Raw genomic sequence first — 55,427 nt, forward strand, 5'->3', positions numbered from 1 at the left:
GCCGCCCGCCGCCCGCGCCTCGCCGCCCGCCACGGGCCTCGCGCCGCCCACCACCCGCGACTCGCCGCCACGCTCCCCGCGCCCCTTTCGCGGCGCCAGCGCGGCCGCCGCGGCGACGATCGCCGCGACCAGGACGGGCGTACCCGCCGGGACAAGCGGGACCGCGACCAGCGCGGTCACCGCCGCCAGCGCGGCGATCGCCTGCGGTTCGCGGGTCTTCAGGCGGGGCGCCAGCAGGGCGAGGAACGCCGCCGGCGCCGCCGCGTCGAGCCCGAACGCGTTGGGGTCGGAGATCGCGTTGCCCGCGAGGGCGCCGATCAGGGTCGTGAGGTTCCAGAATGCGAACACGGCGACGCCCGCCGACCAGAAGCCGAGGCGGATGTCGTCGGGGGTGTCGCGGACCGCCATTGCCGCGCTCTCGTCGATGACCAGGTGCGCCGCCAGCGGGCGCGGGCGCAGGTACGGCGCGAGCCGCAACCCGTAGAGCGCGTTGCGGGCGCCGAGGAGCAGAGCGGTCGCGACCGCCGCGGCCGCTCCCCCGCCGATCAGCCCCACGAACGCGAACTGCGACGCGCCCGTGAACATCAGCAGCGACATCGCGCACGCCTGCGGCACCGACAGGCCCGAGGCCGTCGCCAGCGCGCCGAACGACAGGCCCAGCGCGCCCACCGCGACGCCGATTCCAAGTGCATCACGGATGATCGGTCGCATCGGAACGGCAGACTAGAGCGATCTGCGAGGCATTTCCCACCGAATCACGGCGTCGATTCCGACTCATGTAGCATTTCGTGCCGTGGATTCCGTCGATCACGCAATCTTGTCCCAACTCCAGGATGACGGCCGCCTCTCGAACGTCGAATTGGCCGAGCGGGTGCGCCTCAGCCCGTCGGCGACGTTGCGGCGGGTCCGGGCCCTCGAGACCTCGGGCGCGATCGCCGGCTACCACGCGGTGATCGATCCGAAGGCGGTCGGCCGCGGCTACGAGGTGACCGTCCACGCGACGCTGATGTTGCGCAACCGCGAGACGATCGAGGCGTTCGAAGCGGCGCTCGTCCCGCTCACGGAGGTCGTCGAGGCGCAGCGGATGTTCGGCGACCCGGACTACCTGATCCGCGTCGCGGTCGCCGACGCGGACGCCTACGAGCACTTCCTGATCAACACGTTCGCCGACCTTCCCGGCCTCGCCCGCATGACGTCGCAGTTCGCGATGAAGACGCTCAAGGCCGGCGGGAGACTCCCGCTGTGACGATCCGCCACGTGCTCGCGCATGAGGGCGACCGGCTGCGAGCGATCCGGCTGCACGCGCTGCAGGTCGACCCGGCCGGGTTCAGCAGCACGTATGAGCGCGAGGCGGCGCTGCCGGAGGAGTGGTGGACGTCGCGAGCGGCGCTCTCGGAGGCGGGTGAGGAGCAGCGCATGTTCGTCGTCGTCGACGATGCAGACCGCTGGCTCGGCACCGCGCTGGCGCGCCGCGACGATCGTGGCGAAGCCGTCCTGAACGCGATGTGGGTCGCGCCCGAGGCCCGCGGACAGGGCGCGGCGCGAGCGCTCTGCGACGCCTGCGCGACCTGGGCGGCCGAGCGCGGGTTCGCCACCCTCGAGGTCGAGGTGTTCGAGGACAACGCCGCGGGGCGCCGCGTCTACGAGTCCGCGGGCTTCCTCGCCCACGGCGCGAACGGACGCCTCCTGATCCTGCGCCGCCCGCTCTAAGCCTGGATCCACCGATTCTCGCGGCGCCTCGCGGCCGTGGACGGCGCTCCTCGCCGATCAGCGGTGCCCACGACCACGAGTCATCCACGATCGATCGGTGGTCCAGGCTAAGCCGTCGCGGCGGAGAGCGGTGCGACGAGCTGCGCGACGATCGCCTGGACGCGGCCGTTGAGCGCGGCGACGTTCATCCCCACGACGCTCGCGATCTCCCGGGGCGACGTGCCGGCCAGCCGCATGGCGAAGATCGGGCGGTCGCGCGGCTCCAGCCGCGCCGCGGCCCGTGCGCGGGCGCGCAGCGACACCGCCGGGAGCACCCGCTCGCCGCGCATCGCGCGCAGCAGCTCGACCGTGTCGGCCGCCTTGTCGATCACTCCGTCGGCGCCCGCGATCTCCGCCGCCAACAGGAACTCCGGCGACGGCTCGGCGACGTAGAGCAGCACCCGCGTGCGCGGCGCCTCGCGCCGCACGAGGCGGACCACCTCGAGCTGGTCGACGATCAGCACATCCGGGTCCGTGCGGTAGAGCAGCGGGACCACCTCGCGCACGGTGGCGACGCCGCCGGCGCAAGCGATCCCCGGCTCGGCGTCGAAGAGGGCACGCAGGCCTGCGCGGACGGCGGCGTGGCGGTCGAGAACGGCTACTCGGGTCATGTCGAAGTCCAGTGTCACTCGGGCGAGCGCAAACGGTGCTCGTGGCTCCTGGCGAACGACCCTCGGGTCTTCCCCACCCCCCGGAGGTGGAAGCGACACCACAAGACACGTGCAACCGCGATGTATCAAACGACCCTTGGTGCCGATCATGTTGGTTATCCGCCGATCACGCTCACAACTCCCTCCGCTGATCGGCGTCGTCACGCACGAGCTCCGAGCCGAGCCCACGCCCTCGTGGGCGCCCGCCGCAGGCCGCTCCGAGCGTGACATGAACCCGCCTCGCCTGTCGTTGCGGCTGAGCTACACGCAGGCCGTACAGGAGGCGGGCGCGATCGCGGTCGTCCTCCCCGCCCACGGCTTCATCGACGACATCGCGCCGCTGCTGGACCGCATGGACGGCCTGCTCTTCAGCGGCGGCCCCGACCTCGATCCCGCCACCTACGGCCAGGAGCGCCACGCCGCGCTCGGTCCCGACACCGACCGCGTGTCCGACGAGTACGAGCTCGAGCTGCTGCGGCAGGCCACCGCCCGCGACCTCCCGGTCCTCGGCATCTGCCGCGGGATGCAGGCGCTCAACGTCGTGCGCGGGGGGACGCTGCACCAGCACCTTCCGGACCACACGCAGCTGGTCCACCGTCAGGCGCAGGACCCGCACGTGACGACCCACTCCGTCAGCGTCAGCCCCGGCTCGCCGCTGCACCGCCTCACCCGCCGCCGCGGCCTCGAGGTCAACAGCTTCCACCACCAGGGGATCGATCAGCTCGGCGAGCGGCTGGTCCCCTGCGCCCACGCGCCGGACGGGATGATCGAGGCGGTCTACGACCCCGCGCTGCGCTTCTGCCTCGCCGTCCAGTGGCACGCCGAGCTCCTCACCCACCGCGCCGAGCACGCACCCGTGCTGCGCGAGCTGGTCGCCGCGGCGGTGCACCCGGCGGCGACGCCGCTGCGCGCCGTCGGCTGAGCGGACGGAATGCGAACGCCCACCGCGGCGTCTGTTCTAAGCATGTCCTCCGAAATCAATCGCCTGATCGCTGAAGGCGTCATCAAGCTCGCTCCCCTCCGCGCCCGCAGCCACGCCGACACCGCGCGTGTCCGCGCGGCGCTCGCTAACCGCTGAGGTCCGCCATGCGGCGCGGCACGACCCGGTCGTGCCGCGCCAGCACCCCCAGCAGCTCACTCGCGCGGGTCATGTCCTCCGCCTCCATCACGCCGTGGTGGAACATCACGCCGACCGGGCCACCGGCCCGAACGTGAGCGGCGAACCGCAGGTCCAGCTCGTCCGGCATGAGCCGCGCGACGTCGAGATGCACCGATAGCTCGGGTAGGAGTCCGAGCGGCTCGGCGCGGTGCTCGCGCGAGAGCAGCGTGAAGCCCAGCTCGACCAACGCCTCGCCCGTGTCGCGGGTGCAGCGGTTCCAAGGCGGCGTGAAGAAGGGGTCGACGCGCTCCCCCAGCAGTGCGCGCAGCCGCTCCTGCCCCGCGGCGATGTCGGCGCGCTGCGCAGCGAACCCACGCGCGTCGCCGAACTCGCACCTGCGCCCCTCGACCTGGTGGTTGGTGTGCGCGTAGCCGTGCTGATGCAGACCGGCGTGGCGGTCGAGCAGCAGCGCGGCAAGCCGATCATCCAGCGCGGCCGGGATGACCGCGAGGTCGAGCGGAAGGCCGTGCTCGGCGAAGCGGGCGATCAGCTCGAGGAGGCGCTCGTCCTCCCAGCCGGCGTCGTCGTCGCGGAAGAAGACCTCGACCGGCTGAGCGGTTTCGTCGAGCGAAAGTAAAAGATTCCTCAAGAGCGTGACGTTGGGCGGCGTGGACTTGTCACCCGATTGTGAACGGGTCCGTCGCCTACATCCTGATGGGGTTCCCGCGGGTCTCCGAGACGTTCATCGCGTCGGAGATCCTGCGCGTCGAGCGGGCAGGCGTGCCGCTGCGGCTGTATGTCATCAAACCGGTCGAGGAACGTGAGCAGGGCCACGACCACCCGGTCCTCGACGCAATCGCGGCAGCGCCGGAGTACCTACCGGATCCGAAGGGGCTGACGAAGCCGCTGCACCTCTGGCGCTACGCGGACGTGCGCGAGTTCCTGCCCGCGCTGGGCCGGTGCATCCGCAGGCGCCCGCACGGGGTCGCACGCGCAGCGAGGACCGCGGTCGCGCAGGCCTTCCGCGATCGAAGGACACCGACGAGCGGCCCGCGCAAGATCTACATCAAGGAGCTCGTCCAGGCGATCACGCTCGCCGACCGCCTGCATCCCGACGTGCGCCACCTGCACGCGCACTTCGCCCACGGGACCACGACGATCACCTGGCTCGCGGCGTGCATCACCGGGCTGCCGTTCAGCTTCACCGGCCACGCGCGCGACATCTACGCGCCCGAGCTGAACCCGAAGGGCTGGCTGCGGCGCAAGCTCAACGCCGCCCGGTTCGTCGTGACGTGCACCGAGGCCAACGTCCGCCACCTCCGCGCCATCGCCCCCAAGGCGCGCGTGCACCTCGTCTATCACGGCCTCTCGGCCGACTTCACGAACCTGCTGCGGGAGACCAACGGCCACGGCGTCCACTCCAACGGCCGGCTGCGCATCCTCGGCGTCGGCCGGCTCGTCGCCAAGAAGGGCTTCGACGTGCTGGTCGACGCCTGCGCGGTGCTCGAGCAGCGTGGCATCGCGTTCGACGCGCTGATCGTGGGCCAGGACGACAAGGACGGCGACGCGCTGCGAGCGAAGATCGCCCAGCTCGGCTCGCCCGTCCGGCTCCCCGGTCCGCTCGGCCCCGCGGACCTGTTGACCGAGTACCGCCGCGCCGGCGCGCTGTGCATGCCGTGCCGCCTGCTGCCCTCCGACCGCGACGGCATCCCCAACGTCCTCGTCGAGGCGATGGCCGCGGGCGCGCCCGTCGTCGCGACCAACGTCTCCGGCATCCCCGAGCTCGTCGAGCACGAGGTCAACGGGCTGCTGGTCGAGCCCGACGATCCGCACGCGCTCGCCGACGCGCTCGTCCGCCTGCACGACGACGCGGAGCTCACCCGCCGGATCACGGCGAACGGCCGCGAAACCGTCAAAGCGCGCTTCGACGGCGACCGCCTCGCCCAAGAGCTCGCCGACCTGTTCCGGGAGGTGCTGTGACCCTCTGCGCCGTCACCCGCCCGCGCCCCGTGCTCTGCCTCATCGAGCACGAGCACCGCGACCGCGCCCTGGCCGACGCGATCACCCGCGGCCGCTTCAGCTTCGCGGGCGAGTCGCGTGACCTGGGCCTCGAGCCCGACTGGCTGCACTCGGCGCTCCCCGCTGACGAGGAGTGGCGGATCGACTGGGTCAAGTTCTATTACGGGCTCGACCTCGCCGACGCTTTCCGGGCCACCGGCGACCGCCGCTACCTCGACGCGTGGGAGCGGCTCGTGGCGAGCTTCATCGTCCAGGTCCCGCCGGACCACGACCCGAGCGACGTCACCGCCCGCCGCATCCTCAACTGGCTCTACGCCTGGCAGCGGCTGCCGGAGTGCGGCGAGACCGTCGCCCAGGCACTGGTCGAGAGCCTCCGCGAGCAGGCGCTGCACGTCCGCGAGACGCTGACGCCGGAGCGCAACCACCGCACGCTCGAGCTCTACGCGCTGCTGCTCACTTCACTGGCGCTGCCGGGCCTGGTGCCCGGCCTGCGGGAGCTCGCCACGCACGAGCTGCACGCCAACCTGCTCGCCGACTTCGGCCCTGACGGCGTGCATCGCGAGCGCAGCACGCATTACCACATGATCGCCCTGCGCTCGTTCGTCGGCGCGCGCGAGAACTGCCGCCGCTTCGGCGTGGCGCTGCCCGCGACGTTCGACGAGCGGCTGAGCCGCGCCTGCGACTTCGCCCTGCACATGCGGCGCCCGGACGGCACGATCCCGGCGCTGTCCGACAGTGACACGGGTGACTACGGCGAGCTGCTCGACCTCGCGGCGCGGCTGCTGGAGCGGCCGGAACTCGCACAGCCGCCGTCCGGCCACGCGAGCTTCATCGACGGCGGCTACTTCGTCCAGCGCGCGGGCTCGCTGTACCTGATCCTCGACTGCGGCCCGCTGGGGGATGGCGGCCACGGCCACTACGACGCGCTGAGCATCGAGGCGTGGGCGGGAGACACACCGCTCGTGCTGGACCCGGGCCGCTTCACGTACGCCGAAGGCGAGCCGAACCTGCGCCACTGGTTCCGCGGCACCGCCGCCCACAACACCGTGACCGTCGACGGCCGCGACCAGACGCCCTACGCCCGCTCGCGTTCCTCGCTGCCGAGCGCCCGCGCGCAGTTCCTCGGCCGCGACACCCGCGACGGCCTCGACGTCCTCTACGGCGAGGTCCGCTCCCCGGTCTACGAGGCGGTCCACCGGCGGCGGGTGATCCTCGTCGACGGCGCCTACTGGCTGATCGAGGACGTGCTGCGCGGTGAGCGCCGCCACCGCTACGACCTGCGCTTCCACCTCGCGCCGCGCCACGTGAGCTGCACGCTGCACGTCAAGGGCGCGCGCGGGCTGGCGCTCGAGGACGGCTGGATCTCGTCCCGCTACGGCGAGCGCCGGCGCGCGCCGGTGGTGAGCGCGGTCACGGTCGGCGAGCACGCCCGGTTCGTCACGTTGCTCGCCCCCGACACGCGGGTGCTCGAGCTCGAGGGCGATGTCGCCCGCGTCGGCAAGGACACGATCGTGCTGGGCGAGCGGGTGACGCGGCGATGATCCCCGATCCCGCCGTCCCGCGCCGCGACGCCCTCCTGCGCCCCGAGACGATGGCCGGCGTCATCTCCCAGCGCCTGCTCGGCGGCGTGCCGGTCGAGCGCTGCGAGCGCGTCTACGTGAAGTACCGCGTGGGCGAGAGCCTCCGCGCGGTCTACCGCTACGACGGCGCCCACGTCGCCGCCCGCACCGGCAAGCGCGACGGCATCGCCGCGCCCGAGGTCGGCGCCGCGCTCTACCCCTTCCCGCACGACCGCAAGCTGGACCTCGCCGCGGTCGAGCGCGTGCTCGACGAGGGTCTTTCCCCCCACCTCGTCGCCTGGGCCGCCGAGCAGTCGGCGACCTTCGAGTGCCGCGACCCGTCGGGACGCGTGGTCGCGTACGCCAAGGTGCAGCGCGACGCTGCACCTTGGCCCGCACTCGACGCCGTCCGCGTGCCGCGGGTGCTCGCCACCGCCGACGGCCTCCTCCTGCTGGAAGCGCTGGAAGGCGAGCGGCTCGACCGCGGGGGCCAAAGAGGCCTCGCCGCGCTCGGCGCGACGCTGGCCGCCCTCCACGCCACGAACATAAAGGGGGTCAGACCCCGTTTAGGTTTGATGTTTTCGCGGCTCGACCCCACGCGGCTCTTCACGGCCGCTGAGGTGATCGGGCGGGTGCGGCCCGACGCGGCGCCCTCGGCTGAGCGGCTCCTCACCCGCCTGCTCGAGCGCAGCGAGGACGCGCACGCCGAGCCCGTGCTGATCCACGGCGACGCGAACCTTCGCAACGCGCTGTTGCAGCGCGACGGGACCGTCGCGCTGCTCGACCTCGAGGACCTGAGCGCCGGGCCCGCCGCGGCGGACCTCGGGCAGGTGCTGGCGGCGCTGCTCGTCAATCGCACGCCCCACGCGGCCCGCGCGCTGCTCGAAGGCTACGGCGACCCGCCCGACGAGGCCGCGCTGCGCTGGTACACGGCCGCGTCGATCCTCGCCCGCCAAGCGCTGCCCGCCGTCAGTCGCCACCGCCCCGACCTGCTCGCGCGGCTCACGCAGCTGCTCGACGCCGGCAACGCCCTGCTCACCCCCAACCAGGTGCCCGCATGAAGCCCGCGCTGCTCTTCTACTGCCAGCACAGCGTCGGCCTCGGGCACCTGATGCGCAGCTACGCGCTGACGGAAGCGCTGGCCGAGCGCTTCCGGGTCGTGCTGCTCGCGGGTGGGGAGCTCCCCACCGGCATCGAGCCGCCAAACGGCGTCGAGATCGTCGCCCTGCCGCCGCTCGGCGTGAGAAACGGCGCGTTCGGCAGCGGCGACCCGCGCTACACGACCGAGGCCGCGTGGGAGGTCCGCGCACGCCGCATCCAAGACGCCCTCGAGGCCACGCGACCCAGCGTCGTCCTCGTCGAGCTGTTCCCGTTCGGGCGCGCGAAGTTCGCCCGCGAGCTCGTCCCGCTCCTCACGCGAGCACGCGAACTCGGCGCCACGACCGCCTGCAGCCTCAGAGACATCCTCGTCAGCACCCGCGAGAACCAGAAGGAGCACGACGACCGCGCCGCGCGCCTCGCCAACGCGCACCTCGACCTGATCCTCGTGCACTGCGACCCGCGGTTCGCCCGCCTCGAGGAGACCTTCAAGCCGCGGATCCCGCTCAGCGTGCCGGTCCACTACACGGGCTTCGTCGCCCGCAACGGGCACGCACCAGGCGATCGCCAAGAGCACATCGTCGTCTCCGCCGGCGGCGGGCGGGTCGGGCGGCCGCTGCTCGAAGAGGCGATCAAGGCGTCCGACGGCCGCCCGATGCGCGCCATCGCCGGCCCGCTGATGCCGATCAGCGACTACGAGGCGCTCGAAGCGATCGCCCCGCCCAACGTCGAACTCGTCCGATCCGTCCCCGACCTCGCCCACGAGCTGAGCCGCGCCCGCGCCAGCATCAGCCAGTGCGGCTACAACACCGCGCTCGACGTCCTCAGGACGCGGGTCCCCGCGCTGGTCGTCCCCTACGCGACGCCTGAGGAGGACGAGCAGACCCGCCGCGCCAGGCGGCTGCAGAGCCTCGGGGTGGTCCAGGTCGCGACGCACATCAACGGCGACATCCCCGCGCTGCTGCGCTTCACCCCGAGCGCCACGACCCTCGACCTCGACGGCGCGGCGAAGACCGCCGAACTGCTGTGAACGTCCTGCGCCCGTACATCGTCAAGCAATGGCGCGCGCTGCTGGGCGCGTCGATCGGCACCGTGGTCATCGCACTCGCCGAGCTCGCCAAGCCCTGGCCGATCGCGCTGATCGTCGACCACGTAATCGGCGACCGCCACGCCCCGTTCGACGTCGACACCGGCTTCCTGCTGGCGATCGGCGCGCTGATCCTCGCGATCGCGGTCGCCGAGTCCGCCGCCACCTACTTCTCCAACCTCTGGCTGCAGAGCGCCGGCGAGCGCATCACCCACGAGCTGCGGGTCGCGATCTACGACCACCTCCAGCGCCTCAGCCTCGCCTTCCACCAGCGCACCCACAAGGGCGATCTCCTCACCCGCGTGACCGAGGACGTCAACGACATGGGCGAGCTGTTCTCAGACACCCTCGGCGAGATGCTGCAGTCCGCCCTGCTCGCCGCGGGCATGACGGTCGTGCTGCTCTACATCGACCCGGTGCTCGCGCTCGCGAGCCTGCTGACCGCGCCGCTGCTCGTCGCCGTGAGCTTCGTCTTCCGCCGCAGGGTCCGCGAGCGCGCCCGCAAGCAGCGGCGCCAGGAGGGCGATCTGGCGAGCGTGGCCAACGAGGCGCTGTCGGCGATGCAGGTCGTCAAAGCGTTCGGCGGGGAAGCGCACGAGTCCGAGCGCATCCGCGACAAGAGCGAGCAGCGCATGGGCGTCGGCGTCGAGGTCGCCCGCCTCCAGGCCCGCTTCGACGGCACCATCGGCGTCCTCCGAGCCTTCGCCACCGCCGTCGTGACCGTGTTCGGCGTCATCCGCGTGAGCAAGGGCGAGCTGAGCACGGGGGACCTGATCATCTTCGTCAGCTACACCCGCAAGGCCTCGAGCCCGATGCGCTCCTTCGCCCGCGAGGCGGCCAAGCTCACCGCCGCGCTCGCCCGCGCCGACCGCATCGCCGAGATCCTCGCCACCGACGAGGTGATCGTGGATAAGCCAGGCGGGTATTCCGGCCCGAGGGCCGCGGGCGAGATCGAGCTCGAGCACGTGACGTTCGCCTACGCCGGCGAGCGCCCCGCCCTCCAGGACGTCAGCCTCACCATCCCGAAGGGCTCGCGCCTCGCATTGACCGGCGAGTCCGGCGCCGGCAAGTCCACCCTCTCCGCCCTCGTCGCCCGCTTCTACGACCCGACGCAAGGCACAGTGCGAATCGACGGCCGCGACGCCCGCGACTGCTCCCTGCACTGGCTGCGCGACCAGATCGCCGTCGTCCTCCAGGACACCGTGCTGTTCTCGGGCACGGTCCGCGACAACATCGCCTACGGCACCGACGCCACCGACCACGACATCGTCGACGCCGCCAGGGCCGCCGCCGCCCACGCGTTCATCCAGCAGCTCCCGGACGGCTACGACACCGAGCTGGGCCCGCAGGGCACCGGCCTCTCCGGCGGGCAGCGCCAGCGGATCGGGATCGCCCGTACGCTGCTGCGCAATCCGCCCGTGATCATCCTCGACGAGCCCACCACATCGCTCGACCAGGCCAGCGAGGACCAGGTCCTCGAGGGCCTCGACCGTCTGATGCGCGGCCGTACGTGCCTGCTGATCACCCACTCACCGCGGCTCGCCCGCACCGCAGACCAGATCATCGAACTCGATCACGGACGGATCGTCCAGACGGAGGCCCCCGTTGCCTAGTGCTCTCGTCACCGGTTGCGCCGGCTTCATCGGAAGCCACCTCACCGAGTCACTGCTCGCAGACGGGTTCGACGTCCTCGGCGTGGACTGCTTCAACGACAACTACCCGCGCGCCGACAAGCTCGCCAACCTCGCCCACGCGAGCGAGCACGACCGCTTCCGCCTGATCGCCGCCGACCTCGCCGCGCTCGACGCGGAGCACCTGCTCGACGGCATCGACGTCGTCTTCCACCTCGCCGGCGAGCCCGGGGTGCGCGCCAGCTGGGGCCCGCGCTTCGACCGCTACACCCACCACAACGTCCAGGCCACGCAGCACCTGCTCGAGGCGGCGCGCACACACGCCCCGAAGTTCGTCTACGCGTCCTCGAGCTCGATCTACGGCGACGCGCTGAAGCTCCCCACGCACGAGGACGAGACCCCGCGCCCGCTCTCGCCCTACGGCGTCACCAAGCTCGCCGCCGAGCACCTGTGTGTGCTCTACGGCGAGGAGCACGGCGTCGACACCGCCGCCCTGCGGTACTTCAGCGTCTACGGCCCGCGCCAGCGCCCGGACATGGCCTTCCGTCGCTTCTGCGAGGCCATCCACGCCCACGACCCGATCGAGGTCTACGGCGACGGCCGCCAGACCCGCGATTTCACCTACGTGGGTGACGTGGTCGCCGCCACCCGCGCGGCGGGGGAGCGGGAGACCCCCAAGGGCCGCGTGTACAACATCGGCGGCGGGAACCGCACCAGCCTGCGCTGCGCGCTGGAGGTGCTCGCCGGGCTCGCCGGGCGCCCGCTCGGCGTCCGCCACCACGACCGCGAGTCCGGCGACGTGCTCGACACCGGCGCGGACACGACCCGCGCGCGGCAGGAGCTCGGGTTCGATCCGACGACCACGCTCGAGGAGGGACTCGCCGCGGAGCTGGACTGGGTCCGCGCACGCAACCGCGAAACCCCCCGGATGCAGAGCTTGACCGCTTCTTGACGAAAGCCCCACCCCGGCTTGAGGGAGCCGTCCGATATCCGGGGTGTGCCCCGCTTCAGTCCGAATCCCAATCGCCCGGACCATCTCGTCGCGTCGATCGTCGCGCTCGCCGAGCAGACCAATCGCCTCGCCCTCGAGTCCGCCCTGGAGGCCGCCCGCGCCGACAGCCTCGGCAAGGTGACGACCGTCGTCGAGCAGGTCTGCCGGCTCGCGGTCGGTGCCGGCGTCGCCGCAGGTGAGATCGCCTGGCTCGTCTCGGAGCTCCAGACCGCGCAGCCGACCGACCATCAGCTCGGCGAGGCCGCCGTCGCCGTCTCGGGCATGCAGAGCGCGATGAGCGCCGTCGCCTTCGCCGTCGGCGAGGTCGCCGACCGTGGCGGACCGACCGAGATCGCCTCCTCCGCCGAAGCGCTGCGCCGCGTCGCCGCGCAGCTCGAAGGCCTGCTGCAGCGCATTCAGCCCTGCGTCTGACCGCCTTTTAGCCGCGCGAGGCGCAGCGCGAGGTGGCAGAGCAGCCGGTCCTCGCCGTCGTGCAGGTTGACGCCCGCCACTTCCTCGATCCGGCGCAGCCGGTAGTAGAGGCCGCCACGGTGCAGCGAGAGCGCCGCCGCCGTGCGCTTCACGTCCCCCGCGTGATCGAGGTAGGCCTCGAGCGTCCGCACGAGCGCCTGATCGCCGGCCAGCAGCCGGCGCAGCCCGTCGGGGAGATCCTCCAGCGCGGCGTCCGGGAGCGCCGTGACCACGCGCTCGACGCCCAGCAGGTCCCAGCTCGCGGTGCCTGACTCCGAGTGGGCGGCCACACGCAACGCCGCCAGGGCACGGCGGTAGGACGTGGGCAGCTCGTAGAGATCCTCCACGGCCTCGCCCTGACCCACCAGCGCGCTCGGCGCGCTGAGCGTCCCGAGCGCCTCCATCACCGCGTTGCCGGCCAGCCCGCGCACGCCCGCCAGGCAGACCAGCCGGCCGTCGAGCTCGGCGCAGATCGCCTGCTTGGCCGCCAGCCGCGCGCGCAGCCGGTCCAGCGCCTCGGCGCTCCACTCGTCCCCCGCCGGCCCGGCGGGCGCCGCGACCCACACGCACACCGGCCGCAGCGGCAGGTAGTGCTCGGCCTCGAGCGTCGTCGCCGCGGCCTCGACCTCGCGCGGCTCGCCGCTGAGCAGCGCGACGACGAGCTGCTGCTCGTGGCGGCGGCGCAGGAGCTGGGCGTCGGCGTCGGGACCCACCAGCGCGGCCGCCTCGGCCGCCGCGGCGCGTGCGAGGCGGAGATCGGCCTCCGCGACCGGCGGGTCCTCGAACAGCCAGAGGTAGCCGAGCCTCCTCCCCCCACCGACGAGCGGGACGCAGACCCGCGCGCGCATGCCGATGTCCGGCCGCGCGGGGATGTGCACCGGGCCCGCAGCCGTGCGAATGCCCTCGTCGAACAGCGCCACGCGCGCGTCATCAGGCGAGTGCCGGCCGAGGATGCTCGCCGTGCGCACGTCGTCGAGTTCGCCGAATTGGCTGCTGTAGGCCAGCGGCCGCAATTCGGCGTCGTCGATCAGGACCGGTCGCCCGAGACTGAGGCTCAGCGCGTCGACGATCTCCTGGAGACCCCGGTCCACCGGTTCCTCGTCCTCATGACGTGGAACCGAACTTACTCGTTAACGGATGCGGTCGGCGCTGGGCATCGTCTCGGTCAGATGAGAGATGCCCTCGTTGAGCAGGAACTTCGGGTTGGATTCCGTCAACCGCTGGGCCTGGATCTCGCTCGCTCCGGCGCGCACGAGCGCCCGGTAGCCGAGCGGGAGCGTGCTCTCGCGGGTGCCCGGATGGGTGTCGCCGGCGAGGCAGAACGCGCGCCCGTTGCGGACGAGCCGCGCGGCGGTGTCGCGCGCCTGTGCGCCGTGCTCGCCGAGCAGCGAGGAGACGTTGACCTGCAGCAGCGCGCCGTTCTCGACGTGCGGCTCCAACCGGTCCAGCGGCCCGCGGACGCGCTCGGGGTGGGCGAGCAGGAGGCCGTAGCCGAGGCCGGTCAGCCGCTTGACCGCGGCGTCGAACACGTAGTCGAGGCCCTCGAACGGGCATTCGAGCAGCAGCCAGGCCGCGTGCTCCGGGCCCTGGGCGATCAGCGCCAACTCGCGCTCGGTCAGCTCCAGCGCGTCCTCGTCGGCGAGCTCGCCGCCGGGATGCAGGCGGACGGCGATCCCGTCCTCCTCGATCGCGCGCTGCGCGGCCTCGCGGCGGCCGGCCAGCTCGGCGATGTCGATGCGGGGGAAGTGCGCCCGCTTGATGTGCGGGGTGCAGGCGATGTCGAGCACGCCCTCGGCGTGCAGCCGGCGGGCAAACCGCCGGGTCTCCTCCATCGACTCAGCCCCGTCATCGAGGCCGGGGAGGAGATGCGAGTGGAGATCCACGTAAGTCACTCCCCTAAGTGGTAACAGCCGGTCCGGTGCGGGGAAGGCCGCTTTCACCTCATCAAAACATCTGCTAATCGGCGAAAGTCAGGTGAGTGTGACGAGGAGCACAATGATCAGGACGAGAGTGGCGCAGAGCGTGATCGTGAGCACCGTGTCGCGGCGGTGGCGGGCGCGCGTCGCCTCCACCCGCTGCAGTTCCTCGGCCAGCTGGCCCGCCGAGAGGTAGGCGCCTTCGACGGCGCGGGTGATGACGAGCTCGAGGTCGTCGCAGGGGTCGCGGGTCATCGAGGCGAGCAGGCGGGCGATCGAGGCCGACGAGGACGCGGCGGGTGGGGTGACGCCGAGGTGGGCGTCGAGACCGTCGAGGTGGGCGTCGCCGCCGGCGTCGACCCAGATCCGCTCGGGGGTGAGGGGCGGCGGGGCCGCGCCGGCCTCCTCCAGGGCGTCGACGGCGGAGGCGACCTGGCGGGCGAGCTTGACCGACGGGGTCTGGGACATCGGGCCGCGGCTGAGCAGCTCGTCGAGGCGGGTGCCGCTCGGCGCCTCGGCGACGGCGACCGCGCGGCCGTCGAGCGTGCAAATGTCGTAGACGCCGAGGAGGTTCGGGTGCTCGACGGTGCCGAGGCGGTGGGCGCGCTCGAGGAAGCGGACGGTGGCGAGCGCTCCGGGCGGCTCGCCGGCGACGTGGAGCGTCACGGTGCGGCCGTCGTGCGGCTCATGCGCCCGCAATACGGCCACGCTTGCGTCCTCGCGCTCCACGGCCTCGATCAGGTAGCCGCCGAGCTCGCCCCCGGGTTGCACGCTGCCAACCATAGGATCTCCGGATGGCTCGCATCGCCCCGGTCGACGAAACGTCGGCTCCTCCCGGCTCCCAGGAGTTGGCCGCCGCCCACGTGGCCACCGGCAGCCGGATGACGAACATGAAGTGGACGCTCGCCCACTCCCCGGTCGCGCTCGACGCGCTTTTGCAGTGGTATCCCCTGCACGACGCGATCGAGCCGGTCCTCGGTCAGCGGCGAACGTGGCTGTTCTGCCACGCGATCTCGACCGCGAGCGACTGTCTGATCTGCTCGACGTTCTTCCGGCGGCTGTTGATCGACAACGGGGAGGATCCCGCGACATTGGCCCTCGACGACTTCGACGAGCTGATCGTGGACTTCGGGCGGCGGCTGGGCACCGATCCGCACTCCGTCGACGATGCGCTGCACGCGCGCCTCGCCGAGCGCCTGGACACGGCGCAGATCGTGACGCTGACCGCGTTCGGCGCGATCATGGTCGCCACCAACGTGTTCAACGACGCGCTGGCGGTCGACCTCGACGGCTACCTGCACACCTACGCCGGATGACCGTCGCGCTGATCACGGGCGCCGCCCACGGGCAGGGCCGCGCGACCGCGCTGGCGCTCGCTGCCGATGGCTACGACGTCGTCGCCCTGGACGTCGCCAAGGCGCTCGAGTACCCGGCCTACCGGATGGGCTCATCCGGCGAGCTGGACTCGCTGCGCGACGAGGTCAAGGCGCTCGGCCGCGACTGCCTGACGTTCGTGGCCGACGTGCGTGAGGACGCCGCGGTCGGCGCCGCCGTCGCCGACGCGTTCGCGCACTTCGGCCGCATCGACGTGCTGTTCAACAACGCCGGGATCTGCGCCTATGGCCTCGCCCACGAGCTCACCGAGACCGCGTGGGACACGATGATCGACATCAACCTCAAGGGCCCGTGGATCGTCGCCCGCCACGTGATCCCGCACATGATCGAGGCGCGCGCCGGCGTGATCGTCAACAACTCCTCGATCGCCGGCCTGCGCGGGATGGGCCGGCTCTCGCACTACGCGGCCTCCAAATGGGGCCTGACCGGGCTGACCAAGTCGTGGGCGATCGAGCTCGCGCCGTACGGGATTCGCGTCGTCTCGATCCACCCGACCGGCGTCGACACGCCGCTCAACGACGGGCTGGCGGAGATGGAGGGCAAGACGCCGCGCGAGATCGCCGAGGCGTCGGCGGGCAACCTGCTGCCGGTGCCGTGGGTGGAGACGTCCGACGTCGCCGAGGCGGTGCGCTTCCTCGTCAGCGAGAAGGCGCGCTACATGACCGGCAGCGAGTTCGTGATCGACGCGGGACTGCTCACCCGCTGAGCTTGCGGACGATCTCCGCGGCCGGGAGCGCCTCGGCGAGCCGGTGCGCCTCACCCGCCCAGAGGTTGATCAGGTCCGCGTCACCCGCCTTGCGCGCGGCGGCGCGGACCGGCGACGTCGCGTGGTGGATCTCGGGATAGGCGATCGGCGCGCCGGTGTGCTCGTCCATGAAGCGGTTGTGGATGCCGCGGGCGAGCCGGCCGCTGAACGCGCGGGTGAGGCCGGTGGTGGCGCTGGTCGTCAGAGCGAGCTTGTGCGCGTCCGACGTGCCCGCCTCGGGGGCGCGCATGAACGCCGTGCCGACCTGGGCGGCGCGAGCGCCGAGCGCCAGCACCGCCTGGACGGCGGCGCGCGTCGCGATCCCGCCTGAGGCGACCAGCGGCACGTCGGCGTCGATCAGCTGCAGCAGCGCCAAGAGCGCGATCGGCTCAGCGTCGGGCCCGTCCTTCCACGCACCGCGGTGCCCGCCCGCCTCGGCGCCCTGCACGACCAGCGCGTCGGCGACATCCGCCGCCGCGTAGGCCTCCTCCGGGCACGTGACGGTCACCCAGACCTCCGCGCCGGTCGCCCGGACGCGCGAGAGCACGTCGTCGTCGGGCAGCCCGAACGTGAACGAGACGGCCGCGACCGCCGGCATCCGCTCCAGCAGCGCGAGCTTCGCCTCCCAGTCATCGTCGTCGTAGAGCGGCGCGCCGACCTGCAGCCCCTCGGCCTCCAGGCCCGCGACGTAGGCCGCGAACACCGACGGGGGCGACGGCGGGCCCGGGACGAACAGGTTCACGCCGAACGGCCGCGATGTGAGCGCCCGCACCGCCTCGATCCGCTCCGCCAGCGCGTCCGCGCTCAGGTAGCCGGCGGCGAGAAACCCCAGCCCACCGGCCTCGGAGACGGCTGCCACGAGCTCCGGCGTCGTCGGCCCCCCGGCCATCGGAGCCAGGACGATCGGGACTCCGAGTGTGTCGAACAGCACAGGTTTATCGTTGTTAGCAGGCATTTGAATTGTCACAAGCTTGTTACTATCTCGGCGCGCCCTGCCGAAAGAATGGGTGTATCTCTCCTCCCCACTCCTCCCCAGGATCTCACCATGACCAAGCTTCTCAACGCCATCCGGCGGACATTCGGCGATGCGCCGTACTCCGAGCCCACCCCCCACTTCCATCAGGGCACGAGCGATTCGTTCCCCGAGGTGTGCTTCGAGGGCGGCTGCAGCCGCCCACACCTCCACGCCTAGGGCGTGAGCGACGGCTCGGCCGCGAGCGCGCGGTCGAGCAGCGAACGCAGCACTTCGCGCTCGCCAACGTCGAGCGCACCGAGGACGTCGTCCTCGAGCGACTCCATCGCGCGCTCGGCGGCGAGCATCGCCTTGTGGCCGGCCGGCGTCATCTTCACGATGTGGCGCCGGCGGTCCGCCGGGTCGCGCCTGCGCTCCACGTAGCCCTCGCTCTCGAGGTCGTTGAGCATCAGGACGCAGTTGTTCGGGTCCAGGTGCATGGCGATGCAGAGGTCCTGCTGACTGCGCGGGCCCTCACGCAGGTTCGACAGCGTCACGTACGCCTTCAGGCGCATTCCGAGGACGTCCTCCGTCGCGCGCTTGTAGACCAAGCGCGACAGCCGCGTCAGCAGGACGATCGAGCCGGGCGAGGGCGAAGTGGACATGTCCGTCCAGATAATAGCGGTTGCGTGATGGTCATGGACCCAATATAGTCACTAGTCCAGTGACTATCCATACTTCAGAGAGCGCCTCACGGCGCCAGTGGATGGCGTTGGTCGTGGTGTGCCTTGGGCAACTGATGATGGTCGTCGACATGACGATCGTCAACGTCGCCCTTCCCGTCATCCAGCGCGATCTGCGCTTTTCGCAAGCCGACCTCACTTGGGTGGTCGGCGCCTACCTCATCTCCTACGGGAGTTTTCTGCTGATGGCCGGACGGCTTGGCGACCTGGTCGGTCGCAAGCGGGTCTTCCTCTCCGGCGTCACCCTCTTCACGATCGCCTCCGCCCTGTGCGGCGTGGCCGACAGCCAGCTGCTGCTGATCGCCGCCCGCTTCCTCCAGGGTCTCGGCGGCGCGATCTCCACCTCCGTGATCATCGCCCTCATCGTCACCGACTTCCCGCGCCCCGACGAGCGCGTCAAGGCGATGGGCGCCTACATGTTCGTCGTCACCTCCGGCGGCTCGCTCGGCCTGCTGCTCGGTGGCGCGCTCGTCCAGTCCGTCGACTGGCACTGGATCTTCTACGTCAACCTGCCGATCGGCATCGCCGTGCTCGCACTCGGCGCGCGGCTGATCGAGAACCGTCCCGGGCTCGGCCTCAGGGGCGGCATCGATGCCACCGGCTCGGTGCTGGTGACCTCCGCGATGATGGTCGCCGTCTACGCGATCGTGACCGCGGCCGACCATGGCTGGGCGTCGGGTCATACGCTCGGCTTCGGCGGCGCCGCCGTGATCCTGCTCGCCGCGTTCGCGGCCTGGGAGTCGCGGATCGAGAACCCGATCCTCCCCTTCCGGATCCTGCGTGTGCGGACGCTGATCGGCGCGAGCGTCGTCCGCAGCTTCCTCGTCATCGGGATGTTCGGCACCTGGGTGCTCGGCACGCTCTACGTCGAGCACGTGCTCGGCTACGGCGCGTGGGACACCGGGCTGGCGTTCCTGCCGATGACGCTGACCGTCGGCGCGCTGTCGCTGGGCACCACCGCGAAGGTGATGGCACGGCTCGGGCCGGAGCGCACCGTCGTCCTCGGCATGTCCTTCGTCGTCGCCGCGCTGCTCCTGCTGACGCACGCGGGTGAGGGTGCGTCGTACTTCCCCGAGCTGTTCATCCCGTTCGCCCTGATGGGCCTCGGGATGGGCACGGCGATGCTGCCGCTGCTGACGATCGCCATGAGCGGGGTGCCGGAGCAGGATGCCGGCCTGGGCTCGGGCATCGTCAATGTCTCGATGCAGCTCGCAGGGGCGCTCGGGATCGCGGTCCTCGGCACTCTCGCCGCCTCACGCACCGGCTCGCTCGCCGCCGACGGTGCGAGCAACGCCGCTGCCCTGACCGGCGGCTATCACCTGGCGTTCGAGCTTGCCGCCGGCGCGGTCGTGGTCGGCATCGCACTCGCGCTGACCGTCCTGCGGGTCCCGGCGCGCGTGCAAGCGCGCGGCGCGGGCTCAGAGGTCGCCGTCGAGGTCTGACCAGCGGGGCGGGTCCGCCCCGGCGCGCTCGCAGGTGCGGGCGGCGACGACACACGCGAACGTCGTCGCCGCCCGCACCGTGTCCGCGTCTTCGAGCGCGGCGCGGTCCAGGCCCTTGCTCTGCCAGTAGGCGAGGAAGCCGCCGCCGAACGAGTCGCCGGCGCCGATCGTGTCGACGACCTCGATCCGCGGCGCCGCGACGGTCGTCTCCCCGCTGGCGGTGACGATCATCGCGCCGTCGCCGCCGAGCGTCACGAGGGCGACCCGCGGGCCGTCCTCGAGCAGGTTGCGCGCGGCGCGGATCGGGTCCACGCCCGGCTCCAGGTACTCGAGGTCGTCGTTTGAGACCTTGACGACGTGGGCGAAGCGCAGCGTCGCCGCGAGGCTGCGGCGATAGGTCCCGCGATCGGGGATGAACGTCGGCCGGCAATTGGGGTCGACCATGATCAGCGCGCGCTCGGCGACGGCCTCGACGACCGCCTGCAGCGCCAGCGCCGTCGGCTCCATCACGAGCCCCAGCGTGCCGACGTGCAGGAAGTCCACCGTCTCCGGCAGCGCGGCCAGCGCCGCGTCGGGCTCCAGAGCGGGAGCGCTCGTCCCTTCGCTGTAGAAGCGATAGGTCGCCGCGCCGCGCTCGTCGAGCTCGGCCAGCGCGAGCGTGGTCGGCAGCGGCGTCTCGACCACCGTGTCGAGCTTGACGCCGTCCTCGATCAGCTGGGCGCGCAGCCGCGCGCCGAACCCGTCGTCGGAGATGCAGCCGAGGTAGTGGACGTCCTGCTCCAGACGCCCCAGCGTGCGCGCGGTCGTGTACGGGCCGCCTCCGGCATGCGCCCGCAACTCGCCCGCCGCTTGCGGCACGAGATCGATCAGCGCCTCGCCCCCGACCACGATCGTCATGGCCGTAGATTGTCAGGCTCAGTTCAGTGGGGCGTGGTGGACGAGCGCGTCCACCGTCGCCACGACGCTCGAGACGTCCGGGCAGACCGCGGCGTTCCAGGTCGCCGCGAGCTCGAACGACACGGCGGAGCCGCCGAGCACGACCTCGGTCTCCGGGCGGACGGCCCGGAGATAGTCGATCGCCGCGTCCAGGCGCTCGGCGCTGTCGGGCATCGTGGCGGTGAAGGCGACGACGTCCGCGTGGTTGCGCGCCGCCGCGAGCCCGATGTCGGCGAGCGGGACGTCGGCACCGAGCAGCCGCGTGTCGTACCCGGCTTCGAGGAGAAGGTCCGACGCCATGTTGAGGCCGATCACGTGGCGCTCGCCCTGGGGCGCGAGCAGCAGCACCCGACGCCCGCGACGCAGACGCTCGCCGCGACGCCGCTCGCGCTGGAGCGCGAGGACGCGCAGTGCTATCTCCGACGCGAGGTGCTCGTCGGCCACGCTGATCTCCCCGGTCGCCCACTTGTCGCCGATCATGATCAGCGCGGGGGTGATCAGCTCGATGTCGATCTCGGCCGCGGTCAGGCCGCTGTCCATCGCCTCGCTGACCGCACGCTCGGCCGCCTGAGCATCCCCGGCGAACAGCGCGTGGGTGAAAGTCCGGCGGAGCCGGAGCAGCGTAGGCCCGACCACATGAGCAGTTCTACACCGGTCAATACGCGGTGGATAGAGCGAGCGGGTGAACTGGGCCGGATCCCTTGCGGCGCAGCTGGCCGGCGACCATCGCGAGCGTCCAGCCGCTGAAGCGGACGTCGTCGACCAGCAGGCACGCCCCGGGAGGCGGGCCTTGCGTGACCGCGAACTCGCCGCGGACGTTGGCGACCTGTTGGACGGAGTTGGTCATCTCCCGCTGCGGCGGGTTGTCGCCGACCCGCTGCAGGACGGGGTGGAACGGCAACTCGAGCGCCTCGGCGAGCCGCCGCGCGAAGTCAGGCACGAGCGTCCCCGTGCGCTTGGAGGGAACCGCGGCGACCCAGCGCACCGGCGCGCGCCAGGAGCGCACGGCCTCGGCGGCGGCTTCGACCAGCTCGTCGCCGAAGCGCCCCTCCCGGCGCCCCGCTTGGATCAGCGGATCCCAGCCACCGTCGCCGAGGCGGGCGAGCGCGCGGCCCTCCTCGCTGCGGACGTCGTCGCCGAGCTTCTTCATCTTGCCCTCGGCGTCCGGAGCCATCTTCTTGACGTCGAGGATCAGGGGCCGTGAGCGCAGGTGCAGCGCGGCCTCGCGGACGAGGCGCGCGTCCAGCTCGCCGTTGAACTTCGGCGCCGTGCAGATGGCACACACGCCGCAGTCCTGCGGATCGGGGTCGTCGAGCTCCTCCAGGAGCACCCGCATCAGGCAGCGGCCGTCGGCGCCGAACGCGGCCATCGCCTCCTGCTCGTGGCGGCGCAGCTGGGTGACGTGGGCGTAGCGGTCGCCGTCGTAGGTCCAGTCGCTGCCCGGCACGCGCGTCCAGCGGGTGCCGTTGCGGGAGACCGCGCCCTCGACGTCGAGCACCTTGAGCATCGCCTCGATCCGGCTCTTGCCGAGGTTGACCGCGCCCATCAGCTCGTTCGTCGTCGCGCCGCCGTCGTCGTCGAGCGCCTCGAGCACGCGGTCCACGCGGTCCTTGGGCGGAAACGCCTGCTCGATGAAGAAGTCCTGGATCCGGCGGTCCTCGCGGCCGCGCAGCAGCACGACGTCGGCCCGCTCGATCGCCCGCCCCGCGCGGCCGACCTGCTGGTAGTAGGAGATGACGCTGCCCGGCGCCTGGTAGTGGACGACGAAGCCGAGATCGGGCTTGTCGTAGCCCATTCCGAGCGCGCTGGTCGCGACGACGGCCTTGAGATCGTTGTTGAGCAGCCGCTCCTCGACCCCGACGCGCCGCTCGGTCGCGACTTCGCCGCTGTAGGCCTCGGCGGGCACGCCGTGGCCGTTGAGCCATTCGGCGACGGTGTCGGCGTCGCGCTTGGTGAGCGTGTAGACGATGCCGCTGCCGGGGAGCTGCGGCAGGTGGGTGGCGAGCCAGGCGAGGCGATCCGCCTGGGCGGGGAGGTCGACGACCTCCAGCCGCAGCGACTTGCGGCCGAGTGGACCGCGGTAGGTCTTCAGCGCCCCCGCGTGCCCGCCCAGCTGCAACTGCTCGGCGACGTCGGCGACCACGCGGTCGTTGGCGGTCGCGGTGGTGCACAGCACCGCCACGCCTTGCGGGAGGCGCTCGAGCATCTCCTGCAGGCGCCGGTAGTCGGGCCGGAAGTCGTGGCCCCAGTCGGAGATGCAGTGCGCCTCGTCGACCACCAGCAGGCCGACCCGCTCGGCGAAGAGGGGAAGCATGCTGTTGCGGAACTGGGGGTTGTTCAGCCGCTCCGGGCTGATCAGGAGCAGGTCGACGGCGTCCGTCTCGAGCAGTTGACGCACCTCGTCCCACCCGTCGCGGTTGGTCGAGTTGATCGTGTGCGCGCGGATGCCGAGCTTTTCGGCGGCGGCGATCTGGTTGCGCATCAGCGCCAGTAGCGGCGAGACGATCAGCGCCGGGCCGGCGCCCTGCTCGCGCAGCAGCGAGGTGGCGAGGAAGTAGACCGCGGACTTGCCCCAGCCGGTCCGCTGCACGCACAGCACGCGAGCGCGGTCGTCCACGAGATCCGTGATCGCCTCGCGTTGATGCTCCCGGAACTGGGCATCAGGACCAGCGAGGCGCTTCAAGAGCTCTTCAGGACGACGCATACCCTGACCCTAGGACGTGGCCCGGATTTCTCGCCCCCGCCTGCACGCACTCGATGGTCTGCGCGGCCTCGCCGCCCTGGCCGTCGTCGTGCTGCACGTATGGATGTACACGGACGCCTTCTACCCGAAGCCGGGCCGCACCGACGTGCTCGACCGGGTGATCGGCGAGTTCCGGATCGCGGTCGTGCTCTTCTTCGTGCTGTCGGGCTTCCTGCTCGCCCAGCCGTGGGTCAACGGCCGCTCGCCGTCGCTGGGCCGCTACGCCGTGCGCCGCTTCGCCCGCATCGCACCCGCCTACTGGGCGGCGGTGCTCGGGACGTTCGCGCTGCTGCACGGCACGGGCCACGGGCGCGAGGTCGCGGCGAGCGAGTTGCCCAAGTTCATGGTCTTCCTGGCCAACGTGTTCCCGCAGACCCGCAACCAGCTCGACCCGCCGCTGTGGTCGCTGCACATCGAGGTCTCCTTCTACGTCGTCCTGCCGCTGATCGGCCTGGCCCTGCTGCGCGCCAAGCGCCCGCTCCTCGTGCCGGTGACGCTGCTGCTCGCCGGCCTCGCCTGGACCACGGCGGGCACCATCCACGCCTGGCCGCCCGAGACCCTCTGGACGCTCCCGTCCTACCTCGGCGCCTTCGCCGCGGGCATCGCCGCCGCCGTTGCATCCAAGTCGTATACCGGGGTCAGACCCCGGTATACGCGTCGTATGCAACATGTACACATCACCGGGATCGCCGTGCTCGGCACGGTTCTGGTGGTGGCCAACGGCTGGTGGCACAGCCGCGGCGGGACCGGGACGCCCGGTCATGCGATCGGCGACCTGCCCGCCGCGATCGGCTTCGGCGCGGTCGTCGCCGCGATCGCCGCGCGGCCCGGGCGGCTGCTCGCGAGCCCGCCGATGCGCGCCCTCGGCACGCTGTCCTTCGGCGTCTACCTGTGGCACATGCCGGTGCTCTACGGGCTCGAGCTGCACGATCGCTTCCCGGAGCGCTTCGTGCCCGCGATGGAACTGGTGCTGCCGCTGACGTTCGCGCTCGCGACGGCCTCGTGGTTCCTGATCGAGAAGCCCGCGATAGCACTGAGCGGGCGGGCGCTCGCAAAGCGCTCACCCGCCCGGGAACCGCTTGCGGCGGCCGAAGCCTAAGCGGTGTTGACGGTGATCTTGGCGACGCCGATCACGAAGCCGGCTTTCAGCGCGTCGGTGCTGAACGTCTGATTGAGCAGGTCGGCGGCCTCCTGCTTGAGCTTGACGGTCGTGCCCTCGAGGATCGCGGTGTTGTCGGCGCCGGTCTCGAGCGGCTTCAGCGTGCGGCCGTCGAGGAAGAACAGCGGCGCGGACTCGGCGGCGATCTTGCCGTCGACGGTCACCTTGCCGGTCAACACCGACTTGCCGGGGTCGACCTCGAAGTTCGTGAGCTCGACCTTCTTGCCGCCGCCCGTGAGGCTCAGGCCGCTGCCGTCGTGGTCGATCATGCCCTGCACGAACGGGGACTCGGTGCCGGGCTTGTAGTAGGTGACGTTGCCGCCCGTGATCGGGAAGGAGGCGACGCCGGCCTTGGAGATCTGCGCGGTGCCGACCGGCGCCGGGGTGAGCTTGAGGCTGCCGAGCGCCTTGACGAAACCGGCGTCGAGCGTGACGGCGGTGTCCTTGCCGCTGAGGGCGGGGATCTCGGCGACCGGCTTCACGGCGTCGGTCTTGGTAGTGGTCGTGCCTGTGCTGGTGGTGCTGGTGTCAGAACCACCGCAGGCGGTCGCGCCCAGGGCAAGGGCGGCTGTGGCGGCCAGAGCCGTCAGGGACTTCATATGCATCTCGTTCCTCGCTTTGAAAGGGGGGTGGAGAGGAGGTGTCTGGGGATCTATCCGCACGGGAGGGCCGAGCGGATGCCCCTTGGCGGATAAATTGGCATCGAAGCCATGGCTGCCACCAACGGATCGCTGCTCGGTCGGCGCGCTGAGCTCGCGATCGTCGACGCGGCCTTGGAGGACCTCGGAGCCCGCCGTGGCGCCGTTCTGGCCTTCAGCGGCGAGGGCGGGATCGGCAAGACGCGGCTGCTCGACGAGCTCGGTTCGCGGGCTGATGCGGCCGGTGCGCTGGTATTGGGTGGGCGGGCGTCGGAGCTCGAGCGCGAGCTGCCGTTCGGCGTCTGGGAGGACGCGCTGGCCGAGCACGCGGAGTTCCTCGGCGTCGACCGCCTGGAGCGGCTCGTGGGCGATCAGCTTCCCGAGTTGGCGGCGGTGCTGCCGACGGTCGGGCACGTTCCGGCCGGGCTGCAGGACGAGCGCTACCGCACGCACCGTGCGGTGCGTGCGCTGCTGGAGGCGTTGGCGCAGCAGCGGCCGATCGTGATCGTGCTCGACGACCTGCACTGGGCCGACGACGCCTCCTTGGAGCTCGTCGCCCATCTCCTGCGGCGCCCGCCGCGCGGGCGGGTCGCCCTCGCGCTCGCGTTCCGGCCCGCGCCCGTACGGCCTTTGCTGGCCACGGCGCTGGCGACCGCGGAGCGCGACGGCTCGGTGATCGAGCACTCGCTCGGCGCGCTGTCCTTCGCCGACGCCGAGACCCTGCTGGGGGCGGAGATCCCCGGGCCCGTGCGGGGCGAGATCTACGAGGCGGGCGGCGGGAACCCGTTCTTCCTGCAGCAGCTCGCGCGCCAGCACGCGGCGGGGCGCGCGGTCGCCGCCGAGCCCGCCGGCGCCGGTGTGCCACGGGCGGTCGCGCGGTCGCTGGAGCAGGAGGTCGCGGCGCTGAGCGCGGCCGGACGGCTGCTCGCCCAGGGCGCCGCGGTGGCGGGCGATCCCGTCGACCTCGACCTCGCGTCGGCCGCCGCCGATCTCTCCGAAGCGGAGACGCTCGACGCCTTGGACGAGCTGCTCGCGGGCGCGCTGCTGGCCGGCACCGATGTCCCGCGCCGCTACCGGTTCCGCCATCCGCTGGTGCGCCTCGCGATCTACGAGTCGGCCGCCGACGGCTGGCGGATCGCGGCGCACGCGCGGGCGGCGGCGTCGCTGACCGCCCGCGGCGGATCGCTGGCGGCGCGGGCGCATCACCTCGAGCGCTGCGCGCGGCCCGGCGATGACGAGGCCTTGGAGGTGCTGATCGAGGCGGGGCGCCATGCCGCCGCCCGCGCGCCGGCGACCGCGGCGGATCGCTTCGGCGCGGCGCTGCGGCTGATTCCTGAGACGCCGGAGACGATGCCGCGGCGGCTGGAGCTGCTCGTCGGCCTGGCGCAGGCGCTGGCGGCCACCGGTCGTCTGGAGGCGGCGCTCTCGGCGCTGGACGATGGACTCGCGCTGGTCGGCCCGGAGCTCGCGCCGGTGCGCGCGCGGCTGGTCGCCGGGTGCGCGATGTGCGAGAACCTGCTCGGCCGGCACGCGGCGGCGCACGCGCGGCTGTTGAGCGCGCTGGACGAGCTCGGCGAGGCCGCCTGGGCGGCGGCCGACCTCGAGGTCGAGCTCGCCGCGGACGCGCTCTACGACAGCGACTTCGCGGGCGTGCGCGCGTGGGCGCAACGGGCCTTGAAGACCGCGGGGTCGATCGATGCCGCGCCGTTCGCCGCGGTCGCGGTGGCGCTGGAGTGCTTCGGCGCGATCGGACTGGGCGAGATCGCGGACGCGCAGGCCCTGCGCGCCGACGCGGCCGCGCGATTGGACGCTTTGGACGACGGCGCGCTGGCCGGCCGGCTCGACACCGCGTACTACCTCGGGTTCGCCGAGTTCTTCTGCGAGCGCTACGACGACGCGATCCGCCACTTCCGCCGCGGCATCACCGTCTCGCGCGCCTCCGGCCAGGGCCAGTACGTGATCCCGATGACGATCGGGCTGGCGCACGCCTTGGAGGTGCGCGGGCGGCTGGCCGAGGCGGCGGAGGCCGCCGACGCCGCCGTCGAGGGCGCGCGCCTGTGGGGCAACCGCCAGATGCTCTGCTTCGCGCTGACCGCCGACGCGTGGGTGAGCGCGCTGCGCGGCGAGCTGGGCCGCGCCCGCTCGGCGGGTGCGGAGGCGATGGCGCTGCTGGACGGCCTGGACGAGAGCGTGTTGTCGGGCGCGACCCGCGTGCACGTGGCCGCGGCGCAATTGGAGGCGGGCGAGCCGGAGGGCTGCCTGACCGCGATGAGCGCCGGCGGCGCACCGGAGTTCGCGGGCGTCGAACCGGGCCGCCGCGCCTGGCTCTACGCGATCCTCGCCCGCGCGGAACTGGCGCTGGACCGCCCGTCGGCCGCGGCGGAGTGGGTGGCGCGGGGCGAAGCGGCCGCGCTCGGGCTGGGCCTGCCCTACGCGGAGGCGGCGGTGCTGTGCGCCCGCGCGCAACTCGACCTCGAGACCTCCGCGTCCGCGGCGGCCTCGTCGCCGCCCGCCAGCGCGGGCTCGCCCCCCGCTCTGCCCGCGGCGCTTCGCGCCGCCGAACTGGCCGACTCGGTCGGTGCGGTGATCCAGGCCGGGCGTGCGCGGACCCTTGCCGGGCGTGCGGCGGACGACGCCGTCGGCCTTCCCCTCCTCGAGCGCGCCGAGAGCGAACTCGGTGGGTGTGGCGCGGTGCGGCTACGTGACGAGGCGGCTCGCGAGCTGCGGCGGCGCGGCGTCAAGACCGGCGCTCGGCGGCGGCGGTCGGTGGCCGGCGGCGAGGGGCTCGACAGCCTCTCCGGGCGCGAGCGCGAGGTCGCCGATCTGGTCGCGGCGGGCCACACGAACAAGGAGATCGCGGGCGAGCTGTTCCTCTCCGAGAAGACCGTCGAGAGCCATATGAGCCGGCTGTTCGGGAAGCTCGGCGTGCGCTCCCGCGCCGGGGTCGCCGAAGCGGTCGGCCGCGAGCGCGGGGACGTCTGACCCCCGGAGTAGCTTGACGCCGCATGTGGACGCTGCGGGAGGGTGGCGAAGGCCACGTCATCGCACCGGATGAGCGGCTCGCGTTGCCCGCGATGCTCGGGCTCGGCGGCCAGCACGTGCTGGCGATGTTCGGATCGACGGCGATCGTGCCGGTGCTGATCGGCTTTCCGGTCAGCACGACACTGCTCTTCAGCGGCATCGGCACGCTGCTCTTCGTCGCCATCACGCGCAACCGAGTCCCGTCGTACACCGGCTCGAGCTTCGCCTTCATCGCGCCGGTGCTCGCGGCCAAGGCCGACGGCGGCATCCCCGCGGCGCTCGGCGGGATCCTCGTCGCCGGCATCGCGCTCGCCCTCGTCGGGTTGATCATCGACCGCGCGGGCTACCGCGTCGTCGAGTTCCTCCTGCCGCCGGTCGTCACCGGCGCGATCGTCGCGTTGATCGGCCTCAATCTCGCGCCCGTCGCCAAGCAGCAGTTCTCCCAGCAGGCAGGGATCGCGCTCTTCACGCTCGCCGCGATCCTGCTCGCGACCGTGGGCCTCCGAGGTCTCTCCCAGAAGCTCTCCGTCTTCCTCGGCGTCGCCGCCGGCTATGTCTTCGCCGCGATCCTCGGCAAGGTCGACTGGACGGCCGTCCACAAGGCCGACTGGGTCGGCTTCCCCGACTTCACCACGCCGACGTTCGACGGCCACGCGATCCTGCTGATCGTCCCGTCCGTGATCCTCGTGCTGATCGCCGAGAACGCCGCCCACGTGAAGGCGGTGGCGGCGATGACGGAGCGCGACCTCGACCCGCTGATCGGCCGCTCGATCATGGCCGACGGCGTCGCCACCACGCTCGCGGGCGCCCTCGGCGGCTCCGGCACGACCACCTACGCCGAGAACATCGGCGTGATGGGCCTCACCCGCGTCTACTCCACGCTCGCCTACATCATCGCCGGCGCCATCGCGATCGCCCTCGCGCTGCTGCCGAAGTTCGGCGCGGTGATCGCCGCCATCCCGGTCGGCGTCCTCGGCGGCGCGGTCACGGTCCTCTTCGGCCTGATCGCCGTCCTCGGCGCCCGCATCTGGATCGAAGCGCGGGTGGACTTCCGCGACCCGGTCAACCTCACCACCGCGGGCGTCGCGCTGGTCGTCGGCGCCGGCAACTTCACCCTCAACTGGGGCGACTACGCCTTCGCCGGCATCGCCCTCGGCACGCTCGCCGCGGTGCTCATCTACCAGATCCTCCGCGCGATAGCGCCTTCCCCTCCCACGGCCCCAGAACCAGCCCCGGCGCTCCAATAAGCGCCTCGGCGTCCTCCCACCCGGGCAGAGACACGATCACCTCGTCGCCCGAGAAGTTCCCGAGCACGAGGAGTTCGACGCCGTCCAGAGCGCGCACGAACGCGTAGACCCGCGGCTCGTCTTCCAAGAGCATCGTGAAGTCGCCATCGGCGATCACCGGCAACGAATGCCGGAGCGAGATCACCCGCCGGTAGTGATGGAAGACCGAGTCCGGGTTCGCGCGCTCGGCCTCGGCGTTGATCTCGACGTGGTTCGGGTTGACCGGCAGCCACGGCGTGCCCGTCGTGAACCCGGCCTGCGGGCCGGCCGTCCACTGCACCGGCGTGCGGGCGTTGTCGCGGCCCATCTTCCGCAACGCGAAGAGCACGTCATCCGGCGATGCCCCGCCGGCGACCGCTTCGCGGTAGTGATTCAAGGACTCGATGTCGCGGAAGTCGTCGATCGACGCCCACGGCGCGTTCGTCATCCCGAGCTCCTCGCCCTGGTAGACGTACGGCGTCCCGCGGTGCAGGTGCAGGACCGTGGCGAGCATCTTCGCCGCGGCGACCCGGTGCTCGCCGTCGTCGCCGAAGCGCGACACCGCGCGCGGCTGGTCGTGGTTGTTCCAGTAGAGCGAGTTCCAGCCGACGTCGGCGAGCCCGGCCTGCCAGCGCCCCAAGGACCGCTTGAGGTCGACGAGCTTCAGCGGGTGGATGTCCCACTTCGACGTCGGCCCCTGGTCGAGCTGCACGTGCTCGAACTGGAAGATCATGTCGACCTCGGCGCGCGCGGGATCGGTGAACAGCCGTCCCTCTTCGACCGTCGCGCCAGGCGTCTCCCCGACCGTCAGCAGGCCGGAGCGACCCGCGAAGACCTCACGGTGCATCTCCTGCACGAACTCGTGGAGCCGCGGCCCGTGCGCATTCAAGGCGAACGAGTTGCCGTCCGGCAGGCCAGGAGGCTTGGAGATCAGGTTGATGACGTCCATTCGGAAGCCGTCGATCCCCCGGTCCAGCCACCAGCGCATCATCTCGTAGACGGCCTCGCGAACCTCGGCGTTCTCCCAGTTGAGATCCGGTTGCTTGCGCGAGAACAGATGCAGGTAGTACTCGCCGGTCGCGTCGTCGAGCTCCCACGCGGGACCGGAGAAGAACGACCGCCAGTCGTTGGGCACCGACGGGCGCCACCAGTACCAGTCGCGCTTGGGGGAGTCGACCGAGGACCGCGACTCGACGAACCACGGATGCTCGTCGGACGTGTGGTTGACGACGAGGTCCATGATCAGCTTCATCCCACGCGCGTGGACGCCCGCGAGCAGTTCGTCGAACTGCGCGAGCGTCCCGAAGACCGGCTCGATGTCCTGGTAGTCGCTGATGTCGTACCCGGCGTCGTCCTGCGGCGAGGGATAGACGGGCGACAGCCACAGCACGTCGACGCCCAGCTCCGCCAGGTGGTCCAGGTGCGCGGCGATCCCGCCCAGATCACCGATCCCATCGCCGTCCGAATCGGCGAACGACCGGGGGTAGATCTGGTAGACGACCGCGCTCTTGAACCAGCTCATCGAGCCAGACTACGGCTCCCAGCGGAAGCGGCGCACCGCCACGAACAGGCCGACCGCGGTCCAGATCACCATCGCGGTCAGGTCGGAGGCGTTGAACGCGCTGCCCGACTGACCGGGGACGAAGCAGCTGCCGAACGCGTTGACGATGTGGTAGAGCGGGAAGAAGTGCGCGACGTGGATGAGCCAGTCGGGCGCGCCGTCGAGCGGGAACCAGATCCCGGAGATGAACGAGACCGGCAGGAAGGTCAGCTGCGCGACCGGCATCGCCTGGTCGGCGCTCTTGACCAGCGAGGCGACGGCGACGCCGAGTGAGGCGAGGCAGGCGGCGCCGAGCAGCAGCGTGACGATCGCGGCAGGCAGCGTGCGGGCGTAGATGTCGACGCCGAACGCCGGGATCGCGACGACGAACAGCAGCAGGATCGCGCCGATGCCGGTCGCGGCCGCGCCGACCACCCACGAGCCGAGGTACATGCCCATCGGCAGCGGCGTTCCGCGCACCCGCTTCAGGAGTCCCTGGTCACGAGCGGTCGCGATGCCGAGCACCAGCGACGTGTAACAGGCGGCGACGAGGCTGAAGATCGCGATCGCGGGCGTGTAGAACTGCGCGAAGCGGATGTGTTCGCCGTAGGCGTCGACCTTGGCGTTGCCGTTCAGCGCGCTGAACAGGACGATCAGGATCAGCGGGAAGGCGAAGGTGAAGACCAGCGCGCGCGGGTTGCGCGCGGTCATCTTGATGCGGCCGGTGACCCACTTCCCGGCCAGCGGGAGCTCAGCGGCGAGAGCGCTCATGCCGTCACCCGGCCCGTGGGCCCCTGGGCCACGCGCGTGGACGCTCGTCTGCGGGTTGCCAGGGTCCTCATGCGGCCACCTCTTCGGTTGCGGTGAGATCGAGATAGACGTCCTCGAGGGTGGGACGCGTGACGGACAGGTGCTCCAGCTCCATGCCACGGCCGGCGGCCCATTCCAACAGCGGCGCCAGGTCGCGGGTGGGCGTGGCGGTGCGGAAGGTGACGATGCCCCGCTCGACGCTCGCGCAGTCCGGCAGCGGGAGCGTCTCGTGGTAGGCGGGCTCGCGGAAGCTGACGATCGAGGTCGCGTCGTTGGAGGCGAGCTCGTCCGGCGTGCCCTCGGCGACGATCCGGCCCTTGGCGAGCACCACGACGCGGTCGGCGAGGCGCTGCGCCTCTTCCATGTAGTGCGTGGTGAGCAGGACCGACTTGCCGAGCGTCCGCAGCTGCGCGATCGTCTCCCACGACTGGCGGCGCGCGGCGGGATCGAAGCCCGTCGTCGGCTCGTCGAGGAAGATCAGGTCGGGGTCGCCGACGAGGCCGAGCGCGAGATCCAGGCGGCGGCGCTGACCGCCGGAGAGGTCGGCCGCGCGGTACTCGCCGCGATCGCCGAGCCCGACGATCTCCAGCAGCTCCTGCGCGGGCCGTGCATTCGGGTACGCGGCGCCGTAGAGCTCGATCGCCTCGCGCACCTTGATCGTCGGGTCCAGGCCCGCCTCCTGGAGCACGATGCCGATGCGCTCGCGGAAGCCGCGCTCGCGCTTGCCGGGGTCGTAGCCGAGCACGGAGACCTGGCCGGAGTCGGCCTTGCGGTGGCCTTCGAGGATCTCGACCATCGTCGTCTTGCCGGCGCCATTGGGACCGAGGAGCGCGAGCACCTCGCCACGGCCGACGGTGAGGTCCACGCCGTCGAGGGCGGTGAGCTCCCCGTAGCTCTTGCGGAGGCCGCGGATCCGAACGGCGTCGAGTGAATCCATCGTCATGCTCCACAGCATCGGGATCGAGCCTCTCCCCGTCATCGGCGCGCGGGTCGAACCTGCGTCTCCACCCGTGGGTGGAGACGGTTCCACCCCGGCGCCCATGAAGGCTCGGCGCCCGCGATCTACCTTTTGCATCGTGAACTTCAAGGACCTCGCACCGCCCTCGAACGAAGGCCCACCGCGCGCCCTGCGCGTCCTCGGGCTGATCGCGATGGCGACGGTCCTGTCCTCGACCCTGTTCACCGACCCCAAGCCGAGCCTGCACGGCGACGGGCTGCTCGTGATCGCCGGGTTCATCTGTCTCGCCTCGGGGCTGTTCATGGCCGCGCGGCGTGAGGAGCAGTTCGAGTACGCCCGCTTCATCGGCCTCTCGCTCGTGGGCATCGGCTCGATCATCTGCGCCGCCGTCCAGCCCGACAGCGCGGGCTACGCGGGCGTGTACTTCGTGGTGGCGATCGGCGGCATCCGGCTCGGCCGCGACGGCGCGATCATCGTCTGCGGCGGCACCGTGGGCGGCCTCGTGCTCGTGCAGCTGTTCGAGCACGAGAACCCCGCGGTGGTGGTCGGCACCCTCTTCTCGGTCCTGCCCTGGTTCCTCGTGATGCGCCTGATCCGGCGGCTCGGCGAGCGCACCCGGCGCTCGGAGGGATTGGTGGAGGAGCTGCGCGAGTCCCGCGCTGCGCACGCGGAGTCCGCGGCGCTGGCCGAACGCGGCCGCGTCGCGCGCGAGCTGCACGACGTCCTGGCGCACTCGCTCTCCGCCCTGGCGCTGCAGCTCGAAGGCTCACGTCTGCTCGCCCGCGACCGGGGCGCCGACCCCGAGGTCATCGAAGGCCTCGAGCGCGCCCACCACCTCGCCGTGAGCGGCCTGACCGAGGCGCGCCAGGCGATCTCCGCCCTGCGCGGTGACGACCTGCCCGCGCTCGAGGACCTCGCCGGCACCTTCCCGGGCGCGCAGCTCACGGTCACCGGCACCCCGCGCGAGGCGTCCTCCGAAGCGCGCCTCGCGCTCTACCGCACCGCCCAGGAAGCGCTGACCAACGTCCGCCGCCACAGCGCGTCCGACCGCGTCGAGCTGCGCCTGGACTACGAAGAGGACGGCACCACTTTGACCGTGCAGGACCACGGCGCCGCCGCGCCGGTCATCGGCGGCCGTGGCTACGGGCTGACGGGCATGCGCGAGCGCGCGGAGCTGCTCGGCGGGCGGCTGAACGCCGGCCCGACGGACGACGGCTTCCGCGTCGAGCTGTGGCTGCCCTCGTGATCCGCGTCTTGTTGGCCGACGACCAGCGCGTGGTGCGGGAAGGCCTCGGCATGCTCGTCGGGCTGCTCGAGGGCATCGAGCTGGTCGCCACCGCCGCCGACGGCGAGGAAGCGCTGGCGCTCGCCGCCGAGCACAATCCCGACGTCGTGCTGATGGACCTGCGGATGCCCCGGATGGACGGCATCGAGGCGATCCGCCGCCTCGCCGCCCGCGGCACCAGCGCGATCGCGCTCACCACCTACGCCGACGACGCGAGCGTCCTCGGCGCGCTGCGCGCCGGCGCCCGCGGCTACCTGACCAAGGACGCGGGAGCGGACGAGATCCGCGCCGCGGTCGAGGCCGTCGCCCGCGGCGAGGCCGCGCTCGATCCCGCGATCCAGCATCACGTGCTGGCGGCCGTCAGTGCGCCGGTCGAGCCGGGGCTCCCGGACGCGCCGGACGACCTCACCCCGCGCGAGGTCGAGGTTCTCCAGCTGATCGCCGCGGGCCTGACCAACACCGAGATCGCCGACCGGCTCGTGGTCTCAGCCGCGACCGTCAAGAGCCACGTCAACCACATCTTCGCCAAGATCGGCGCCCGCGACCGCGCCCAGGCGGTCGTCTACGCCTACGCGAACGGGATCGCTCAGACGTAGCCCACGTGGAGGCCGTCGAGGTCCCCGCCCGCCCGCTCATCGTCGTCGTAGGCGGCCCAATGTGGGCGGTGCTTGAGACGGAGCGCGTGGCCGTGGGAGACCGCGACGTCGCCGGGCTGCAGGTCCCACGAGATGATCTGCATCGTCTCGTGGAGCTCGCCGATGTCCGCGAAGTTGCGCCACACGTCGACCCATTCGAAGCTGCGCGACACGTAGTCCACGGGCGGGCCCACCTCGGCGACCGGCTGGCCGAACACCCGCTCGACCGCGTCGCGCACGTCCCCGCCGGGTTCGATGAACGAGCGCAGCAGCACGAAGCCGGAGAGCTCGAACAGGTTGCGCTGGTAGGCGCAGAGGGCGAACGGCGCGGCGCGCGCCACCCACAGCGGCCGCCCGCCCAGCTCCGGCCGCAGCGTCACGCGGTTGTGCGGGTTCAGCCGGATCGTGTTGCCGTGTGACACCGCGACGTCGCCGGGCGCCAGCGACCACGAGAGCACCTGCCCGCGCTCGTAGAACGCGGCGATCTGGCTCGGGTCGCTCGCGTAGCGCTCCGAGTCCGGCCACGCGTGGCTTCCCGCCACGAAGTCGACCGGACCCGAGACCTCCTGCACTTCCTTGCCGAACAGCCGCGTGAGGTCGTCGTCCTCCCCCGCGAAGTCGCGGAGGAGGACGGCGCCGTCAAGCCCGAGCTGTTCGGCAGGGTCCAACCGTTACGGCGTGGTGGTCGAGAGCGTGAACGTGAGCGTCTTGGAGTAGGCGCCCGTGCGCAGCGCGTCGTTCGCGCCGATCGTCTGCTTGTAGTTCACGGTGACCGGGTCGTGGGAGACCGGGCCGCCGTAGGTCAGCAGCGTCGACGGGATCGTGCCCAGCGCGCCGCCGGTGCCGCTCGGCGAGGACGCGTTGATCAGTAGCGGCGCCGGCAGCGAGAACGTGCCGTTGACCAGCTTGCCCGGGCTCTGCGTGCTCGGGTCGGCCACGCTCAGCGCGGCGTCGCCGGCCGAGGTGATGACATCGGCGGACATGCTCGCCGTGTAGTCCTTCGCCAGGCCCGGCGTGAACGCGCCGAACGTCGGCGGGGTGGCGCCGAGCGACAGCGAGAGCGTGGCGGGCACGGTGCCGGCGACCTGGGAGACCTCGCTCTTCTCCGGGTCCAGGTAGGTGAGCGCGAACTTCTTCGCCGTCGCGATGTTGCCGGAGGCGTCGATCGCCCGGTACTCGATCACGTGGTGCCCGTAGGCGAGCTTGCCGTAGTTGAGTGCGTCGATGTCGGTGCCGGTGCTGGAGAATTGGAACGGCGCGTTGGCGTCGGTCGGCCAGCCGTAGAAGTTCTGCCAGCCGTCGCCGTCGACGCGGAACTCGGGCACGACGTACCCCGGCTTGTCGTCGGTGGCGGTGAGCTTCAGGGAGAACGGGCCCTCGAAGATGTACTCGGGCATCGCGGCGCCGGCGGGCGAGACGGTCGCCGTCGGCGTCGAGGTCGTGTAGCTGGTCTCGGCGTCGGTGGCGTCGACGATCCAGGTGCGGGTGCTGTCGCCCGTCGTCGCCGTCAGCGTGTGCGTGCCGGTGAGGTTCAGCGGCGCGAGGTTGATGAAGCGGCTGTCGCCGGTGCTCGGCACCGCGGCGCCGTCGAGCTTCCAGGTGACCGTCGCGACGCTGCCGTCGGCCGGGTGGTTGGTGGCGGCGTAGACGACGTCGTTGCGGCCGACGGCGCGCTCGTTCTGCGTGCCGCCGACGATCGTGGCCGGCTCGGCCGCGCCCGGCGTGTTGGCGGCGTCCTTGACCGTCCAGGTCAGCGTCTGCGTCAGCGCGGTGCCGTTCTGGATCGTGGGGTCGCGGACGAACGTCGTCGGGTCGCTCACCTTGGCCGTGACCGTGTGGGTCGCGCCGGGCGTCAGCGCCAGCGTCCCGAGCTTGAGGTTGCGCAGATTGGCGCTGTTGGGGATGACCGTGCCATCGAGCGACCAGGTGACGTTGAGCTGGTGGTCGACCGGGTGCTGCGTGTCCAGCCACAGCGTGTCCGTGTTGCCGACCTGCCCCGTCGTGGGCGTGGAGGCGTCGACGAGCTTCACGCGCGAGGAGATCTGGCGCGTCATGACCTCGCGGCTGACCTGGTCGTAGTAGTAGCCGAGCGTCTTCATGATCGAGTGCTGGCTCGGGCGCCAGACGCACTTGTCGAAGTACATGCCGCCCTCGTAGCGACCGATCAGGCCGCCGGCCTCGCTCGGCTCGCCGATCCAGCGCCACCACTTCTTCTGCTGGGCGAGCATCTGGTCGATCGTCAGCAGCGTGTGGTGGATCGAGCTGGGCTCGCCGCCGGTGTAGCACCCGCCGAGCACGCCGCGCGTGTAGTAGTCGTACTCGTCCTGCAGACCGCCGAGCGAGTGGCCGATCTCGTGCGGGCTGATCAGCGCCGACATCGAGTTGCCGCCGGTCGCGGTGGCGTTCGCGCCGCCCGCGCCGCCGTAGGTGTTGGAGTTGCCGATCGCCAGCCGCTGGGACACGCCCGGGGCGAGCGCCGTGTAACGCGAGAGGGCGGAGTTGTTGACGGTCACGAGGCGCTGGACGCTCGACGCGCTGCAGCCGCCCCAGAAGGCCATGCTCAGCGGCGTGGTCCGGCGCGGCGACGTCAGGCTCGAATCACAGCTGATCCCCGACTCGCCGGAGATGATCTTGATCGCGTAGACGTTGATGTAGTTGCGGTAGCTCTTGTACGGCTCGATGCTCCACATCACGTTCAGGTGCTTGTCCACCTGCGCCATGAACTTGTCCTGCTCGGCCTCGGTGTAGCCGTCGCCGGCGATCACGAGGTTGAACCGGTTGGCCGCGGGACCCGTGACCTGGAGCGGCACCACCGTGGCGCTTCCTACGCCGGTCGCTGGAATCGTCTGCGCCTGTGCGGGCGCGGCGACCGCGATCGCTGACGCGACGGCGAGCAACGCCATCCTGGCAACCCTCATTCAAACCCCCCTCTGGAACACACTGAGGGCGGAAAATTAACCGGCCGCGAACGTCCGGTCTCCGTGCAGGTGTCTGAAGCTAGCCGACCAACTGCAGCTGCGGACGGCGGGTCTCGTAGCGCGACGCGACGCCGTTGAGGATCTCGAGCATCGCCTGCGTGGCGGGGGTCCGGTGGGCGTCGAGCGCGGTCGCTGCGTAGACCTCCCTCACCGGGGTCTCACGGCCCAGCGAGCGGACGACGATGTCGTCGCGGATGCTCGTGAGGCCGAGTTCGGCGATCAGCGACACGCCGACACCCGCCGCGACGAAGCCCTGCATCGCGGTGTAGTCGTCGGTCTGGAAGGCGATCCGGGGCTCGAAGCCGGCGACCGCGCACGCGCGGTTGATCAGCCGGTTGCACTCGCAGTCGGTGGTGCCGGCGATCCACGGGTCGTCCGCGAGGTCGGCGAGGCGCAGGTTGCGCTTGTGCGCGAGCGGGTGGTCGGTGGGCATGGTGATCAGCAGCGGGTCAGAGATCAGGTGCTGGCGAGCGATGCCGTCGACCTCGCCGCGGATCCGGGAATCGAACCCGAGCGCGAGGTCGATCTCGCCGCTCTTGAGCAGCGGCGCTGAGTCCTCCGGCTCGGACATGATCAGCGAGAGCTCGACACCGGGGTGCTCGGCGCGGAAGGCGGCGATCGCCAGCGGCATCAGGGTCGCGGCGGCGGACTCGAAGGCGGCCAGCCGCAATCTTCCACCTCTTAGACCGGCGATGGCCTCAAGCTCAGCTTCAGCCTCAGACAGGCGCGCCAGGACGGCGTCGGCGTGGCGGACGAGCGCCTCGCCGGCCTCGGTGAGGCGGATCCCGCGGGCGTTGCGCTGGACCAGCGAGCAGCCCGCCTCGCGCTCGAGCGCGGCGATCTGCTGGGAGATGGCGCTCTGGGTGAAGGAGAGCGCCTCCGCCGCGGCACTGAAGGACCCGCGGACGGCGACCTCTCTGAGTACTCGCATGCGGCGGACGTCAAGCATCAGATCCTCTTATACCACGCACAGCGAAAGGTCATTTGAACTGATGGCCGGGAATCTTCAGCATTCATCTCACGTTCTGCAGCTCAACCCCGTTAGGAGAACACCATGTCCGCCGCTCTCGCCCATCTCGCTCCAACCGTCGTGATCCGAGCCGCGCGTGGCTCCGACGGACCCGCCCTGCGACGCCTCGCCGAGCTCGACTCCCGGCCTGTCCCTGCCGGTGAGCTGCTCGTCGCCGAAACCGGCGATGAGGTGGTGGCGGCTCTGTCTGTCGACACGGGGGCGCGAGTCGCCGACCCGTTCCGCCGTACCGCGGACGTCGTCGACCTGCTGGCCTATCGCGCCCGGGGGCTTCGGAACTCGTGACGGCATTGGAGGCCTCCGCCCGCGCCCTCCCCGGGCGGGCGGAGGCCGCACCCCCTTGGAAGATCTGGACCGCGCTGTGGATCGTCTACATCGTCTGGGGCTCGACGTACCTCGCGATCGCCCTGATGGTGGAGACGATCCCGCCGCTCTTGGGCGCGGGTACGCGCTTCATCGCGGTGGGATTGATCCTGCTGCCGATCCTCGCGTGGCGCCGCGGGGCCTCGGTCTGGCGCCCGACCCGCGCCGAACTGCTGTCCGCCGGCTTCGTCGGGCTGATGCTGCCTGGCGCCAACGCGGTCATCTCGGTCGCTGAAAAGACGGTTCCCTCCGGACTGGCCGCCCTCCTGGTGGCCTCGATCCCGTTGTGGGTGATCCTGCTGCGCCGCGTGTCGGGCGAGCGGATCTCCTGGCGCTCGATCGGCGCGGTGCTCGTCGGCTTCGGCGGGCTCGTCCTGCTGCTGCACCCGTCCGGCGACGCGACGATCATCGGCCTGCTGGCGTGCGTCGGCGCGGCCCTGATGTGGGCGATCGGCTCCTTCGCCTCGCCCCGCATCTCGCTCCCCCGCGACCCGCTGGTCTCCACCGCCTGGCAGTCCCTGCTGGGCGGCATGGCCGTGTTCGCCTGCGGCCTGATCGGCGGCGAGGTCGGCGACGTCCACTTCGCCGCCTTCTCCGGCCGCTCGATCTTCGGCCTTTTGTACCTGATCACCTTCGGCTCGCTGCTCGCCTTCACGAGCTACGCCTGGCTGCTCCAGAACGCCCCGATCTCGAAGGTCTCCACCTACGCCTACGTGAACCCGGTCGTGGCCATCGCCCTCGGCTGGCTCTTCCTCGACGAGGGCGTCTCGGCGACCACCATCATCGGCGCGCTGATCATCGTGGGCTCCGTCGCCCTCGTGATCCGCTCGGAAGCGAAACCTAAAGCAACCTAAAGGGACTGTCCCTTTATCTGCGGCCGCGGCGGAGGAGCGATGCTCGTTCCCTGGACGCTGCGGACGGTCCCGTCCCAGTAGCGGTGGCCCCAGGTCTGTTCGTTGATGCGGCGCCCGCCAGGAATCACGGGCGGCGCGGGAGGCGTCGGCGGAGGCGTCATTACCAGTTCATCGGCCCGTCCCGCCGAACCTAAAGGGACTGTCCCTTTATCTTTTGCGCCGCTTATGAAGATCGGAATTCAGCTTCCCGAGGTCGAGCGCGAGGTGCGCTGGCCCGAATACCTCGCGATGGCCAAGGCTGCCGAGGAGGTCGGGTTCGAGTCGCTGTGGCTCGGCGACCACCTGCTCTATGACGGGCCGGAGCGCGCGCCGTGGGAGTCGTGGACGTCGCTGAGCGCGCTGGCCGCGGCGACGAGCGCGGTGCGGCTGGGGCCGCTCGTGGCGTGTGCCGGGTTCCACCCGCCGGCGGTGCTGGCCAAGATGGCGTCGACGATCGACGAGATCAGCGGCGGGCGGTTCGTGCTCGGGCTGGGGTCCGGGTGGAACCGGCGGGAGTTCGACGCCTTCGGCATCCCGTACGACAAGCGGGTGTCGCGGTTCGAGGAGGCGTTCGCGATCATCAGCGGGCTCCTGCGGGGCGAGCGGGTGACGCTCGACGGCACCTACCACCGCGCCGACGACGTCGTCCTGCTGCCGAAGCCCGCACGCCGGACGCCGATCATGATCGGCTCAAACGGCCGCCGCACGCTCGGCTTCACGCTGCCGCACGTCCAGGCGTGGAACACCTGGTGGGACGACTACCACAACACGCCCGAAGGGCTGGCGAAACTGATCGCCGAGATCGGCATCCCGGAGACGGTCTCGCGTAGCGCGTGCATGCTCGTGCAACTCGACGGAGAGCGCGTGGAGCGGCGCCCGGAGGGGATGGACGCCGTCGAACAGTCGCGTTTCGCCGAGCACATCAAGGAGCTGGGCGAGGCCGGCGCCGACGAGGTCATCGTCGTCGCCAGCCCGATCACCGAGCGCTCGATCCGAACGCTCGGCGAGGTGCTGCCGGCCGCCGATTAGGCGACGGGCTCGGCGACCTTCTCTTCTTCGGGCTTCGCAGCCGGCGCCGCCTTCTTGGCGCCGACCAGCTTCTGCGCCTGGCGCTCGGGCGTGATCGTGACGACGTCCCAGGCCAGGCCGACGCGCTTCATCGCGCCGATCACCATCTGCGACGGGTCGATCTCGTACCACTTGAGGCCGTGCGCGGCGGAGCGCGGGAAGGCGTGGTGGTTGTGGTGCCAGCTCTCACCGAAGGACGGGATGGCCAGCCAGAAGACGTTGGTCGAGTGATCGTCGACCTCGAAGCGGCGCTTACCGAAGAAGTGGCAGACCGAGTTCACGGACCACGTCACGTGGTGCTGGAGGAAGATGCGCACGAAGCCACCCCAGATCAGGCCGGTGAGTGCGCCGTGCCAGCTCATGGTGAGCAGGCCGCCGAGGACGGCGGGGATGGCCAGCGAGGCGCCGACGATGAGCGGGAACTTGCGATTGAGGACGCGCATGCCGCGGTCCTCGACGAGGTCCTTGGCGTACTTGTGCGCGCGGGCCTGGCCGTGGGTGCGCCACAGCCATGCGGTGTGCGCGTGCCAGAGGCCCTTCAGGGTGCCCATGGCGCCGCCGTCCTCGCCCACGTGCGGCGAGTGCGGATCGCCCTCGGTGTCGGTGTGGGCGTGGTGCTTGCGGTGGTCGGCGACCCAGTCGATGACCGGGCCCTGCACGGACAGCATTCCCATGTACGCGAAGAGGTAGCGCGTGGCTTTATGGGTCTGGAAGGCACGGTGGGTCAGCATCCGATGGAAGCCGACGGTCACGCCAAGGCCACTGACCAGATACATGAAGAGGAACACGACGACATCGGACCAGCCGAGCCAGCTCCCCCAGAAGATCGGGATCGCGGCAAGGGTGACGGCGAAGGGCAGGAAGACTGCGGCCATGTTCACACGGCGCTCGAGAGGCGTCATGGCTTGCAGCCTACCCACAAGGCGAGTCTCCTTCTTAAGGCCTGACCAACGATCTAGCCCTCATATTTGTAGCTATTCCTCAAAAGGACGCTCAAACAGCGTGGAGAGGACGATCTGCGTCTGGGTTCTTGTCACACCGGCGTTATCGCGGATGCGCTCGAGCGTCTCCTCGAGGTGAGCGGTGTCCCGTGCGCGCACGTGCACGACGGCGCTCGCCTCGCCCGCGACCGTGTAGGCGGCTTCGACCTCCGGGTGGCGCTCCACGGCGTCGCGGACCTCGCTCGCCGCCATCCGCCCCTCGCAGTACAAGGCGACCAGCGCGTGGGTGGTCCAGCCGAAGCGGCCGGGGTCCACTCGGGCGGTGTAGCCGCGGATCACGCCGTCGGCCTCGAGCCGGTCCACGCGCCGCTTGACCGCCGGAGCGGAGAGCGAGACGCGCAATCCGATGCTCTGAAAGGAGCGCCGCGCGTCTTGCCGGAGCAGCGCAACGATCTGCCGGTCAATGTCGTCCATATGGTGGGCATGATCCCACGTAGGCGCAACGGATCGGCATTGTCCGGTGCGCAGGATCGGCGGATCATGAAGTGCATGAGCACGCAGCCGATCGTCGCACCGTCCAAGACCGATGACTTCATGCCGCTCCACGGCATCGACCACGTCGAGTTTTATGTCGGCAACGCGCTGCAGGCCGCTTCTTACTGGGTCCGCGCGCTTGGCTTCAAGGAAGTCGCCTACGCCGGCCTGGAGACCGGCGTGCGCGACCGCGCCTCCCACGTCCTCGAGCAGGGCCGCATCCGCATCGTGCTGACCGGCGCGCTCACCCCCGGCCACGAGATCGGCGCCCACGTCGCCCAGCACGGCGACGGCGTGAAGGTGATCGCGCTCGGCGTCCCGGACGTCGACCACGCCTACCGCGAGGCCACCGAGCGCGGCGCGACCGGCGTCACCGAGCCGCACGACCTCACCGACGACGACGGCACCGTGCGCCTGGCCAGCATCAGGACCTACGGCGACACGCTGCACACGTTCATCGACCGCAGCGGATACAAGGGCGCCTTCCTGCCGTCCTACGCCCCGCGCGACATCGACGGCGGCAGCTCCGGCCTGCTCGCGATCGACCACATCGTCGGCAACGTCGAGCTCGGCCACATGGACGAGTGGGTCAAGTACTACGAGGACGTCTTCGGCATGCGGGAGATGCTGCACTTCTCCGACGACGACATCTCGACCGAGTACTCCGCGCTGATGTCGAAGGTCGTCACCAACGGCAACGGCCGCGTGAAGTTCCCGCTCAACGAGCCGGCCGAGGGCAAGCGCAAGTCCCAGATCGACGAGTACCTCGAGTACTACGGCGGCGCGGGCGCGCAGCACATCGCGGTCGCGACGCGCGACATCGTCAAGTGCGTGGAGGAGCTCAAGTCGCGCGGCATCGAGTTCCTCAACACGCCCGAGACCTACTACGACGACGCGCCGGACCGCGTGGGCGAGATCGCCGAGGACTTCGAGGACCTCAAGCGCCTCGGCATCCTGGTCGACCGCGACGACGAGGGCTACCTGCTCCAGATCTTCACCAAGCCGATCGGCGACCGCCCGACGGTGTTCCTCGAGGTGATCGAGCGCCACGGCGCGCGCGGCTTCGGCGACGGCAACTTCAAGGCGCTGTTCGAGGCCATCGAGCGCGAGCAGGCGCTTCGCGGCAACCTGTAGGGCAGGTATGGAACTCGGGCTCGCGCTGTTGGAGCGCTTGGAGGGCGACGTTGCCTTGTCGCCCTATGGGCTTGCGCGGGCTCTGGACGTGATCCGGCGCGGGGCGAGCGGCGCGACCCGCAAGGCGCTCGACAGCGTGCTCGGGGACGCGCCGCCGGTCGTCGACGGGATCCTCTCCGCGCAGGCCGCCTGGCTCGGCAAGAGCTATTCGGCGGGTCCCAAGCTCACGCTGGACACCGGCCCGCTCGACGTCGCGCGCATCAATGCGTGGTCGAACGAGAAGACGCACGGCATGATCCCGCGGATCCTCGAGCACGTCAGCGAGGACGAGATCCTCGCCGTGACCGACGCCGAGTACCTCGACGCGAAGTGGGCCGCGCCGTTCGAGCACACCCGCCCGGCGCCGTTCGAGGGCGCGGGCGAGGTGGCGATGATGTCGGTCTCCGGCTCCTTCGAGCACGGCGACGGCGCGATCCGGCTGCCCTATACGACCGGCGACCTGCGCTTCGTCGCGATGCTCGGCGAATGGCGGGCGGTCGAGTGGGAGCGCGGACACGGCGTCGTCGAGCTGCCGCGCTTCACGACGCTCAGCTCGCTCGACCTCGCGAGCCCGCTCACCGCCCTCGGGCTCGGGCCGGCGTTCGAGCTCGGCTACGACCTCGAGGACCTCGTGATCGGCCCGGGCGTCAAGGCGCTCAGCCGCATCCTGCAGCGTGCGCGCGTCGACGTCGACGAGGCGGGTACGCACGCCGCGGCTACGACCGTCGTCATGGCGCGCGCGGTGTCCGCGCCGATGAACCCCTTCCATCTGATCTTCGACCGGCCCTTCACCTGGGCCGTCGAGCACGCGCCGACCGGCACACTGCTGTTCGTGGGCCGCGTGCTTCATCCCATCGAGAGGAGCGACTGATGCGCTACCACAGCCTGGGCCGCATCCCGGCCAAGCGCCACGTCCAATACCGCGATCCCGATGCGTCCGCGGAGAACGGGAACGCTCCCCTGCTGGTCGAAGAGGTGATGGGCTTCGAGGGCTTCTCCGGCAACGAGTCGATCCTCTACCACCTGTTCTCGCCCTGCCGGGTCAAGGACGTGGGCGACTTCACGAAGATCGAGCTCGAGGAGTGGGTGCCGGACACCCACGTCCACCGCCTCACCCACACCCGCGGGCTGGAGCCTTCCGGGGACAGCGTCCTCGGACGGCGCGTCCTGCAGTACAACCACGACGTCGAGATCGGGATGTGCGTTCCCGAGCGCGAGGCGGACTACTTCTACCGCGACGGCGAGGGCGACGAGGTCATCTTCGTCCACGAAGGCTCCGGCGCCGTCGAAACCGTGTTCGGCACGCTCGAGTACCGCAAGCACGACTACATCGTCATCCCGCGCGGCACGACCTACCGCTTCCGCTTCGACGAGCCCCAGCGCTGGCTGACCTTCTACACGCCGGGCGAGATCGAGACGCCCAACCGCTACCGCAACCGGTACGGCCAACTGCTCGAGCACGCCCCGTTCTCCCAGCGTGACTTCCACCCGCCGGCGGAACTGCTGACCCACCGCGACCGCGGCGAGCACGTCGTGAAGGTCCGCGTGCGCGGCGGCTACCAGGACTACGTCGTGGACTACAACCCGCTGGACGTCGTCGGCTGGGACGGCTACGTCTACCCGTACACGTTCAACATCGCCGACTTCGAGCCCAAGGCCGGCCGCCTGCACCAGCCGCCGCCCGCCCACCAGACCTTCCAGGGCCCGAACTTCGTGATCTGCTCGTTCTGCCCGCGGATGCTCGACTGGGACCCACAGGCGGTGGTGCTGCCCTACCACCACTCCAACGTGCAGAGCGAAGAGGTCATGTACTACGTCGAGGGCGACTACGCCGCTCGCAAGGGCGTCGAGATCGGCTCGTTCACGCTGCACCCGAGCGGGTTGCCGCACGGCCCGCAGCCCGGCACGGTCGAGAAGACGCTCGGGATGACGCGCACGGACGAGCTCGCCGTGATGTGCGACACGTTCCGCCCGCTGAAGCTGACGACGCTCTCGCGCGACCTGGACGACCCGAGCTACGCGTACTCGTGGTACGAGGACCCTGTGCGTGCCTGACCCGTTCGTCTGGGTCGACGGCGAACGGACGATCCACTTCGGCCCGGCCGCCGACGCCGTCTCGCGGCTGGGAGGCCCGGGCTACACGCTCCTGACGACGCCCCGCGCGGCGGCCGCCGCGCCGTGGATCGTCGCGGCGGCGGGAGCGGTGCACGACGTGGGCGCGGGGCAGGTCCACGAACTCGCGGGCGCTTTGCTGGGCGTGGTGACCGGCGAGCGGATCGTCGCGCTGGGAGGCGGGCGTGTGGTCGACGTGGCGAAGGCGCTCGCCGCCGCGTCCAAGGTGCGCGCGATGGCCGTGCCGACCACGTTGTCGGGCGCCGAGATGACCTCCGGGCACCGCCACGCGGTGGGCGTCGATGAGGCGACGCCGCGGGTGCGGCCCGCGGTTGTGGTCTTCGATCCCGCGCTCGCCGCCTCGCAGCCGCTCCCCGAGCTCGCGGCGAGCTCGCTCAACGCGCTCGGCCACGCCGTCGAGGGACCGTGCACCGTGAAGGCGAACCCGGTCGCGACGCTCGCCGCCCATGAGGCGGCGCGCCTGCTCGCCGCGGGCTGGGCGCCGGACGAGCCGGACCGCGAGACGCTCGCCCTCGGCGCCCTGCTCGCCGGCTACGTGATCGACTCGACCGGCCTCGGCCTGCACCACGTGCTCGCCCAGACCCTCGTCCGGGTCGCGGGAGCGGGCCACGGCGCCGCCAACGCCGCCGTGCTGCCGCACACGATCGCCGCGCTCGCCCGCCGCAAGCCCGACGAGATCGCGGCGTTCGGGGATGTGGCTGGGCTCGCGCGGCGCCTCCAGGTCGTCGCCGGCGCGGTGAGCCTCGAAGCGATCGGCGTCGACGCCGCCGTTCTTCCCGCCTGCGCGGACGCGGCCGCCGCGCGGCCGCAGCTCGCGAACACGCCGCCCGCCGCCGGTCGCGACGAGATCCTCGCGATCTACGAGGCCGCGCTATAGGACGATGTTGTCCACGAAGCCGCCGTCGACCCGCATCGCCCCGCCCGTCGTCGCCGACGCGAGGTCCGAGGCCAGGTAGGCGCAGAGGTTCGCGATCTCGACCGGCTCGATCAGGCGCTGGATCAGCGACGTCGGCCGGTACTCCTTGACGAACGCGACCGCCGCCTCCTCCCAGGGCAGCTCGTCGCCCACCAGCTCCCGCACGAAGGACTCGACGCCCTCGGTGTGGGTCGGCCCGGCGATCACGGCGTTGACCGTCACGCCCGACCCCGCGACGACCTTCGCGAACCCGCGCGACACCCCCAAGAGCGCGGTCTTGGTCACGCCGTAGTGGACCATCTCCTCCGGGATCACGACCGCGGAGTCGGAGGCCATGAACTGCACGCGCCCCCACCCACGGTCCCGCATCCCCGCGATGTACCCACGGGTGAGGCGGATCGCCGACATGACGTTGACGTCCCAGTAGCGCTGCCACAACGCGTCGTCGACCTCCAGCAGCGGCACCGCACCGAAGATCCCGAGGTTGTTGACGAGCACGTCGACCTCGGGCAAGGCCGAGAACACCGCGTCCGCGCCCTCGGCGGTCGCCACGTCCGCCGCGACGCCCTCAAAGTGCGCGTCCGGTTGCGATGCCCGCAGCTCCGCGAGCACCGCGTCGACCCGAGCCGAATCGCGCCCGTTGATCGTCGTCGCCGCGCCGCACGCGGCCAATCGCGCCGCGATCGCGCGCCCGATCCCCTGGGTCGAACCGCTCACGAACGCGCGCTTTCCGGACAGGTCGATTCGCATCGCACCACTTTCTGTATTTGCCGGTTTAGTTCTCGCTCATCCGGTCGATGACCCGGGGCAACATGTCGCACGTTCTCGGGGAGCAGGACGCGCGCTCTTGGTCATGGCCGCCGGTTAGCCAGGTTGACGAGCCGCTGCGCACACCACTCTGGCTGATCCGCACGCTCGCCTCGGCGCTCGCTGCGGACGAGCAGCTCAGCATCGAGCACCAGCAGCACTTCGCGCGCCAGATCGCGCGCACAGCCGAAGCGCTCGAGCAGTCGCTCGAGCAGCCCTAGCCTAAAGAGGCGATGGACATCGCCGGCCGCACCGCTCTCGTCACCGGCGCCGCCGACGGTCCGCGCCTGATCGCGGGCCGCGAGCGTCGAGTTTCTCGAGCTCTACTCGGGCAACTCCACGCTCCCGTCGGCCGGGGCCGGTTTTCGCCGCGCCGCGCTCGAGCGCGAGCATCGGCGCGCGCAGGGTGAGGTCGAGCTTGACCTCCCCTCGGCTCCGGGAAATGCGCGCTGGCCCTCGCTCGCCCGGGGTGCGGATGAACTGCGTCGTCGCCGACGCGGTCCTGCGCCTCGTCGCCGACGACGCGCTCAGCCACCAGGTGGTCGTGCTGTAGCGCGGAAGACCGCGGAGTCGGTGATCGGCTGGCGCAGGATCGCCAGCGACGCGTGCAGCGCGAGCACCACGCCCCACAGCAGGATCGTCCAGCCCGGCCAGAAGTCGCCCATGCCGGTCAGCGCCCAGATCGCGATCATCGCGATCTGGAAGACGCCGAAGACGGCGGCGTGGGTGACGAGCCCGCGCCGCCGGCGCAGCCGCAGGATCGCCGCGGCGCGCTCGTCGAGCACGACGCCGCGCTCCTCCTCACGGCGCTCGGCCACGGCCAGCTCGGCACGCACCCGCGTCCCGTGACCGACCGGGCTGAAGACGTCGAGCGTCCCGTCCAGCGCGGCGATCCGGTCCGCCAGCCCACGCAGGCCGCTCCCGCTCTCCGGGTCGGCGCCGCCACGGCCGTCATCGACGATCTCGATCACCAGCCGGTCGTCGTCGAGCGCCACGGACACCGTCGCCGACCGCGCGTCCGCGTACTTCGCCACGTTGGTCAAAGCCTCGGAGACGACGAAGTACGCGGTCGCCTCGACCGTGGGCGGGAACCGCTCCTCCAAGCCGTCGAGCACGCTCACGGGCAGCGGGCAGCGACCCGCGACGTCACGCAGCGCCGGCCCGAGGCCGCGCTCGGTGAGCACCGCGGGATGGATGCCGCGCGCGAGGTCGCGCAGCTCGCCGATCGCGTGCTGCGCCTCGTCACCCGCCTGCGAGACGAGCTCCAGAGCGTCCTCCCCCCGGCGCAGCCGCTCCTGCGCGACCCGCAGGTTCAAGGCCACGACCACGAGCCGCTGCTGCGCCCCGTCGTGCAGGTCGCGCTCGAGGCGGCGGCGTTCGGCGTCAGCGGCGGCGATGATCCGCGCCTGCGACGTACGCAGGTCGACCACGCGCGCGTTCAGCTCGACCTCGCGGCTCGTGGTCAACAGCGCGCGGGCGACCACCGCATGGATGCCGGCGAACGCGCTCAGCGCCCGCACCGAGATCGGCAGCAGCACGAGCCCCGCGGGCAGCAGCGCCAAGGCGACCGCGAAGTTCTGCACCTCGCCGGTGAACGGCGCCAGGATCAACGCGAACGGCGGCACGAGCAGCACGAGGACCGCGATCAGGTCCGCGATCGCCAGCGGGAAGTGCGCGGTCAGGTACGCGAGGTCCTTCCAGGTCGCGACGTCCGCCGTCCGCGCCAGCAGCCGCGCGAACCAGCCGCGCTCGTTGAGGACCCGGTAGGGCGACGGCAGCGGAACCCCAAGCAGGTGCCCGCACAGCCACCGCTCGAAGCGCGCCATCCAGCGCCAGAAGCCCATCATCAGCACGAGCGGCAGCCCGAGCGTGAGGATCGCGATGCCCAGGCCGACCGACAGGCCGGAGAAGATCACCGCCGAGTAGAACGTGCTCAGCGGAAGCGCGAGGACCAGATAGAGGATCCGGCGCCAGGAGGATCCATCCGTCGCCCATGCGATGAAGGCGCGGAAGGCGGGAGGGCTCGCGGTCGCCGCGCCGAGGATGCCGCGCAAGCTACCGCGCGGCGCGCCGCAAACCGGTACGGCTAGCGCCCCAAAAGCATCCGCGAAGCGATGCTTTAAGCGACCGAAGCAGCGGCGAAGCCGCTCGCGAGGATCGCCTAGGTCTTCAGGATCGCGATCGTGTTGACCGCGAAGAGAATCGAGAACACGATCGTCCAGCGGTCCAGGTTGCGCTCCATCAGCGATCCGCCCGCCGAACCGCCGGCCACACCGACGCCGAACGCGCCCGACATGCCCGCGTCCTTACCGGAGTGCAGGAGCACCAGGAAGATCACGCCGACCGCAATCGGCACCTGAATGACGCTGAGAATGGTGTGGATCATGCGGCGGACTAGGATAGCGGCGAAGCTCGCCTTGCGGGCTCGCTTCGCTGAGAGCATGGCCCAGGGGGCCAGGCTCTCGCCGTTACAAGGCCTCGGCGCGCTCGTAAACACCATCCAGCCGTTTGAGAATCTCAACGGCCTCCGCGCGCAGGGTGCGGTCAAGAGATCTCCAGTCGCCGTCGGAGAGCTTGCCGGTCCGGTGGTCGAGGTCGGCGTCGCGGATCTCGCGGTACTTGGCCTCCTTGGCGGCCTCGAGCTCGGCCAGCTCGGCCTCGAGGTTCTCATCGGCGGCACGCGCGCTTTCCCGCAGCGGCCCGGTGACGAGCAGGACCGCGCCCGCGACGACGAGCAGGATGAGGGCGAACTCCATGGCCTACGCCGGGACGCGGTCGGGTTCGCGTACTTCGGTCCCGACGCGGGCGGCGTAGCGGGCGCTGAGGTTGCGCGTCATGCCGCGCTTCGTCGGCCAGCCCGCGATGAAGCCGCCGAGCAGGACGATCAGGCCGCCGATCCAGATCCACGACACCATCGGGTTGACCTCGAACCGGAACCGGGCCGCCGGCGGGTCCTGCGCGTAGCGCGACGCCAGCCCCTTCAGTGCCAGGGCGAGGAACTCGCTCGACTGCTGCGGGGTCAGATCGTCCGCGGCCTTGTCGAAGAGCTTGTCGCCCTCGGCGATCCGCGGCTGGATCTTCACGATGTCCGGCGCGATGGCGGCCCAGACGTCGTTGTGCAGGCTGGCGTCCAGCCCGACCTCGGTCGTGGTCTCGCCGTCGAAGAAGCGCGAGACCGGGCCGAGCGTCGAGTCCTGGGACGGGAAGTAGTCCTTGGACGTGCGCAAGGGCGTGGGCGGGCCGCCGTTCTTGCTCACCGCGAGCTGGGCGCCGAACGAGATCCGCTCGAGCCGGCCGTTGGAGGCCGCGTGCAGCTCGGCGATCGGCTTGACGTACTTGATCGTGTAGTCGCCCATCTGCTTGGACTGCCCCGGGTTGAGCGCGACGTCCTGGACGTTCTTGAAGCTCGAGGACGCGGCGACGCCGACGAACAGCGTGATGATCCCGAAGTGCACGCAGTAGCCGCCGTAGCGCCGGCGGTTGCGCCGCACCAGGGAGAAGAACGCGAGCGGGACCGGCTCCCGAGACGTCGCGCGGCGGGCGCGCACGCCGCGCCAGAGCTCCTGCACGATCCCGGCGACGACGAACGCCGCCAGCGAGAACATCAAGAGCGCCGTCCACGAGCGGGTCTGCCCGAGCCCGATCAGCAGCGCCAGCACGACGAGCCCTGCCACCGCGGGCTTGCTCAGGTTGCGGCGCAGGTTCGAGCCCGTCGCGCGCCGCCACGCGATCACCGGCCCGATCCCGGTCGCCAGCACCAGCAGCAGCGCCAGCGGCACGATGAACTGCTCGTAGACGGGCGGCCCGATGTTGCGCTGGGTCCCCGTCACCGCCTCGGCGATCAGCGGGAAGAAGGTGCCCCAGAAGATCACGAAGCACATCGCGACCAGCAACAGGTTGTTGAGCAGGAAGATCGCTTCGCGCGAGAGCAGCGAGTCCAGCCGGTGCTCGGACCGCAGCGACTCCGCGCGGGTGGCCACGAGCGCGATCGACCCCGCGATCATCACCCCGATCAGGACCAGGAACGGCACGCCCAGCGTGGACGCGCCGAACGCGTGGATCGAGTTCAGCACGCCGCTGCGCACCAGGAACGTGCCGAGGATCGCCAGGACACCGGTCGCGAGCACCAGCGACACGTTCCAGATCCGCAGCATCCCGCGGCGCTCCTGGATCATCACCGAGTGCAGGAAGGCGGTCGCGGTCAGCCACGGCATCAGCGAGGCGTTCTCGACCGGGTCCCACATCCAGTAGCCGCCCCAGTCCAGCTCGTGGTAGGACCAGCGGGCGCCGAGCACGATCCCGAAGCCCAGCGCGCACCACGCCGCCAGCGTGAAGGGCCGCGTCGATCGGATCCACTCGGCGTCCAGGCGCCGCGTCACCAGTGCCGCCACCGCGAACGCGAACGGGACCGCGAACAGCGTGTAGCCCGAGTAGAGCATCGGCGGGTGGATCATCATCCCCGGGTCGCGCAGCAGCGGGTTCAGGCCCGCGCCCTCGGCGACCGGCATCGGCGACTTGATGAACGGCGACTCGGCGAAGACCAGCAGCGAGCTGAAGAACGCGCCGAAGCCGAGCAGGACGGCCTGCGCGTAGGGCGCCAGGACGCGCAGCTTGTAGCGCGTCAGGAACAGGATCAGGCTCGACCACATGCCCAGCAGGAACAGCCACAGCAGCAGCGAGCCCTCCTGTGAGGACCACATCGCCGTCAGCCGGTAGAAGAGCGGCGTCGTCGTCGAGGAGTGCGAGGCGACGGTGGCGAAATCGAAGTCCGAGTTGACGAACGCGAGCTCGAGCGTCAGGAAGGCGACCGCGGTCGCTCCCGCCATCGCGTACATCGCGCGGCGCCCGGACGCCACCCACTCACGCTTGTGGGTGTGCCCGCCGTACAGCGACGCCGCCACGCCGTACAGCGAGGCGGCGAACGCGACGATCAGGCAGGCTTGGCCCGCGATCAGCACGTCAGGTCTTGGTCGTGTCGGCCGTGAACTTCGACGGGCACTTGGTCACCAGCGAGCCGGTCTGCCCCTCGTAGACGTTGCCCTTGCGGACCACGTCGACCACGATCTCCCGGTCCGCGCGGAACGGATCCGGCAGCGAGCCCTTGTACGTGACCGGCACCGACGCCTTGCCGTTGCGGTCGCGGACGTTGAAGTACGTGACGTCGCCCTGCTGCTTGTAGCCGGCGACGACCTTCCCCACCAGCTGGTACTTCTTGCCCGGCGTGGGCGTGGCCTTCACCAGCTCGGACGGCTGGCGGGCCTCCGTGGAGGCGGAGAAGCTCGTGTAGGCGAGCGCGCCGGCCAGCAGGACGGCGGCGCTGAGGGCCACAACGAAGCGGATCGTGCGCTTGCGGGACGGGTCCACACGGGGATTATGCCGCGACGAGTCTGAGAACCGCGCTAACGAATCTCAACATCCCCATCTGAAACCTTCCGGCGAATCGGTCGTTAAAGAGGGTGAGACAATGCATTTAGCTCGCCCACTGACTCTTCCGCGCCGCCGCAACAGCACCCGCCGCGCGTCGATCCTCACCCGAGGAGCACGGCACGCCGCCGCTCCCGCTTCCCGCGAGCGCAACCAGCGCGCGAACGTCAGCCAGGACTCCGCTCTGTACTCCTGCGGGTGCGGTTACGTCTTCACGGCGGCCGTCACGACCTCCGTCGGTTGCCCGCATTGCGGCACCGACCAGGCCTGGTAGGCGCGCAGGACCTTTAGGCGCGCGCCGCGAATGTCGCGGCGATGCGTCTCATCGGCACCACACGGACCGCCGTCGCGGTGCTGCTGCTCGTGCTGGCCTCGCTGGCGCCGAGTTGGACGGGTGAGACGCCGGTCACCGCGGACGCCGTCGCCGCCGCGGCCCCCAAACGCGCACCCAAGCCGGTGAGCATCGCTTGGGGCGGCGATGTCACGCTCGGCTCCTCATACGGTAATCCACCTGACGCCGGCCGCCCGCTCCTGACGGCGGGAACCGAGGTGCTCAAGGCCGCGAACCTCGCCGCGGTCAACTACGAGGGGACCTTCGGGCCCGGTGGCGCGTCCAAGTGCGCCGGGGGCGCCAAGGACTGCTTCGCATTCCAGGCGCCGCCCGGCAATGCGAAGACGCTGCGGCGGGCCGGCGTGGACATCGTCAACCACGCCAACAACCACGCGTTCGACTACGGCGCGCTCGGCTGGCGCTCCACGCGGGACGCGCTGTCGAAGGCGAAGGTCGAGGCCACGGGCGCGCCCGGGGAGCTGAAGATCCTCAGCCGCAACGGCACCAGGGTCGCGTTCCTGGGCTTCTCTACGTACGCCTGGACGAACGCGATGGGCGACGACGCGGCGGTCGCGGCGCGGGTCAAGAGCGCGGCGGAGCAGGCCGACATCGTCGTGGCCTTCCTGCACGCGGGCGCCGAGGGCGCGGACAAGCAGCACGTCCCGCGCGGGCCGGAGCGGGCGTTCGGGGAGTTCCGGGGCGACAGCCGGCACTTCGCGCACACGGCGATCGACGCCGGGGCGGACCTGGTGCTCGGGTCGGGCCCGCACGTCCTGCGCGGGCTGGAGCTCTACAAGAACCGCCTGGTCGCGTACTCGCTCGGCAACCTCGCCGGCTGGCACAACTTCGGGACCGGCGGGCGGAGCTCGCTGAGCGCGATCATCACGGTGGCGCTCGGACCGGCGGGGCGCTTCTACGCCGCCCGGATCGCGTCGTTCAAGCTCGACGGCGCCGGCGTCCCCCATGCAGACAGGGGCCGCGGCGCCGTGAAACTCATCAAGAGCTTGAGCCGCGGCGACTTCCCCCGGAGCGATCTGAAGATCGACCGCTCCGGGTTGGTCACCGCTACAGAACGCTGACTTAGCGCAGCAGGGACAGAACGCCCTGGGGCGCCTGGTTGGCCTGCGCGAGCATGCTCGTGCCGGCCTGCTGCAGGATGTTCAGCTTCGTGAACTTCGTCATCTCCTCAGCCATGTCCACGTCGCGGATACGCGACTCGGAGGCGGTGAGGTTCTCCTGGTACGTCGCCAGGTTGTTCAGGCGATGCTCCAGACGGTTCTGCACGGCGCCGAAGGAGGCACGCGCCTTGGAGATGTCGTTGATGGCCGCGTCGATGTCGGAGACGCCGACGGACGAGAGCGAGGCACCGTCGGAAACCGCGGCGATCGAGCTGATGCCCGAGCCGCCCGAAACGGCGAACGCGCTGGCCGAGATGGTCTCGCCGTCGTTGGCGCCGACCTGGAAGTTCAGAGCCGTCGCGGAGTCCAGCAGCTTGGTGCCGTTGAACGCCGTGTCGGAACCGATCTTGCCGATTTCCGTGCTGAGCTGGGAGACCTCAGCGGCGATCGCGTCCTTGTCCTCGGTCGCGAGCGTGTCGTTGAGCGACTGGACCTTCAGGTCACGGATGCGCTGCAGCATCGAGTGAACCTCGGTCAGCGCGCCTTCCGCCGTCTGGACGAGCGAGATGCCGTCCTGGGCGTTGCGCTGGGCCTGGGCGAGGCCGCCGATCTGACCACGCATCTTCTCGGAGATGGCAAGGCCGGCAGCGTCGTCCGCAGCGCGGTTGATGCGGTAGCCGCTGGAGAGCTTCTCCATCGACTTCGAAGCGGCCGACGCCGTGGCCGTCAGCTGACGGTGGGTGTTGAACGCCTCGACGTTGTTCTGGATACGAAGGCCCATGATGCAACTCCTTGTTGATCGGGTGAAAGGGCTGGACTCGAAGCAACTCCGTGTCGCCTCTGCCGGGGTAGTCGGCAGGTCCGGATGGGCCTTTAGGGTGCTTTGGATGGCCACCGCCGATCTGACCGTCATCTCCCTCGGCCGCGCCGACGCGAGCGCCTCCGAGTACATCGCCGAGATCCAGCGCCGGCTGGCGGCGCAGGACCGCGTCCGCTACGTGCTGCACGCCATGGGCACGTCGCTGGAGGGCGAGACGGCGGACATCCTCGCCGTGGTCGGCGAGCTGCACGCGGTGCCGTTCGAGCTCGGGATCCCGCGCGTGTACACGGTGCTCAAGCTCGACGAGCGGCGCGACAAGGCGCAGACGCTCGAGGACAAAGTTGCCTCTGTGCAGCGTCTG

General features: G+C 71.1%; 57 protein-coding genes (1 of these 57 running past the window's edge). 30 read left to right on the top strand and 27 right to left on the bottom strand.

The window, feature by feature from the left end; genetic code table 11:
• A partial coding sequence (locus OM076_RS35050; RefSeq protein ID WP_270044822.1) for an AzlC family ABC transporter permease occupies positions 1-711 on the bottom strand: 711 nt, incomplete at its 3' end.
• A gap of 82 nt (positions 712-793) precedes the next feature.
• Here OM076_RS35050 and OM076_RS35055 point away from each other — a divergent pair.
• Together OM076_RS35055 and OM076_RS35060 are read left to right on the top strand one after the other, a co-directional pair.
• Positions 794-1,246 (top strand): Lrp/AsnC family transcriptional regulator, encoded by a 453-nt coding sequence (locus OM076_RS35055; RefSeq protein WP_270044824.1) that lies wholly within the window; start codon positions 794-796, stop codon positions 1,244-1,246.
• The gene (locus OM076_RS35060; RefSeq protein WP_270044825.1) at positions 1,243-1,710 is read left to right on the top strand and encodes a GNAT family N-acetyltransferase; all 468 of its coding nucleotides are present in this window, start codon (positions 1,243-1,245) and stop codon (positions 1,708-1,710) included. Before OM076_RS35055 ends, OM076_RS35060 begins: the two co-directional genes overlap by 4 nt.
• A 107-nt stretch (positions 1,711-1,817) precedes the next feature.
• Here OM076_RS35060 and OM076_RS35065 read toward each other — a convergent pair whose 3' ends face one another.
• Positions 1,818-2,360 (bottom strand): response regulator, encoded by a 543-nt coding sequence (locus OM076_RS35065; RefSeq protein WP_270044826.1) that lies wholly within the window; start codon positions 2,358-2,360, stop codon positions 1,818-1,820.
• Between the two features lie 268 nt (positions 2,361-2,628).
• On the opposite strand from OM076_RS35065, the gene OM076_RS35070 reads away from it, so the two are divergent.
• Positions 2,629-3,321 (top strand): gamma-glutamyl-gamma-aminobutyrate hydrolase family protein, encoded by a 693-nt coding sequence (locus tag OM076_RS35070; RefSeq protein ID WP_270044827.1) that lies wholly within the window; start codon positions 2,629-2,631, stop codon positions 3,319-3,321.
• A gap of 145 nt (positions 3,322-3,466) precedes the next feature.
• On the opposite strand, the gene OM076_RS35075 is transcribed toward OM076_RS35070, so the two are convergent.
• Positions 3,467-4,147 carry a polysaccharide deacetylase family protein gene (locus OM076_RS35075; protein ID WP_270044828.1) on the bottom strand — a complete coding sequence of 227 codons (681 nt, stop codon included), beginning with the start codon at positions 4,145-4,147 and terminating at the stop codon, positions 3,467-3,469.
• A 38-nt stretch (positions 4,148-4,185) separates the two neighbouring features.
• Here OM076_RS35075 and OM076_RS35080 point away from each other — a divergent pair, with 38 nt between their 5' ends.
• From OM076_RS35080 to OM076_RS35110, 7 genes are read left to right on the top strand one after another with little or no spacing between them, the layout of a single operon-like run.
• Positions 4,186-5,478 carry a glycosyltransferase family 4 protein gene (locus OM076_RS35080; RefSeq protein ID WP_270044829.1) on the top strand — a complete coding sequence of 431 codons (1,293 nt, stop codon included), beginning with the start codon at positions 4,186-4,188 and terminating at the stop codon, positions 5,476-5,478.
• Positions 5,475-7,058, top strand: a complete 1,584-nt coding sequence (locus OM076_RS35085) for an alginate lyase family protein (RefSeq protein ID WP_270044830.1) — start codon at positions 5,475-5,477, stop codon at positions 7,056-7,058. Before OM076_RS35080 ends, OM076_RS35085 begins: the two co-directional genes overlap by 4 nt.
• On the top strand, positions 7,055-8,137 hold the full coding sequence (locus OM076_RS35090) for a phosphotransferase family protein (protein WP_270044831.1): 1,083 nt from the start codon (positions 7,055-7,057) through the stop codon (positions 8,135-8,137). The genes OM076_RS35085 and OM076_RS35090 overlap by 4 nt, the downstream gene beginning before the upstream one ends.
• Positions 8,134-9,204: a glycosyltransferase family protein gene (locus OM076_RS35095; RefSeq protein ID WP_270044832.1), complete on the top strand. Its 1,071-nt coding sequence runs from the start codon at positions 8,134-8,136 to the stop codon at positions 9,202-9,204. The genes OM076_RS35090 and OM076_RS35095 overlap by 4 nt, the downstream gene beginning before the upstream one ends.
• The gene (locus OM076_RS35100) at positions 9,201-10,874 is read left to right on the top strand and encodes an ABC transporter ATP-binding protein (RefSeq protein ID WP_270044833.1); all 1,674 of its coding nucleotides are present in this window, start codon (positions 9,201-9,203) and stop codon (positions 10,872-10,874) included. Before OM076_RS35095 ends, OM076_RS35100 begins: the two co-directional genes overlap by 4 nt.
• Positions 10,867-11,844, top strand: a complete 978-nt coding sequence (locus OM076_RS35105; protein ID WP_270044834.1) for an NAD-dependent epimerase/dehydratase family protein — start codon at positions 10,867-10,869, stop codon at positions 11,842-11,844. The genes OM076_RS35100 and OM076_RS35105 overlap by 8 nt, the downstream gene beginning before the upstream one ends.
• Before the next feature lie 45 nt (positions 11,845-11,889).
• Positions 11,890-12,315, top strand: a complete 426-nt coding sequence (locus tag OM076_RS35110; protein ID WP_270044835.1) for a methyl-accepting chemotaxis protein — start codon at positions 11,890-11,892, stop codon at positions 12,313-12,315.
• Here the strand turns inward: OM076_RS35110 and OM076_RS35115 are convergent.
• The 3 genes from OM076_RS35115 to OM076_RS35125 all read right to left on the bottom strand — a co-directional run bounded on the left by OM076_RS35115 (position 12,300) and on the right by OM076_RS35125 (position 15,041).
• Positions 12,300-13,445, bottom strand: a complete 1,146-nt coding sequence (locus OM076_RS35115) for a PucR family transcriptional regulator (RefSeq protein ID WP_270044836.1) — start codon at positions 13,443-13,445, stop codon at positions 12,300-12,302. The two genes, OM076_RS35110 and OM076_RS35115, sit on opposite strands and share 16 nt — an antisense overlap.
• A 39-nt stretch (positions 13,446-13,484) precedes the next feature.
• Positions 13,485-14,237 carry a CpsB/CapC family capsule biosynthesis tyrosine phosphatase gene (locus OM076_RS35120; protein ID WP_270044837.1) on the bottom strand — a complete coding sequence of 251 codons (753 nt, stop codon included), beginning with the start codon at positions 14,235-14,237 and terminating at the stop codon, positions 13,485-13,487.
• An 87-nt stretch (positions 14,238-14,324) separates the two neighbouring features.
• Positions 14,325-15,041: a protein kinase family protein gene (locus OM076_RS35125; protein WP_270044838.1), complete on the bottom strand. Its 717-nt coding sequence runs from the start codon at positions 15,039-15,041 to the stop codon at positions 14,325-14,327.
• A 23-nt stretch (positions 15,042-15,064) separates the two neighbouring features.
• Here OM076_RS35125 and OM076_RS35130 point away from each other — a divergent pair, with 23 nt between their 5' ends.
• Together OM076_RS35130 and OM076_RS35135 are read left to right on the top strand one after the other, a co-directional pair.
• Complete coding sequence (locus OM076_RS35130) at positions 15,065-15,586, top strand: carboxymuconolactone decarboxylase family protein (protein ID WP_270044839.1); 522 nt, start codon at positions 15,065-15,067, stop codon at positions 15,584-15,586.
• On the top strand, positions 15,583-16,371 hold the full coding sequence (locus tag OM076_RS35135) for an SDR family NAD(P)-dependent oxidoreductase (protein ID WP_270044840.1): 789 nt from the start codon (positions 15,583-15,585) through the stop codon (positions 16,369-16,371). The genes OM076_RS35130 and OM076_RS35135 overlap by 4 nt, the downstream gene beginning before the upstream one ends.
• Here the strand turns inward: OM076_RS35135 and OM076_RS35140 are convergent.
• Positions 16,361-17,341, bottom strand: coding sequence for a nitronate monooxygenase (locus OM076_RS35140; RefSeq protein ID WP_270044841.1), 981 nt, complete (start codon positions 17,339-17,341; stop codon positions 16,361-16,363). The genes OM076_RS35135 and OM076_RS35140 overlap by 11 nt on opposite strands.
• 114 nt (positions 17,342-17,455) lie before the next feature.
• Here OM076_RS35140 and OM076_RS35145 point away from each other — a divergent pair, with 114 nt between their 5' ends.
• A complete protein-coding gene (locus OM076_RS35145) occupies positions 17,456-17,602 on the top strand; it encodes a hypothetical protein (protein WP_270044842.1) in 147 nt (48 codons plus the stop codon).
• Here OM076_RS35145 and OM076_RS35150 read toward each other — a convergent pair.
• A complete protein-coding gene (locus OM076_RS35150; RefSeq protein ID WP_270044843.1) occupies positions 17,599-18,027 on the bottom strand; it encodes a MarR family winged helix-turn-helix transcriptional regulator in 429 nt (142 codons plus the stop codon). The two genes, OM076_RS35145 and OM076_RS35150, sit on opposite strands and share 4 nt — an antisense overlap.
• Before the next feature lie 59 nt (positions 18,028-18,086).
• On the opposite strand from OM076_RS35150, the gene OM076_RS35155 reads away from it, so the two are divergent.
• The gene (locus OM076_RS35155; RefSeq protein WP_270044844.1) at positions 18,087-19,547 is read left to right on the top strand and encodes an MFS transporter; all 1,461 of its coding nucleotides are present in this window, start codon (positions 18,087-18,089) and stop codon (positions 19,545-19,547) included.
• Here OM076_RS35155 and OM076_RS35160 read toward each other — a convergent pair.
• Genes OM076_RS35160 through OM076_RS35170 form a run of 3 tightly spaced genes read right to left on the bottom strand, consistent with a single transcriptional unit; the run spans position 19,524 to position 23,187 of the window.
• Positions 19,524-20,444, bottom strand: a complete 921-nt coding sequence (locus OM076_RS35160) for a carbohydrate kinase family protein (RefSeq protein ID WP_270044845.1) — start codon at positions 20,442-20,444, stop codon at positions 19,524-19,526. The genes OM076_RS35155 and OM076_RS35160 overlap by 24 nt on opposite strands.
• Before the next feature lie 18 nt (positions 20,445-20,462).
• A complete protein-coding gene (locus OM076_RS35165; RefSeq protein ID WP_270044846.1) occupies positions 20,463-21,119 on the bottom strand; it encodes a cobalamin B12-binding domain-containing protein in 657 nt (218 codons plus the stop codon).
• 19 nt (positions 21,120-21,138) lie between these two features.
• Positions 21,139-23,187 carry a RecQ family ATP-dependent DNA helicase gene (locus tag OM076_RS35170; RefSeq protein ID WP_270044847.1) on the bottom strand — a complete coding sequence of 683 codons (2,049 nt, stop codon included), beginning with the start codon at positions 23,185-23,187 and terminating at the stop codon, positions 21,139-21,141.
• Between the two features lie 16 nt (positions 23,188-23,203).
• On the opposite strand from OM076_RS35170, the gene OM076_RS35175 reads away from it, so the two are divergent.
• Positions 23,204-24,325 (top strand): acyltransferase family protein, encoded by a 1,122-nt coding sequence (locus tag OM076_RS35175; protein WP_270044848.1) that lies wholly within the window; start codon positions 23,204-23,206, stop codon positions 24,323-24,325.
• On the opposite strand, the gene OM076_RS35180 is transcribed toward OM076_RS35175, so the two are convergent.
• A complete protein-coding gene (locus OM076_RS35180; protein WP_372518117.1) occupies positions 24,322-24,990 on the bottom strand; it encodes a hypothetical protein in 669 nt (222 codons plus the stop codon). The genes OM076_RS35175 and OM076_RS35180 overlap by 4 nt on opposite strands.
• 105 nt (positions 24,991-25,095) lie before the next feature.
• On the opposite strand from OM076_RS35180, the gene OM076_RS35185 reads away from it, so the two are divergent.
• Positions 25,096-28,005 carry a helix-turn-helix transcriptional regulator gene (locus OM076_RS35185; RefSeq protein ID WP_270044850.1) on the top strand — a complete coding sequence of 970 codons (2,910 nt, stop codon included), beginning with the start codon at positions 25,096-25,098 and terminating at the stop codon, positions 28,003-28,005.
• A gap of 23 nt (positions 28,006-28,028) precedes the next feature.
• Positions 28,029-29,291 (top strand): uracil-xanthine permease family protein, encoded by a 1,263-nt coding sequence (locus OM076_RS35190; RefSeq protein WP_270044851.1) that lies wholly within the window; start codon positions 28,029-28,031, stop codon positions 29,289-29,291.
• Here OM076_RS35190 and OM076_RS35195 read toward each other — a convergent pair.
• The 3 genes from OM076_RS35195 to OM076_RS35205 form a co-directional block, all read right to left on the bottom strand.
• Complete coding sequence (locus OM076_RS35195; protein ID WP_270044852.1) at positions 29,218-30,831, bottom strand: glycoside hydrolase family 13 protein; 1,614 nt, start codon at positions 30,829-30,831, stop codon at positions 29,218-29,220. The genes OM076_RS35190 and OM076_RS35195 overlap by 74 nt on opposite strands.
• Positions 30,832-30,840: 9 nt before the next feature.
• Entirely contained in the window at positions 30,841-31,620 is a 780-nt protein-coding gene (locus OM076_RS35200; RefSeq protein ID WP_270044853.1) for an ABC transporter permease, read from the bottom strand.
• Between the two features lie 67 nt (positions 31,621-31,687).
• On the bottom strand, positions 31,688-32,602 hold the full coding sequence (locus OM076_RS35205; protein ID WP_270044854.1) for an ABC transporter ATP-binding protein: 915 nt from the start codon (positions 32,600-32,602) through the stop codon (positions 31,688-31,690).
• 133 nt (positions 32,603-32,735) lie between these two features.
• On the opposite strand from OM076_RS35205, the gene OM076_RS46495 reads away from it, so the two are divergent.
• Complete coding sequence (locus tag OM076_RS46495; RefSeq protein WP_270044855.1) at positions 32,736-33,863, top strand: sensor histidine kinase; 1,128 nt, start codon at positions 32,736-32,738, stop codon at positions 33,861-33,863.
• Positions 33,860-34,498 (top strand): response regulator, encoded by a 639-nt coding sequence (locus OM076_RS35215; RefSeq protein WP_270044856.1) that lies wholly within the window; start codon positions 33,860-33,862, stop codon positions 34,496-34,498. The genes OM076_RS46495 and OM076_RS35215 overlap by 4 nt, the downstream gene beginning before the upstream one ends.
• Here the strand turns inward: OM076_RS35215 and OM076_RS35220 are convergent.
• The 3 genes from OM076_RS35220 to OM076_RS35230 form a co-directional block, all read right to left on the bottom strand.
• On the bottom strand, positions 34,489-35,205 hold the full coding sequence (locus tag OM076_RS35220) for a hypothetical protein (RefSeq protein ID WP_270044857.1): 717 nt from the start codon (positions 35,203-35,205) through the stop codon (positions 34,489-34,491). The two genes, OM076_RS35215 and OM076_RS35220, sit on opposite strands and share 10 nt — an antisense overlap.
• Positions 35,206-35,208: 3 nt before the next feature.
• Entirely contained in the window at positions 35,209-37,440 is a 2,232-nt protein-coding gene (locus tag OM076_RS35225) for a M64 family metallopeptidase (protein ID WP_270044858.1), read from the bottom strand.
• A gap of 94 nt (positions 37,441-37,534) precedes the next feature.
• On the bottom strand, positions 37,535-38,464 hold the full coding sequence (locus OM076_RS35230; RefSeq protein WP_270044859.1) for a LysR family transcriptional regulator: 930 nt from the start codon (positions 38,462-38,464) through the stop codon (positions 37,535-37,537).
• A 105-nt stretch (positions 38,465-38,569) separates the two neighbouring features.
• Between OM076_RS35230 and OM076_RS35235 the strand changes: the two genes are divergently transcribed.
• From OM076_RS35235 to OM076_RS35245, 3 genes are all read left to right on the top strand, one after another.
• The gene (locus OM076_RS35235) at positions 38,570-38,830 is read left to right on the top strand and encodes a hypothetical protein (RefSeq protein WP_270044860.1); all 261 of its coding nucleotides are present in this window, start codon (positions 38,570-38,572) and stop codon (positions 38,828-38,830) included.
• Entirely contained in the window at positions 38,827-39,762 is a 936-nt protein-coding gene (locus OM076_RS35240; RefSeq protein ID WP_270044861.1) for an EamA family transporter, read from the top strand. The genes OM076_RS35235 and OM076_RS35240 overlap by 4 nt, the downstream gene beginning before the upstream one ends.
• A gap of 225 nt (positions 39,763-39,987) precedes the next feature.
• On the top strand, positions 39,988-40,830 hold the full coding sequence (locus tag OM076_RS35245) for an LLM class flavin-dependent oxidoreductase (RefSeq protein ID WP_270044862.1): 843 nt from the start codon (positions 39,988-39,990) through the stop codon (positions 40,828-40,830).
• Here OM076_RS35245 and OM076_RS35250 read toward each other — a convergent pair.
• Entirely contained in the window at positions 40,827-41,771 is a 945-nt protein-coding gene (locus tag OM076_RS35250; protein ID WP_270044863.1) for an acyl-CoA desaturase, read from the bottom strand. The genes OM076_RS35245 and OM076_RS35250 overlap by 4 nt on opposite strands.
• Before the next feature lie 72 nt (positions 41,772-41,843).
• A complete protein-coding gene (locus OM076_RS35255) occupies positions 41,844-42,284 on the bottom strand; it encodes an Lrp/AsnC family transcriptional regulator (RefSeq protein ID WP_270044864.1) in 441 nt (146 codons plus the stop codon).
• A 66-nt stretch (positions 42,285-42,350) separates the two neighbouring features.
• On the opposite strand from OM076_RS35255, the gene hppD reads away from it, so the two are divergent.
• Genes hppD through OM076_RS35275 form a run of 4 tightly spaced genes read left to right on the top strand, consistent with a single transcriptional unit; the run spans position 42,351 to position 46,527 of the window.
• The gene (gene hppD, locus OM076_RS35260; protein WP_372518118.1) at positions 42,351-43,478 is read left to right on the top strand and encodes a 4-hydroxyphenylpyruvate dioxygenase; all 1,128 of its coding nucleotides are present in this window, start codon (positions 42,351-42,353) and stop codon (positions 43,476-43,478) included.
• Positions 43,479-43,485: 7 nt separating this feature from the next.
• Positions 43,486-44,388, top strand: a complete 903-nt coding sequence (locus OM076_RS35265) for a serpin family protein (RefSeq protein ID WP_270044866.1) — start codon at positions 43,486-43,488, stop codon at positions 44,386-44,388.
• The gene (locus OM076_RS35270) at positions 44,388-45,572 is read left to right on the top strand and encodes a homogentisate 1,2-dioxygenase (RefSeq protein ID WP_270044867.1); all 1,185 of its coding nucleotides are present in this window, start codon (positions 44,388-44,390) and stop codon (positions 45,570-45,572) included. Before OM076_RS35265 ends, OM076_RS35270 begins: the two co-directional genes overlap by 1 nt.
• On the top strand, positions 45,565-46,527 hold the full coding sequence (locus OM076_RS35275; RefSeq protein WP_270044868.1) for a dehydroquinate synthase/iron-containing alcohol dehydrogenase family protein: 963 nt from the start codon (positions 45,565-45,567) through the stop codon (positions 46,525-46,527). The genes OM076_RS35270 and OM076_RS35275 overlap by 8 nt, the downstream gene beginning before the upstream one ends.
• Here the strand turns inward: OM076_RS35275 and OM076_RS35280 are convergent.
• Positions 46,522-47,316 carry an SDR family NAD(P)-dependent oxidoreductase gene (locus tag OM076_RS35280; protein ID WP_270044869.1) on the bottom strand — a complete coding sequence of 265 codons (795 nt, stop codon included), beginning with the start codon at positions 47,314-47,316 and terminating at the stop codon, positions 46,522-46,524. The genes OM076_RS35275 and OM076_RS35280 overlap by 6 nt on opposite strands.
• Positions 47,317-47,378: 62 nt before the next feature.
• On the opposite strand from OM076_RS35280, the gene OM076_RS35285 reads away from it, so the two are divergent.
• Positions 47,379-47,594, top strand: coding sequence for a hypothetical protein (locus OM076_RS35285; RefSeq protein ID WP_270044870.1), 216 nt, complete (start codon positions 47,379-47,381; stop codon positions 47,592-47,594).
• 306 nt (positions 47,595-47,900) lie between these two features.
• Here OM076_RS35285 and OM076_RS35290 read toward each other — a convergent pair whose 3' ends face one another.
• The 5 genes from OM076_RS35290 to OM076_RS35310 form a co-directional block, all read right to left on the bottom strand.
• Positions 47,901-49,427, bottom strand: coding sequence for a sensor domain-containing protein (locus OM076_RS35290; protein WP_270044871.1), 1,527 nt, complete (start codon positions 49,425-49,427; stop codon positions 47,901-47,903).
• Positions 49,428-49,534: 107 nt separating this feature from the next.
• Positions 49,535-49,759 (bottom strand): preprotein translocase subunit SecG, encoded by a 225-nt coding sequence (secG, locus tag OM076_RS35295; protein ID WP_270044872.1) that lies wholly within the window; start codon positions 49,757-49,759, stop codon positions 49,535-49,537.
• 82 nt (positions 49,760-49,841) lie between these two features.
• Positions 49,842-50,129: a hypothetical protein gene (locus OM076_RS35300; protein WP_270044873.1), complete on the bottom strand. Its 288-nt coding sequence runs from the start codon at positions 50,127-50,129 to the stop codon at positions 49,842-49,844.
• Positions 50,130-50,132: 3 nt separating this feature from the next.
• On the bottom strand, positions 50,133-52,331 hold the full coding sequence (locus tag OM076_RS35305) for a heme lyase CcmF/NrfE family subunit (RefSeq protein WP_270044874.1): 2,199 nt from the start codon (positions 52,329-52,331) through the stop codon (positions 50,133-50,135).
• A 1-nt stretch (position 52,332) separates the two neighbouring features.
• Complete coding sequence (locus tag OM076_RS35310; RefSeq protein ID WP_270044875.1) at positions 52,333-52,737, bottom strand: cytochrome c maturation protein CcmE domain-containing protein; 405 nt, start codon at positions 52,735-52,737, stop codon at positions 52,333-52,335.
• Between the two features lie 100 nt (positions 52,738-52,837).
• On the opposite strand from OM076_RS35310, the gene OM076_RS35315 reads away from it, so the two are divergent.
• Positions 52,838-53,071: a hypothetical protein gene (locus tag OM076_RS35315; RefSeq protein WP_270044876.1), complete on the top strand. Its 234-nt coding sequence runs from the start codon at positions 52,838-52,840 to the stop codon at positions 53,069-53,071.
• A 41-nt stretch (positions 53,072-53,112) separates the two neighbouring features.
• Positions 53,113-54,207, top strand: a complete 1,095-nt coding sequence (locus OM076_RS35320; RefSeq protein WP_270044877.1) for a CapA family protein — start codon at positions 53,113-53,115, stop codon at positions 54,205-54,207.
• 1 nt (position 54,208) lies between these two features.
• On the opposite strand, the gene OM076_RS35325 is transcribed toward OM076_RS35320, so the two are convergent.
• Positions 54,209-55,027, bottom strand: coding sequence for a flagellin N-terminal helical domain-containing protein (locus OM076_RS35325; RefSeq protein WP_270044878.1), 819 nt, complete (start codon positions 55,025-55,027; stop codon positions 54,209-54,211).
• A 106-nt stretch (positions 55,028-55,133) separates the two neighbouring features.
• On the opposite strand from OM076_RS35325, the gene OM076_RS35330 reads away from it, so the two are divergent.
• A protein-coding gene (locus tag OM076_RS35330) for an MTH1187 family thiamine-binding protein (RefSeq protein WP_270044879.1) crosses the window boundary here: on the top strand, positions 55,134-55,427 show its 5' portion. It continues 6 nt past the right edge of the window; the window shows 294 of its 300 coding nt (coding positions 1-294); the start codon lies at positions 55,134-55,136; the stop codon falls past the right edge of the window.

The organism is Solirubrobacter ginsenosidimutans (assembly GCF_027587205.1).

Bases quoted from the DNA above. Each gene is read 5' to 3' on its own strand.
- OM076_RS35065 (WP_270044826.1), bottom strand. From the start codon at position 2,360: ATGACCCGAGTAGCCGTTCTCGACCGCCACGCCGCCGTCCGCGCAGGC.
- OM076_RS35070 (WP_270044827.1), top strand. From the start codon at position 2,629: ATGAACCCGCCTCGCCTGTCGTTGCGGCTGAGCTACACGCAGGCCGTA.
- OM076_RS35090 (WP_270044831.1), top strand. From the start codon at position 7,055: ATGATCCCCGATCCCGCCGTCCCGCGCCGCGACGCCCTCCTGCGCCCC.
- OM076_RS35095 (WP_270044832.1), top strand. From the start codon at position 8,134: ATGAAGCCCGCGCTGCTCTTCTACTGCCAGCACAGCGTCGGCCTCGGG.
- OM076_RS35130 (WP_270044839.1), top strand. From the start codon at position 15,065: ATGGCTCGCATCGCCCCGGTCGACGAAACGTCGGCTCCTCCCGGCTCC.
- OM076_RS35135 (WP_270044840.1), top strand. From the start codon at position 15,583: ATGACCGTCGCGCTGATCACGGGCGCCGCCCACGGGCAGGGCCGCGCG.
- OM076_RS35145 (WP_270044842.1), top strand. From the start codon at position 17,456: ATGACCAAGCTTCTCAACGCCATCCGGCGGACATTCGGCGATGCGCCG.
- OM076_RS35150 (WP_270044843.1), bottom strand. From the start codon at position 18,027: ATGTCCACTTCGCCCTCGCCCGGCTCGATCGTCCTGCTGACGCGGCTG.
- OM076_RS35160 (WP_270044845.1), bottom strand. From the start codon at position 20,444: ATGACGATCGTGGTCGGGGGCGAGGCGCTGATCGATCTCGTGCCGCAA.
- OM076_RS35170 (WP_270044847.1), bottom strand. From the start codon at position 23,187: ATGCGTCGTCCTGAAGAGCTCTTGAAGCGCCTCGCTGGTCCTGATGCC.
- OM076_RS35180 (WP_372518117.1), bottom strand. From the start codon at position 24,990: ATGCATATGAAGTCCCTGACGGCTCTGGCCGCCACAGCCGCCCTTGCC.
- OM076_RS35185 (WP_270044850.1), top strand. From the start codon at position 25,096: ATGGCTGCCACCAACGGATCGCTGCTCGGTCGGCGCGCTGAGCTCGCG.
- OM076_RS35190 (WP_270044851.1), top strand. From the start codon at position 28,029: ATGTGGACGCTGCGGGAGGGTGGCGAAGGCCACGTCATCGCACCGGAT.
- OM076_RS35195 (WP_270044852.1), bottom strand. From the start codon at position 30,831: ATGAGCTGGTTCAAGAGCGCGGTCGTCTACCAGATCTACCCCCGGTCG.
- OM076_RS35200 (WP_270044853.1), bottom strand. From the start codon at position 31,620: ATGAGCGCTCTCGCCGCTGAGCTCCCGCTGGCCGGGAAGTGGGTCACC.
- OM076_RS35205 (WP_270044854.1), bottom strand. From the start codon at position 32,602: ATGACGATGGATTCACTCGACGCCGTTCGGATCCGCGGCCTCCGCAAG.
- OM076_RS35225 (WP_270044858.1), bottom strand. From the start codon at position 37,440: ATGGCGTTGCTCGCCGTCGCGTCAGCGATCGCGGTCGCCGCGCCCGCA.
- OM076_RS35230 (WP_270044859.1), bottom strand. From the start codon at position 38,464: ATGCTTGACGTCCGCCGCATGCGAGTACTCAGAGAGGTCGCCGTCCGC.
- OM076_RS35235 (WP_270044860.1), top strand. From the start codon at position 38,570: ATGTCCGCCGCTCTCGCCCATCTCGCTCCAACCGTCGTGATCCGAGCC.
- OM076_RS35245 (WP_270044862.1), top strand. From the start codon at position 39,988: ATGAAGATCGGAATTCAGCTTCCCGAGGTCGAGCGCGAGGTGCGCTGG.
- OM076_RS35250 (WP_270044863.1), bottom strand. From the start codon at position 41,771: ATGACGCCTCTCGAGCGCCGTGTGAACATGGCCGCAGTCTTCCTGCCC.
- OM076_RS35255 (WP_270044864.1), bottom strand. From the start codon at position 42,284: ATGGACGACATTGACCGGCAGATCGTTGCGCTGCTCCGGCAAGACGCG.
- hppD (WP_372518118.1), top strand. From the start codon at position 42,351: ATGAAGTGCATGAGCACGCAGCCGATCGTCGCACCGTCCAAGACCGAT.
- OM076_RS35265 (WP_270044866.1), top strand. From the start codon at position 43,486: ATGGAACTCGGGCTCGCGCTGTTGGAGCGCTTGGAGGGCGACGTTGCC.
- OM076_RS35270 (WP_270044867.1), top strand. From the start codon at position 44,388: ATGCGCTACCACAGCCTGGGCCGCATCCCGGCCAAGCGCCACGTCCAA.
- OM076_RS35280 (WP_270044869.1), bottom strand. From the start codon at position 47,316: ATGCGAATCGACCTGTCCGGAAAGCGCGCGTTCGTGAGCGGTTCGACC.
- OM076_RS35285 (WP_270044870.1), top strand. From the start codon at position 47,379: ATGTCGCACGTTCTCGGGGAGCAGGACGCGCGCTCTTGGTCATGGCCG.
- secG (WP_270044872.1), bottom strand. From the start codon at position 49,759: ATGATCCACACCATTCTCAGCGTCATTCAGGTGCCGATTGCGGTCGGC.
- OM076_RS35300 (WP_270044873.1), bottom strand. From the start codon at position 50,129: ATGGAGTTCGCCCTCATCCTGCTCGTCGTCGCGGGCGCGGTCCTGCTC.
- OM076_RS35315 (WP_270044876.1), top strand. From the start codon at position 52,838: ATGCATTTAGCTCGCCCACTGACTCTTCCGCGCCGCCGCAACAGCACC.
- OM076_RS35320 (WP_270044877.1), top strand. From the start codon at position 53,113: ATGCGTCTCATCGGCACCACACGGACCGCCGTCGCGGTGCTGCTGCTC.
- OM076_RS35325 (WP_270044878.1), bottom strand. From the start codon at position 55,027: ATGGGCCTTCGTATCCAGAACAACGTCGAGGCGTTCAACACCCACCGT.